56 protein-coding genes and 1 riboswitch (1 of these 57 only partly in view) are annotated in these 56,512 nt (G+C 60.9%); of the genes, 16 read left to right on the forward strand and 40 right to left on the reverse strand.

The genetic code is table 11. The features are described from left to right. The first annotated feature begins 116 nt into the window (after positions 1-116). Both QQK16_RS09850 and QQK16_RS09855 read left to right on the forward strand, forming a co-directional pair. The gene (locus QQK16_RS09850) at positions 117-1,103 is read left to right on the forward strand and encodes a malate dehydrogenase (RefSeq protein ID WP_284196286.1); all 987 of its coding nucleotides are present in this window, start codon (positions 117-119) and stop codon (positions 1,101-1,103) included. Between the two features lie 197 nt (positions 1,104-1,300). Further along, positions 1,301-3,727 carry a penicillin-binding protein 1A gene (locus QQK16_RS09855; RefSeq protein ID WP_284196287.1) on the forward strand — a complete coding sequence of 809 codons (2,427 nt, stop codon included), beginning with the start codon at positions 1,301-1,303 and terminating at the stop codon, positions 3,725-3,727. 64 nt (positions 3,728-3,791) lie between these two features. Here the strand turns inward: QQK16_RS09855 and tyrS are convergent, their stop codons facing one another. Beyond that, the gene (gene tyrS, locus QQK16_RS09860; RefSeq protein ID WP_284196288.1) at positions 3,792-5,066 is read right to left on the reverse strand and encodes a tyrosine--tRNA ligase; all 1,275 of its coding nucleotides are present in this window, start codon (positions 5,064-5,066) and stop codon (positions 3,792-3,794) included. Between the two features lie 297 nt (positions 5,067-5,363). Between tyrS and QQK16_RS09865 the strand changes: the two genes are divergently transcribed. After that, the gene (locus QQK16_RS09865) at positions 5,364-6,464 is read left to right on the forward strand and encodes an anhydro-N-acetylmuramic acid kinase (protein WP_284196289.1); all 1,101 of its coding nucleotides are present in this window, start codon (positions 5,364-5,366) and stop codon (positions 6,462-6,464) included. On the opposite strand, the gene QQK16_RS09870 is transcribed toward QQK16_RS09865, so the two are convergent. The 5 genes from QQK16_RS09870 to QQK16_RS09890 form a co-directional block, all read right to left on the reverse strand. Further along, on the reverse strand, positions 6,452-6,673 hold the full coding sequence (locus QQK16_RS09870) for a DUF2061 domain-containing protein (protein ID WP_284196290.1): 222 nt from the start codon (positions 6,671-6,673) through the stop codon (positions 6,452-6,454). The two genes, QQK16_RS09865 and QQK16_RS09870, sit on opposite strands and share 13 nt — an antisense overlap. Positions 6,674-6,815: 142 nt before the next feature. Continuing rightward, complete coding sequence (locus tag QQK16_RS09875; RefSeq protein WP_284196291.1) at positions 6,816-8,513, reverse strand: SulP family inorganic anion transporter; 1,698 nt, start codon at positions 8,511-8,513, stop codon at positions 6,816-6,818. An 8-nt stretch (positions 8,514-8,521) separates the two neighbouring features. Continuing rightward, entirely contained in the window at positions 8,522-8,941 is a 420-nt protein-coding gene (locus QQK16_RS09880) for a DUF6691 family protein (protein ID WP_284196292.1), read from the reverse strand. A 1-nt stretch (position 8,942) separates the two neighbouring features. Further along, the gene (locus tag QQK16_RS09885) at positions 8,943-9,380 is read right to left on the reverse strand and encodes a YeeE/YedE family protein (protein ID WP_284196293.1); all 438 of its coding nucleotides are present in this window, start codon (positions 9,378-9,380) and stop codon (positions 8,943-8,945) included. Beyond that, positions 9,370-9,702, reverse strand: a complete 333-nt coding sequence (locus tag QQK16_RS09890; protein ID WP_284196294.1) for an ArsR/SmtB family transcription factor — start codon at positions 9,700-9,702, stop codon at positions 9,370-9,372. Before QQK16_RS09890 ends, QQK16_RS09885 begins: the two co-directional genes overlap by 11 nt. An 88-nt stretch (positions 9,703-9,790) precedes the next feature. On the opposite strand from QQK16_RS09890, the gene QQK16_RS09895 reads away from it, so the two are divergent. Continuing rightward, positions 9,791-10,660, forward strand: a complete 870-nt coding sequence (locus QQK16_RS09895; protein WP_284196295.1) for an MBL fold metallo-hydrolase — start codon at positions 9,791-9,793, stop codon at positions 10,658-10,660. 159 nt (positions 10,661-10,819) lie between these two features. After that, the gene (locus QQK16_RS09900; protein WP_284196296.1) at positions 10,820-12,865 is read left to right on the forward strand and encodes a methyl-accepting chemotaxis protein; all 2,046 of its coding nucleotides are present in this window, start codon (positions 10,820-10,822) and stop codon (positions 12,863-12,865) included. 106 nt (positions 12,866-12,971) lie between these two features. Here QQK16_RS09900 and QQK16_RS09905 read toward each other — a convergent pair whose 3' ends face one another. The 19 genes from QQK16_RS09905 to nrdR form a co-directional block, all read right to left on the reverse strand. Then, complete coding sequence (locus QQK16_RS09905; protein WP_284196297.1) at positions 12,972-13,301, reverse strand: hypothetical protein; 330 nt, start codon at positions 13,299-13,301, stop codon at positions 12,972-12,974. Positions 13,302-13,406: 105 nt separating this feature from the next. Continuing rightward, positions 13,407-13,970, reverse strand: coding sequence for an NADPH-dependent FMN reductase (locus QQK16_RS09910; RefSeq protein WP_284196298.1), 564 nt, complete (start codon positions 13,968-13,970; stop codon positions 13,407-13,409). Positions 13,971-13,990: 20 nt separating this feature from the next. Then, positions 13,991-14,374 carry an OsmC family protein gene (locus tag QQK16_RS09915; protein WP_284196299.1) on the reverse strand — a complete coding sequence of 128 codons (384 nt, stop codon included), beginning with the start codon at positions 14,372-14,374 and terminating at the stop codon, positions 13,991-13,993. A 110-nt stretch (positions 14,375-14,484) separates the two neighbouring features. Then, positions 14,485-15,186 carry a pirin family protein gene (locus tag QQK16_RS09920; protein WP_284196300.1) on the reverse strand — a complete coding sequence of 234 codons (702 nt, stop codon included), beginning with the start codon at positions 15,184-15,186 and terminating at the stop codon, positions 14,485-14,487. Positions 15,187-15,380: 194 nt separating this feature from the next. After that, positions 15,381-15,872 carry a phosphatidylglycerophosphatase A family protein gene (locus QQK16_RS09925; protein ID WP_284196301.1) on the reverse strand — a complete coding sequence of 164 codons (492 nt, stop codon included), beginning with the start codon at positions 15,870-15,872 and terminating at the stop codon, positions 15,381-15,383. Between the two features lie 3 nt (positions 15,873-15,875). After that, on the reverse strand, positions 15,876-16,835 hold the full coding sequence (gene thiL, locus QQK16_RS09930) for a thiamine-phosphate kinase (RefSeq protein WP_284196302.1): 960 nt from the start codon (positions 16,833-16,835) through the stop codon (positions 15,876-15,878). 9 nt (positions 16,836-16,844) lie between these two features. Then, a complete protein-coding gene (locus QQK16_RS09935) occupies positions 16,845-17,054 on the reverse strand; it encodes a DUF7661 family protein (RefSeq protein WP_284196303.1) in 210 nt (69 codons plus the stop codon). Between the two features lie 18 nt (positions 17,055-17,072). Beyond that, on the reverse strand, positions 17,073-17,558 hold the full coding sequence (gene nusB / locus QQK16_RS09940; RefSeq protein ID WP_284196304.1) for a transcription antitermination factor NusB: 486 nt from the start codon (positions 17,556-17,558) through the stop codon (positions 17,073-17,075). Between the two features lie 141 nt (positions 17,559-17,699). After that, on the reverse strand, positions 17,700-18,185 hold the full coding sequence (gene ribH, locus QQK16_RS09945; protein WP_284196305.1) for a 6,7-dimethyl-8-ribityllumazine synthase: 486 nt from the start codon (positions 18,183-18,185) through the stop codon (positions 17,700-17,702). 1 nt (position 18,186) lies between these two features. Next, positions 18,187-18,570, reverse strand: a complete 384-nt coding sequence (locus QQK16_RS09950; RefSeq protein ID WP_284196306.1) for a type II toxin-antitoxin system death-on-curing family toxin — start codon at positions 18,568-18,570, stop codon at positions 18,187-18,189. Continuing rightward, entirely contained in the window at positions 18,570-18,797 is a 228-nt protein-coding gene (locus QQK16_RS09955; RefSeq protein WP_284196307.1) for an AbrB/MazE/SpoVT family DNA-binding domain-containing protein, read from the reverse strand. The genes QQK16_RS09950 and QQK16_RS09955 overlap by 1 nt, the downstream gene beginning before the upstream one ends. A gap of 76 nt (positions 18,798-18,873) precedes the next feature. Continuing rightward, positions 18,874-19,968, reverse strand: coding sequence for a bifunctional 3,4-dihydroxy-2-butanone-4-phosphate synthase/GTP cyclohydrolase II (gene ribBA / locus QQK16_RS09960; RefSeq protein WP_308447006.1), 1,095 nt, complete (start codon positions 19,966-19,968; stop codon positions 18,874-18,876). Positions 19,969-20,014: 46 nt separating this feature from the next. Beyond that, complete coding sequence (locus tag QQK16_RS09965; protein ID WP_284196308.1) at positions 20,015-20,653, reverse strand: riboflavin synthase; 639 nt, start codon at positions 20,651-20,653, stop codon at positions 20,015-20,017. A gap of 38 nt (positions 20,654-20,691) precedes the next feature. Next, the gene (locus tag QQK16_RS09970) at positions 20,692-21,435 is read right to left on the reverse strand and encodes a class I SAM-dependent methyltransferase (RefSeq protein WP_284196309.1); all 744 of its coding nucleotides are present in this window, start codon (positions 21,433-21,435) and stop codon (positions 20,692-20,694) included. Beyond that, positions 21,432-22,427, reverse strand: coding sequence for a S66 family peptidase (locus QQK16_RS09975; protein WP_284196310.1), 996 nt, complete (start codon positions 22,425-22,427; stop codon positions 21,432-21,434). Before QQK16_RS09975 ends, QQK16_RS09970 begins: the two co-directional genes overlap by 4 nt. 56 nt (positions 22,428-22,483) lie before the next feature. Further along, a complete protein-coding gene (locus QQK16_RS09980) occupies positions 22,484-23,104 on the reverse strand; it encodes a DJ-1/PfpI family protein (RefSeq protein ID WP_284196311.1) in 621 nt (206 codons plus the stop codon). A 12-nt stretch (positions 23,105-23,116) separates the two neighbouring features. Beyond that, positions 23,117-24,226, reverse strand: a complete 1,110-nt coding sequence (gene ribD / locus QQK16_RS09985; protein WP_284196312.1) for a bifunctional diaminohydroxyphosphoribosylaminopyrimidine deaminase/5-amino-6-(5-phosphoribosylamino)uracil reductase RibD — start codon at positions 24,224-24,226, stop codon at positions 23,117-23,119. Beyond that, positions 24,223-25,296, reverse strand: a complete 1,074-nt coding sequence (locus QQK16_RS09990) for a DUF2157 domain-containing protein (RefSeq protein ID WP_284196313.1) — start codon at positions 25,294-25,296, stop codon at positions 24,223-24,225. The genes ribD and QQK16_RS09990 overlap by 4 nt, the downstream gene beginning before the upstream one ends. Beyond that, entirely contained in the window at positions 25,293-25,745 is a 453-nt protein-coding gene (nrdR, locus tag QQK16_RS09995) for a transcriptional regulator NrdR (protein ID WP_284196314.1), read from the reverse strand. Before nrdR ends, QQK16_RS09990 begins: the two co-directional genes overlap by 4 nt. A gap of 182 nt (positions 25,746-25,927) precedes the next feature. Between nrdR and QQK16_RS10000 the strand changes: the two genes are divergently transcribed. Both QQK16_RS10000 and QQK16_RS10005 read left to right on the forward strand, forming a co-directional pair. Further along, the gene (locus QQK16_RS10000; RefSeq protein WP_284196315.1) at positions 25,928-26,101 is read left to right on the forward strand and encodes a hypothetical protein; all 174 of its coding nucleotides are present in this window, start codon (positions 25,928-25,930) and stop codon (positions 26,099-26,101) included. Continuing rightward, the gene (locus QQK16_RS10005) at positions 26,091-26,222 is read left to right on the forward strand and encodes a hypothetical protein (protein ID WP_284196316.1); all 132 of its coding nucleotides are present in this window, start codon (positions 26,091-26,093) and stop codon (positions 26,220-26,222) included. The genes QQK16_RS10000 and QQK16_RS10005 overlap by 11 nt, the downstream gene beginning before the upstream one ends. 227 nt (positions 26,223-26,449) lie before the next feature. Here the strand turns inward: QQK16_RS10005 and QQK16_RS10010 are convergent, their stop codons facing one another. The 6 genes from QQK16_RS10010 to glyA form a co-directional block, all read right to left on the reverse strand. Then, positions 26,450-27,556 carry an aminopeptidase gene (locus QQK16_RS10010; RefSeq protein ID WP_284196317.1) on the reverse strand — a complete coding sequence of 369 codons (1,107 nt, stop codon included), beginning with the start codon at positions 27,554-27,556 and terminating at the stop codon, positions 26,450-26,452. Next, a complete protein-coding gene (locus tag QQK16_RS10015) occupies positions 27,556-28,731 on the reverse strand; it encodes a benzoate/H(+) symporter BenE family transporter (protein ID WP_284196318.1) in 1,176 nt (391 codons plus the stop codon). The genes QQK16_RS10010 and QQK16_RS10015 overlap by 1 nt, the downstream gene beginning before the upstream one ends. A gap of 179 nt (positions 28,732-28,910) precedes the next feature. Continuing rightward, positions 28,911-30,308, reverse strand: coding sequence for a M16 family metallopeptidase (locus tag QQK16_RS10020; protein WP_284196319.1), 1,398 nt, complete (start codon positions 30,306-30,308; stop codon positions 28,911-28,913). Continuing rightward, a complete protein-coding gene (locus tag QQK16_RS10025) occupies positions 30,308-31,630 on the reverse strand; it encodes a M16 family metallopeptidase (RefSeq protein WP_284196320.1) in 1,323 nt (440 codons plus the stop codon). The genes QQK16_RS10020 and QQK16_RS10025 overlap by 1 nt, the downstream gene beginning before the upstream one ends. A 161-nt stretch (positions 31,631-31,791) precedes the next feature. Further along, positions 31,792-33,903 (reverse strand): acetyl-CoA hydrolase/transferase C-terminal domain-containing protein, encoded by a 2,112-nt coding sequence (locus QQK16_RS10030; protein WP_284196321.1) that lies wholly within the window; start codon positions 33,901-33,903, stop codon positions 31,792-31,794. A 106-nt stretch (positions 33,904-34,009) separates the two neighbouring features. Then, complete coding sequence (glyA, locus tag QQK16_RS10035) at positions 34,010-35,254, reverse strand: serine hydroxymethyltransferase (RefSeq protein ID WP_284196322.1); 1,245 nt, start codon at positions 35,252-35,254, stop codon at positions 34,010-34,012. 122 nt (positions 35,255-35,376) lie between these two features. Between glyA and QQK16_RS10040 the strand changes: the two genes are divergently transcribed. After that, positions 35,377-36,165, forward strand: a complete 789-nt coding sequence (locus tag QQK16_RS10040; protein WP_284196323.1) for a TFIIB-type zinc ribbon-containing protein — start codon at positions 35,377-35,379, stop codon at positions 36,163-36,165. Between the two features lie 104 nt (positions 36,166-36,269). On the opposite strand, the gene QQK16_RS10045 is transcribed toward QQK16_RS10040, so the two are convergent. Further along, positions 36,270-36,824 carry a hypoxanthine-guanine phosphoribosyltransferase gene (locus QQK16_RS10045; protein WP_284196324.1) on the reverse strand — a complete coding sequence of 185 codons (555 nt, stop codon included), beginning with the start codon at positions 36,822-36,824 and terminating at the stop codon, positions 36,270-36,272. 167 nt (positions 36,825-36,991) lie between these two features. Here QQK16_RS10045 and upp point away from each other — a divergent pair, with 167 nt between their 5' ends. The 3 genes from upp (at position 36,992) to QQK16_RS10060 (ending at position 39,670) form a co-directional block, all read left to right on the forward strand. Further along, on the forward strand, positions 36,992-37,624 hold the full coding sequence (upp, locus tag QQK16_RS10050; RefSeq protein WP_284196325.1) for a uracil phosphoribosyltransferase: 633 nt from the start codon (positions 36,992-36,994) through the stop codon (positions 37,622-37,624). A 14-nt stretch (positions 37,625-37,638) separates the two neighbouring features. Continuing rightward, positions 37,639-38,874 carry a uracil-xanthine permease family protein gene (locus tag QQK16_RS10055; protein ID WP_284196326.1) on the forward strand — a complete coding sequence of 412 codons (1,236 nt, stop codon included), beginning with the start codon at positions 37,639-37,641 and terminating at the stop codon, positions 38,872-38,874. Between the two features lie 34 nt (positions 38,875-38,908). Then, positions 38,909-39,080, forward strand: a riboswitch (yybP-ykoY riboswitch). Between the two features lie 23 nt (positions 39,081-39,103). Next, a complete protein-coding gene (locus tag QQK16_RS10060; protein ID WP_284196327.1) occupies positions 39,104-39,670 on the forward strand; it encodes a TMEM165/GDT1 family protein in 567 nt (188 codons plus the stop codon). A gap of 334 nt (positions 39,671-40,004) precedes the next feature. On the opposite strand, the gene cysM is transcribed toward QQK16_RS10060, so the two are convergent. Then, the gene (gene cysM / locus QQK16_RS10065) at positions 40,005-40,892 is read right to left on the reverse strand and encodes a cysteine synthase CysM (protein WP_284196328.1); all 888 of its coding nucleotides are present in this window, start codon (positions 40,890-40,892) and stop codon (positions 40,005-40,007) included. Between the two features lie 145 nt (positions 40,893-41,037). After that, positions 41,038-42,507, reverse strand: a complete 1,470-nt coding sequence (locus tag QQK16_RS10070) for an esterase-like activity of phytase family protein (RefSeq protein WP_284196329.1) — start codon at positions 42,505-42,507, stop codon at positions 41,038-41,040. 178 nt (positions 42,508-42,685) lie between these two features. Between QQK16_RS10070 and QQK16_RS10075 the strand changes: the two genes are divergently transcribed. From QQK16_RS10075 to QQK16_RS10085, 3 genes are all read left to right on the forward strand, one after another. Continuing rightward, the gene (locus QQK16_RS10075; RefSeq protein ID WP_284196330.1) at positions 42,686-43,291 is read left to right on the forward strand and encodes a hypothetical protein; all 606 of its coding nucleotides are present in this window, start codon (positions 42,686-42,688) and stop codon (positions 43,289-43,291) included. Between the two features lie 105 nt (positions 43,292-43,396). Then, on the forward strand, positions 43,397-43,915 hold the full coding sequence (locus tag QQK16_RS10080; protein ID WP_284196331.1) for a hypothetical protein: 519 nt from the start codon (positions 43,397-43,399) through the stop codon (positions 43,913-43,915). Next, positions 43,908-47,060, forward strand: coding sequence for a glycosyltransferase (locus QQK16_RS10085; RefSeq protein WP_284196332.1), 3,153 nt, complete (start codon positions 43,908-43,910; stop codon positions 47,058-47,060). The genes QQK16_RS10080 and QQK16_RS10085 overlap by 8 nt, the downstream gene beginning before the upstream one ends. A 27-nt stretch (positions 47,061-47,087) precedes the next feature. On the opposite strand, the gene QQK16_RS10090 is transcribed toward QQK16_RS10085, so the two are convergent. Together QQK16_RS10090 and QQK16_RS10095 are read right to left on the reverse strand one after the other, a co-directional pair. Next, positions 47,088-48,191, reverse strand: coding sequence for a PLP-dependent cysteine synthase family protein (locus QQK16_RS10090; protein WP_284196333.1), 1,104 nt, complete (start codon positions 48,189-48,191; stop codon positions 47,088-47,090). A gap of 58 nt (positions 48,192-48,249) precedes the next feature. Beyond that, a complete protein-coding gene (locus tag QQK16_RS10095) occupies positions 48,250-48,942 on the reverse strand; it encodes a substrate-binding periplasmic protein (protein WP_284196334.1) in 693 nt (230 codons plus the stop codon). A gap of 295 nt (positions 48,943-49,237) precedes the next feature. Between QQK16_RS10095 and QQK16_RS10100 the strand changes: the two genes are divergently transcribed. Then, positions 49,238-51,049, forward strand: a complete 1,812-nt coding sequence (locus QQK16_RS10100) for a DUF885 domain-containing protein (RefSeq protein WP_284196335.1) — start codon at positions 49,238-49,240, stop codon at positions 51,047-51,049. A 69-nt stretch (positions 51,050-51,118) separates the two neighbouring features. After that, on the forward strand, positions 51,119-51,718 hold the full coding sequence (locus QQK16_RS10105) for a 3'-5' exonuclease (protein WP_284196336.1): 600 nt from the start codon (positions 51,119-51,121) through the stop codon (positions 51,716-51,718). Positions 51,719-51,795: 77 nt separating this feature from the next. On the opposite strand, the gene QQK16_RS10110 is transcribed toward QQK16_RS10105, so the two are convergent. From QQK16_RS10110 to QQK16_RS10125, 4 genes are all read right to left on the reverse strand, one after another. Further along, entirely contained in the window at positions 51,796-52,392 is a 597-nt protein-coding gene (locus QQK16_RS10110; protein WP_284196337.1) for a nucleotidyltransferase family protein, read from the reverse strand. Beyond that, a complete protein-coding gene (locus QQK16_RS10115) occupies positions 52,382-53,383 on the reverse strand; it encodes an XdhC family protein (RefSeq protein ID WP_284196338.1) in 1,002 nt (333 codons plus the stop codon). The genes QQK16_RS10110 and QQK16_RS10115 overlap by 11 nt, the downstream gene beginning before the upstream one ends. A 53-nt stretch (positions 53,384-53,436) precedes the next feature. Next, positions 53,437-54,174, reverse strand: coding sequence for a substrate-binding periplasmic protein (locus QQK16_RS10120; RefSeq protein ID WP_284196339.1), 738 nt, complete (start codon positions 54,172-54,174; stop codon positions 53,437-53,439). A gap of 178 nt (positions 54,175-54,352) precedes the next feature. Continuing rightward, positions 54,353-56,512: the 3' portion of a xanthine dehydrogenase family protein molybdopterin-binding subunit gene (locus tag QQK16_RS10125; RefSeq protein ID WP_284196340.1), read on the reverse strand. The gene runs 6 nt beyond the window's last position; only the last 2,160 of its 2,166 coding nucleotides appear in the window; its start codon lies off the right edge, out of view; its stop codon occupies positions 54,353-54,355.

The raw sequence follows: 56,512 nt of genomic DNA on the forward strand, positions 1-56,512 counted from the left end.
GCTGCCACATGAAAACCCTTGCCTCTCTCGCTTACTGACGAACTGAAGTGAACGATTGCTGCAACTGGTGGCCACACTCGCCTCTCCCTACTTAAAGCTCTCCAGGAGTTCCAACGATGAAGAAACCCGTTCGCGTTGCCGTTACCGGCGCTGCCGGCCAGATCGGTTACAGCCTCTTGTTCCGCATTGCCTCTGGCGAGATGCTGGGCAAGGATCAGCCCGTCATTCTGCAACTGCTGGAACTGCCGCTGGAGAAGGCCCAGGCCGCACTCAAAGGCGTGATCATGGAGCTGGAAGACTGCGCCTTCCCCCTGCTGGCAGGCGTGGTCGGCACAGATGACGCCGAAGTCGCCTTCAAGGACGTCGACGTGGCACTGCTGGTCGGCGCTCGTCCTCGCGGCCCCGGCATGGAGCGCAAGGACCTGCTGCTCGAAAACGCCAAGATATTCACCGCCCAAGGCGCCGCCCTGAACAAGGTTGCCAGCCGTGACGTCAAGGTGCTGGTTGTCGGCAACCCTGCCAATACCAATGCCTATATCGCCATGAAGTCGGCTCCCGATCTGCCGGCCAAGAACTTCACCGCCATGCTGCGCCTGGATCACAACCGCGCCCTGAGCCAACTGGCCGACAAGGCTGGCGTAGCCGTTGCCGATATCGAAAACCTGATCGTCTGGGGCAACCACAGCCCGACCATGTACCCCGACTATCGCTTCGCTACCGCCGCTGGCGCTTCGCTCAAGACCAAGATCAACGACGAAGCCTGGAACAAAGACACCTTCATCCCCAAGGTGGGCAAGCGCGGTGCCGCCATCATTGAAGCCCGTGGCCTGTCGTCGGCCGCCTCGGCTGCCAATGCCGCCATTGACCATATCCGTGACTGGGTACTGGGCACCAACGGCAAGTGGGTGACCATGGGCATTCCGTCGGATGGTTCCTACGGCATCCCCGAAGGCGTGATGTACGGCGTTCCCGTTACCTGCGCCAACGGTGAATACACCCGCGTGACCGGCCTTGAAGTCGATGCCTTCTCGCGTGAACGCATGGATTTCACTCTGGCCGAGCTCGAGGAAGAGCGCGCAGGCGTGGCACATCTGCTGGGCTGATTTTCACCTCTGCAGCGAAAGGCGAGCCCTGGCTCGCCTTTTTTGTTGCCCGTCATCGGCGTATAAGCAAGCCATGATGCCCTGAAACGGGCACAATACGCGCCGCGCGATGGACGGTAGCTGCAAACGCCGCTTCTCCTCGCTGCAAGAGCTAGGCTGATTTCACACCTCAACGCTTCCATCCGTTTGCCACCAACGTGACCGACACCCAGACGCCTGCCCCTCCCAAAAAACGCCTGCAGAAGTTGCGTGCCTTGCTACGACGCTATCGCAAACTGCTTTGGGCCACAGCAGGGCTGATACTCGCCGCCTTTATCGGTGCCGGCTGGTGGCTGCTGCGCGACCTCCCCTCCTTGGCCGAGCTGGACAACCTGCAAGCCAAGGTGCCGCTACGGGTGTTCTCCGACGACGGCATATTGATAGGTGAATTCGGCAAGGAGCGGCGCAGCCTGGTCAAGCTGGCCGAGATGCCAGCGCAGCTCAAGCATGCCGTACTGGCAATTGAAGACGCCCGTTTCTATGAGCACGGCGCTGTTGACCTGCAAGGCGTACTGCGAGCCGGGCTCGCCAACCTGGGTAGCGGCGGCCGCGGCCAGGGCGCCAGCACTATCACCATGCAGCTTGCCCGCAATATGTTCCTGACCAAGGACAAGACCTACACCCGCAAACTGCGCGAGATACTCCTGGCCTACAAGATCGAATCCGTCCGCAGCAAGGATGAAGTACTCGAGCTGTACATGAACCAGATCTACCTGGGCCAGCGCGCATACGGCTATGCCAGTGCCGCCCGCATCTACTATGGCAAGGAACTCAAGGACATCACCCTGGCTGAAGCCGCCATGCTGGCAGGCCTGCCCAAGGCACCTGCGGCCTATAACCCGGTGGTCAATCCCAAGCGGGCACGGATACGCCAGGCGTATATCCTCAAGCGCATGCTGGAACTGAAGCTGATCGACAAGGCCAGCTACGAGCAGGCATTGGCCGAGCCGCTCAAGCTGGCCGAAGGTGAGATGCAAACCTACCAGCCCCGGCCCAAGGCGGAATACGCCGCCGAGATGGCGCGCCAGCAGATGGTCGCCCAGTATGGCGAGAAAGCCTATGGCATGGGGCTGGTGGTACACACCACCATCAACTACACCGCCCAGCTGGCCGCCTGGGACGCCGTGCGCACCAGCCTGCTGGACTACGACCGACGTCGCAACTATCGCGGCCCCGAAGGGCAGATGCTATTGCCCCCGGCGGAAGAGGATCGCAATGACGCGATAGAAGAGGCACTGGAGACCCACCCTGATGCCGAGGAAATGATCGCTGCAGTAGTACTGAAAGCCAGCCCCCGTGAAGTGACCGTGCAGACCCGCGAGGGCGAAGCACTGGTCATCAACAGCAACGGCCTGCGCTTTGCAGCTGCGGGGTTACGCAGCAGCGCCAACGATGTTTTGCGCATCAGGCCGGGTAGCATCGTACGCGTCATACAGAATGCTCAGGGCAAGCCCGAGATCGCTCAGCTACCTGAGGTGCAAGGCGCGCTGGTGGCATTGGCCCCCCAGGATGGCGCCATTCGGGCACTGGTTGGCGGCTTCGACTTCAAGGTGCAGAACTTTAACCGCGCCGCCCAGGCCTGGCGCCAACCGGGCTCCACCTTCAAGCCGTTTGTCTATTCGGCCGCGCTGGAGCGCGGTGTCGGCCCTGCCACCATCGTCAACGACGCCCCCTTATCGATCAAGCTGGACCCCAAAGACGAAAAAGCCTGGGAGCCCAAGAACGACGACTACAGCCAGTCCGGCCCCATTACCTTACGGCGCGGCCTGCAAAAATCCAAGAATCTAGTGGCCGTGCGGGTGCTGGACTATATTGGCGTGCCCTATGCGCGTGATTACGTCACCCGCTTCGGCTTTGAAAAACGCCAGGTGCCACCCTACTTGCCCATGGCCCTGGGCGCAGGCCAGGTCACCCCTCTGCAACTGGCTCGGGGCTACACCGTGTTCGCCAACGGCGGCTTTCGTGTCGACCCCTACCTGATACGGGAAGTGCGTGACGGCAAAGGCAAGCTGTTGCTGCAGGCGCAGCCCAGGATTGCCGATCAGAACGCCATCCGCGCTATCTCGCCGCGCAATGCCTTCCTGATGAACAACCTGCTGCAAGGTGTGGCTCAGCACGGCACAGCCTACCGCAGCAACGATATGGGCCGTACCGACCTTGCCGGCAAGACCGGCACTACCAACGAGGCGCGTGATGCCTGGTTTGCCGGTTATCACAACAGCCTGGTCGCCGTCAGCTGGATGGGCTTCGACCAACCACGCTCATTGGGCACCAGCTCGGCTGGCAGCCAGTTGGCTCTGCCGCAGTGGATGCGCTTCATGACGCCCATGCTCAAAGGTCTACCCACTTACACCATGCCGCAGCCAACCGGCGTTAGCCAGCACGGTGGCGAGTGGTACTTCGACGAGTTCACTCGGGGCAATGGCTTCGTCGCCGGCATAGGCATGCGCGGCGTCGCCATGCCCGAGCTCGAAGAAGAAATCGAGCTGCTGGAGGGCGAGGAAATCCCAACCGAGGAAGGCGAGCCGGAAGAAACCAGCGAGCCCGTGCCGGATGGGACTCAATCGGGGAAACGGGATCGTTGACCGAAAGGCCGGCGGGACGCAAAAAAACGGCGCATCGTGCGCCGTTTTTTGCTTTAGGACCGCATCACTGCCAGCTGATCAAGGCATAGTTCTTCCTGCCACGCTTGAGCAGTGTAAAACGGCCAAACAGACGTTCTGCATCGCCAAATGCATGCTCCAGCGTATCGGACCGATTGCCATTGATGCTGACTGCACCGCTCTGGATAAAGGTACGCGCTTCGCTCTTGGACTTGGCCAGATTGGCGGCCACCAGCGCCTCGATCAGGCCGGTCACCGACCGCTCCAATACGACACCGGGCATGCCATCCTGGGCCAGCTGCTCGAAGTCCGATTCGGTCAGGGCCGCAAGGCTGTCGCTGAACAGGCTTTGGCTGATGCGCTGCGCCGCCTCGACCGCACCTGTGCCGTGGACGATGGCCGTCACCTGCTCCGCCAGGATGCGCTGAGCCTCAGGCTTACCTTCGCGGGCCTTGTCGGCCGCCTCGATGGCATTGATCTCGGCAGGGGACAGGAAAGTGAAATAGCGCAGGAAGGTGTACACATCGGCATCGGCCGTGCCCAGCCAGAACTGGTAGAAGGCGTAGGGTGAGGTCTTCTTTGCATCGAGCCAGATGGTGCCGGTCTCGGTCTTGCCAAACTTGGTGCCATCGGACTTGGTCACCAGCGGCAGTGTCAGGCCAAACACCTGCTGCTGGTTCAGACGCCGGGTCAGGTCGGTACCGGCCGTGATATTTCCCCACTGGTCAGACCCACCTATCTGCAGGCGGCAACCGTAGCGGCGGTTCAGCTCGGTGAAGTCGTAACCTTGCAGCAGGCTATAGGCAAACTCGGTGAAGGAGATGCCCTGATCGTCGCGGTTGATGCGCTGCTGCACCGACTCCTTCTTGATCATGGCATTGACCGAGAAGTGCTTGCCGATATCGCGCAGGAAATCGAGCACGCTCATGGGGCCGAACCAATCGTGGTTATTGGCCATGATGGCGGCGTTGGCACCATCGAACTGGAGGAAAGGCGCCACTTGGGCACGTATCTTGGCTACCCAGCCCTCAATCACATCGGGCGTATTGAGCTTGCGCTCTGCCGACTTGAAGCTGGGGTCACCTATCATGCCGGTGGCGCCACCCACCAGGGCAATCGGCTTGTGACCAGCCTGCTGGAAGCGTTTGAGCACCAGTATGGGTACCAGGCTGCCAATGTGCAGGCTGTCCGCCGTCGGGTCGAAGCCGCAATAGAGGGTCACCGATTCCTTGGCCAGCAGTTCGTCGAGCGCCGCAGCATCTGTCGCTTGAGCGATCAGGCCACGATCTTGCAGATCCTGGATAAGGCTGGATTGGGACATGTAGGAACTCTCCACAGGGCAAACAAGGCACCGACACGGCGCCGTAAAAATCGGAACCGGTGATTCTAGCGCAAACCGGGGTGCTACCCACATCCTATACAGTCATTGCATCAGCGCTGGTCATGAATTCAAGCCATGGATGGGCACTGGCTGGCCACGCGGGCGCGGGAGCAAACCTGGCGCAGGACCTCAGGGCCTGTTCAAAGTTAATTCGCCTCGTCACCTATCGGGAAAAGATCCTGAACCGGCTCACAGACTGGTAGGCTATTGCCTCCCGACTTCGCCTCCCCAAGCGCCATGCACACTCCCCAGCTTTATATCGGCCTGATGTCCGGCACCAGCCTGGATGGTATTGACTGTGCCCTGGTGGACTACGCGGGCACCGCCCCCCGGTTGCTGCATGCCACGCTACAGCCGTTTGCGCCGGCCCTGCGAACCGCGTTGCTGGCCTTGCAAAGCCCACAGACGGATGAGCTGCACCAGGCTGCGCTGGCAGCCAACGCACTGGCGGACGCCTATGCGGCCGCGATCACCGATACCCTGGCCCAGGCCGATGTCGCGCCCGCGCAGGTGCGTGCCATCGGCATGCATGGCCAGACCATACGGCATAGGCCCGAGCTGGCCTACACGCTGCAGATAGGTAATGCTGCCCGATTGGCGGAGCAGACCGGCATTACGGTGGTCAGTGATTTCCGCAGCCGCGACGTCGCCGCCGGTGGCCAGGGTGCACCGCTGGTGCCCGCCTTCCATCGTGGCTTGTTCGGCGCAGCTGCGCATCGTGCCATCGTCAACATAGGCGGTATCAGCAATGTCACCGATCTGCCCAGCCACGGCGAAGTGCGCGGTTGGGATACTGGTCCCGGCAATGTGCTGATGGATGGCTGGACGACCCGCCACCAGGGCTGGGCCTATGATGCCGATGGCGGCTGGGCCGCCACGGGCGCAGTCAATGACGTCTTGCTGGCGACCCTGCTGGCCCAGCCTTATCTGGCCCAGCATCCACCCAAGAGTACCGGGCGAGACCTGTTCCATCTACGTTGGCTGGATGCCGTCCTGGCCCAGCTACCGGCCATACCGCCACAGGATGTACAGGCCAGCCTGTTGGAATTTACAGCGCGCAGCATCGCTGATGAAATCAACCGACACGCGGCGCAAGCCAGTGAAGTCTATGTATGCGGCGGCGGCGCACGCAACAGCCTGCTGATGCGCAGGCTGGCCGCCTTGCTGGCCCCGCGCCGGTTGGACAGCACGGAGGTGTTGGGCCTGCATCCTGACTGGGTTGAAGCAGTGGCCTTTGCCTGGCTGGCTAAGCAATGCCTGGCTGGGCAGCCGGGCAACCTGCCCGCCGTGACGGGTGCAGCAGGCCCCAGGGTACTGGGCGCCATCTACCCTGCATGAGCATGGCCGAAGTGCTGCACTGGCTTGGCGGCATCGGGCCCTCGGCCAAATCTCAGCCAGGCCTTCTCGTGAAAATAGTAGGCCACGGTATTGACGGCGGGTTCCACCAAGGCAAGCGTGCTGCTGATACCTATGCTGCCCGTCAGCATATAGGCCACGCTGAAGGCCACCCCAAAGTGGGTAGCGGCAAATGTCGCGGTCTTGGCCATGATGGACTCCTTGGAGCTACTGTGCTTAAGTTGATGGCCCTATCATAGCGCCCTGCCACCACAAGAAAAAATCAAACGTTTCTCATGTAACGATAGCAATAACACTATCACCATCAAGCACAAACAGGCATTCTCATCAGGGCTAGATGACATAGTCCTGGCCATGGCTGGCCTTGAGTGCCTGCATGGCCGCATGGGTGGACAGATGCACCTGTCCGGACAGTTCGTCGAGAAAACCGCTCTGCTTGAGCTGATCCATCACCGGCCCCTTCACCACCGCAAAATGCAGCCTCACCCCCTGCTCCAGCAATACCCGGTTCAGCTCACGCAAACCTTGCAGCGCCGAGACATCGATGGCATTGACGGCCGACAGCACCAGCAGTAGCTCTCGTGTCCTGGGTCGCTGTCCCAGCATGGTCACCAGGCCGGCCCGCACGAAGCGGATATTGGCAAAGTACAGGCTTTCATCTATCCGCACCGCCAGTATCTCGGGCTCGGTTTCGACTTCGTAGCGCAGCACATTGCGGTAATGCTCGGTGCCGGCCACCCGCCCCAACACAGCCAGATGGGGTTGGCTGGTGCGCCAGATAAACAGCGCCAGCGACAAGCCGACGCCCAGCAGGATGGCATCGACCACCCCCAGCACCAGCACACCCAGCAAGGTCGCCAGATAGACCAAGGCATCGCGCCTGTCGTAACGCCATGCCAGCCTGAAGATGGACAGATCGATCATCTGCGAGACTGCGACCACGATAGTGGCCGACAACACGGCCAGCGGCATGCTGGCGAACAGATCGGTAAACACCAGCAGGATCAGGGCTATCCAGGCTGCTGTCAGCACCCCCGCCAACTGGGTACGGGCGCCTGCCAGCTCATTGGCGGCAGAGCGGCCAAAGCTGGCAGACACAGGAAAGCCCCCGGTCAGGCCAGCCGCCGTATTGGCAGCACCCAGCGCAAGCAGCTCCCTGTCCGGGTCCACGCTTTCGCGGCGCTTGAGTGCAAGGGACTGGGCAATCGAATAGCTATCGACAAAACCGACCAGAGCAATGGCCAGTATGGCCGGCACGATGGCGCCTGCGCTGGCGATATCCATGGCGGGCCACGCCAATGGCGGTAAACCGGCCGGCAACACACCCACAGAGCGCACAGGCAAAGCCAGCAGGCTACTGACGACGGCACCGGCCACAACCACCACGATGGGGAAAGCCTTGCCCCATAGATCGGCTGCCTGTGCACTCAGACCCAGTTTCTGCAGGCAAGGCTTGATCCAGCGCCGGCCGGCCAGCAGCAAGACCAGCGCCGCCGCGGACAGCATCAGTGCTGGCAGATTGGTCTGCGGCAATGCCCGTACCAGTTCGGTGGCAATCTGCCAGGCGGTAGCGCCATGGGCGCTGATGCCCAGCAGTTGCGGCAGCTGGCTCAGTACGATCAACAGCGCCGAGCCACTGACAAACCCCCCCACTACCGAGTGCGACAGAAAATTGGCGATAAAGCCGAAACGCAGCCAGGCCAGGCCCATGCGCAAGACACCGGACAGCAGTGCAACCATGCCCGCCAGCGCCATCCAGGTGGCACTGCCCGGTGCAGCCATACCTGCCAACGCCGTAGCGGTCATCAGCGAGGGCAAGGCAGCAGGCCCGACCGATAGAGTGGCGCTGGAACCCAGCAAGGCATACACCACCACCGGGACGATACTGGCGTACAAGCCCGCCTGGGGTGGCAAGCCGGCCAACAGGGCGTAGGCCAGCCCCTGCGGAATCAACAGCACCAACAATGTCAGGCTGGCCAGCAGATCGTGAGGGAGATCGCCACGCCGATAATGTCTAAGCCAATCAGGCATGGCTGCACTCAGGAGCGAGGTGGTGGCAGCAAGCTGTATAAGCCCATACCGGCCAGCATGGCGAGTACAAATGGCACGAAGGCTATCTCACCGGTCGCCAGGCCCAGTAGTGCCGGGCCAGGGCAAATACCTGCCAGCCCCCAGCCCAGACCAAACAAGGCAGCCCCCAGCAGCAGGCGGACATCCGGCTTGCCTGGCTTGGGTAGTTGCATGGGCAGGCCCAGCAGGCTGCGTTGGCGATGCCCTGCCCACGCCAGCAATCCCGTCGCGGCACAAATCCCGCCAACCATCACCAGGGCCAGGCTGGGGTCCCAAAGCCCGGCGATATCCAGAAAGCCAGATACCTTGGCTGGATTCGCCATCCCGGCCAGCAATAAGCCCAAGCCAAACAACAGCCCCAAGAAGCCCGCGGTCAGTGACGATTTCATCTTAAGCTCCCAATACATGACGCATGATGTACACAGTCACCACAGCAACCAGCATGAAGGTCATGGTGGCTATCAGCGAGCGCAGGGTTCCTCGCGCCAGGCCGCAGACACCGTGGCCGCTGGTGCATCCCGACCCCAGGCGTGTACCGAACCCCACCAGCAGGCCGGCAAGCACCAAGGTGACAGGGCCTGCTGCCACCTGGATATCAGGCAGGCGCCAGCCCAATTGCCATACCAGCGGGGCCACCAGCAGACCCACTATAAAGCTCAGGCGCCAGGCCCGGTCGCCCTGACCACCTCGGTTCAACAGCCCACCCACGATACCGGAGACGCCCATGATACGTCCCAGCAGCAGCGCAAAACCGCCCGCAGCCAGGCCTATCAGCACGCCCCCAGACAATGACGCCAGCGGTGTGAAGTGCAAGGTATCAAGCTGCATGCGTAGTCTCCTTCTGATTTGGCGGACAGTACAGTTCGTACATCAATCCCAGCACCCGGCTGACTTCGTCACTGGCCAGGCTGTAGTAGATAAATTTTCCTTCACGGCGGGTGCTGACCAGCTGCTCGTTACGGAGCACACCCAGTTGCTGGCTCAAGGTAGGCTGGCGTATACCGGTCATGGATTCGAGTTCAGACACGGTTTTCTCCCCATCCACCAATTGGCAGAGCAGCAGCAAGCGATCTTCATTGGCCAGCGCCTTGAGCAGCGCGGCGGCCTGGCCTGCCGCGCCACGCAAGCCTTCCAGCTGTTCTGGTGTCATTGTTTCAACCTCTCATGACAGACTTGATAGTTGACACATTATACGTTTTTACATTATGTTTTCAAGCATATTGATTAGGAGCATACCCATGCATCCCGCCAACGCCCAGATTCAAGCCTTCCATGAGCCTGTCACCGGCACCATCAGCTACGTGGTGTATGACCATCACGGCGGCCATGCGGCCATCATCGACCCCGTACTGGACTACGACCCCAAGGCTGGCCGTACCAGCACCCGCAATGCCGATCAACTGATTGCATTTCTGCACGCGCAGCAACTGACGCTGGAGTGGATACTGGAAACCCATGCCCACGCCGACCATCTGTCAGCGGCGGCCTATCTGAAACAGCGTTGTGGCGGCACCGTGGCCATCGGTGAGCATATACGGCAGGTGCAGGCCATTTTTTCCGGCATCTTCCATTTCGAGTCCAGCTTCAAGGCCGATGGCAGTCAATTCGACCGCCTGTTCCGTGACGGCGAAACCTTCCAGATTGGAACACTGTCCGCCCAGGCCCTGTTTGTACCGGGCCATACGCCGGCAGATATGGCTTATCTGGTCGGTGATGCCGTTTTCGTGGGCGACACCCTGTTCATGCCGGACTTGGGTACCGCAAGGTGTGACTTTCCGGGCGGCAATGCCGCCACGCTGTATCAATCCGCACAGCGATTGCTATCCCTGCCCAACAGCACCCGCCTGTTCATGTGCCACGACTATCCGCCTGCATCGCGCAAAGTGCAGTGGGAAACCACCGTGGCCGAGCAGCGCGCCGCCAATATCCATATCCGGCAAGGCATCAGCCAGGATGAATTCGTCGCCTTGCGCGAAGCCCGTGACCGCACGCTGGACATGCCCAATCTGCTGCTGCCATCGGTACAGATCAATATCCGGGCGGGCGAGATGCCCCCCTTAGAAGATGACGGCCACCGTTATTTGCGCATTCCCTTGAACCGGCTCTGACCAAGTTCAAAACAGGCGACAATATATCTTAGCCCCAAGCCCTTTCTGTGGCATGACGGACCAGTACAAGTGCTATACCGACTCAGAGCCTGTTCACGACCATTTCAATACTGGTGAATAATCGTGGCTATGCCCTTAGCCCTTGCCTAAAGGATCGTTATGCCAGCAGCACTCAGCTTCCGCACCAAGATACTGATCGTGGCCCTGCTCTGCGCCACACTTGCACTGGCTGCCGTTGTAACGGCGGTATCAATGCAAACCCGCTCGCTGTCGCGCCAGCAAGCTTACGACAGTGCCCGCTCCCTGGCGGAATACTATGCTGGCTATGCCAGTGCCGTCTTTGGTGCGCCAGCCAATACAGCGCGCGATATGGCCGGGGTATTCGCCGGTTTCAAGAAGCATGGCCCGCCTGACCGCAAAGTGATGGACGGCATGCTGGAGGCCACTTTTCAGCGGCAGGAGAAGCTCTACGACCTCTGGGTAATATTCGAGCCCAATGCCCTCGATGGGCGCGATGCTGAGTTCACGAAAAACAAGCTCTACTACGCCAGCGGTGCCTATACTCCCTGGCTGCTGCGTCCAGACGCCAAGCAACCTAGCACCACCAAATTCTTCGAGTACGACCATGCCGAGAAGGAGATGACGCCGGAGGAACAGAAAAAGTGGGACATGGACTACTTCGGCCAGCCCTATTACATCGAACCCAAGAACACCAAGCGTGATACCGCCGTAGAGCCCTACCTGGATACTGACACCAATGTACTGATGATGTCTTACGTGGCACCTGTGCTTGCTGATGGCCAATTTATTGGTGTCATTGGCTCTGACGTACCCATGCGTGACCTGCAAGCCACCTTGAATGCCCAGAAGCCGTATGAAACCGGCTTTCTTAGTCTGATCAGCCATGCCGGCGTGTATGCCAGCCACCCCGATGCCAGCCGCATCAACAAGCCCTTCGACCCACAGGAAATTCCCAAGGATGCCTTTGAGGCCGCACGCGCCGGCAAAGCCATCGTGGTAGAACAGGACGAATATGCTCGTTTCCTGGTACCTGTCGCCATCGGCAGCAGCGCCACGCAGTGGGTGCTGGCAGTCAATATCCCGATTGCCCGTATCATGGCCCCAACCAACCAAATGCTGATGGTCAATATCGTCATCGGTGCCGTGGCATTGGTGTTGCTGGCCATCGTGCTGGGTATCGCCATCGGCAAAGTAGCCCAACCGCTGGCACGCCTGCGCGATGCCATGCGTGAACTGGCGGGCGGCGAAGCCGATCTGACCCGGCGCTTGCAGGTAGCCAGCCAAGACGAGATCGGCCAGACCTCGCAAGCCTTCAACCGCTTTATAGACAGCCTTGCAGACATCGTAAGGGCAGTAAAAGACAACGCCGTCGATCTCAATGGCCGTATCAATGAGCTGGCAGGGCATACCCGACATATATCAGACAGCTCGGCGCAGCAATCGTCGGCTGCGGCTTCGTCGGCCGCATCGCTGGAAGAGATGTCCACCAGCATCAGCCTGATCGCCCAGAATGCCAGCGATGCTGGCAAGACCAGCGAACAGGCTGAACGCGATGCATTGAATGCGGTGGAAGAGGTAAAACAGACCGCCGCCGAGATTAGCAAGGTGGACCAGGCGGTCAGACAGCAGGCCTCGACCATGGCGCAACTGGCGCAACGCGCCCAGGCCGTGAGCAGTGTGGTCGCCACCATACGCGAGGTAGCCGATCAGACTAATCTGCTGGCACTCAATGCCGCCATTGAGGCCGCCCGCGCAGGCGAACAGGGGCGCGGGTTTGCCGTGGTAGCTGACGAGGTACGCAAACTGGCAGAGCGCACCGCCGCCGCTACGCTGGAGATCAGCCAGACCATCAGCAGCATCCAGCAGGAGACTGACATGGCCGTCAGCGGCATAGGCACGACACTCGGCCAGGTCGAAGCAGGAGTGACACGCTCGCGCAGCGCAGCCGAGCAAATAGCCGGTATCGCAGATACGACACGCATCACCGCCATGGGTATGCGCGACATCGCCGTTGCCACCCGCGAGCAATCCGAAGCCTCTAACCTGATGGCCAACAATGTGGAGCAGATCACCTCGGCCATTGCCCAGAATGATGTCGCCCTCCAGCAAGCCTCCAATACCAGCCAGCAGATTGCCAGCCTGGCAGCAGAGCTGGAATCACTGGTACAGCGTTTCCGTACCTGAAAACAGCAAGGCCGCCCTTTTGGGCGGCCTGTCTGTGCTTTTACCTGTGCCTGCGGCAAGTGACTGTAACTATGGTCAGCGCATAGGGGTCTATTCGCTACCTACCCTAGCGCCAGCGTATCCACGCATGCCAGAAGACCGGTGGGCGGCTGGCCCAGTCGTTCATGCGCTCCTGCTTGCGCACCTCATCCAGTTGGGTCTGCTGCATATAGTCCAGCACCGGATCAGGCAATCCCTGCTTGCTCAGGCGGACGATATCGCTGGCTGTCAACTGATAGCTGGAGCGGCTCTCCCGCATCATGGCGATGATGGCATCGGCGCTAACGCCCTCACGGCTCAGCTTGAGTGCCTCATCCACCGAAACCTGCGGCGGTAGCGTGGCGCAGGCCGAGAGCAACAAGGCACCCGCCAGCCAAACATAAGTCAGACGACGCATGATGTATCTCCCAGTACAGAACACTATCCAGACGAACAGGCCGCCCACGGCCTATCCTCGTCCTAACGTCTGCGTTATAGACCATGCACAAGCCGGAAAGTGCCATCAGCCCTTGAGGGCCAACGCCAGGTGGATCAAACGGGTAGCCAGTTGATCCACCTGCCCGCGTTGCCGCTCGTTGACCAGGCTGCCATCCTCTGCAAACGCCTCATGCGCGCGGCTGACAGCCAGCGTTTGCGGCAGCGTGGTTACACCCAGGGTGTGCAGGATGTCGCGCAGGTGGTTCAGCCCACGCAGGCCACCCAGCGCCCCTGGCGAAGCCGCCGTCAGCAAGGCGGCCTTGCCTTGCAGCGTGGCACCGCCATCGATGCGCGATAGCCAGTCCAGTGTGTTCTTCATCAGGGCCGAAATCGACGCATTGTTCTCCGGCGAAGCCAGTGCCAAGCCATCGTGTTGCGCCAGCAGCGCGTTCAATCGCCTGGCGGCTTCGGGGGGACCGTTATCCGCCTCCCAGTCGCCGTGATACAGCGGCATTTCATAGTCGGCCAGATCAATCAAGGTAGCCTCGCCACCTGCCGCAAGAATCGATGCCGACAGAACAGCAGCCAGTCGCTTGTTTAGTGAGGCCCGCCGGGCGCTGCCGGCAAAAACCAGTATGCGTGCACTCATCACCTTCTCCTTTGCCGCCGTCATTGCGCCTGGGTCATGATCTCGAAGCGGCCAGACAGCGTCTTGTGTACCGGACACTTGCCGGCTATCTCGGTCAGCCGGGCACGCTCCTGCTCGGTCAGGTCGCCTATGAACTGCAACTGTCGCTCCATCTGGTAAACACCGCCCTCTTCCTTGTGGCGGATAGTCACCACCACGTCCTTCAGTGCCATACCCTTGCGCTCAGCGTACATACGCACGGTAATGGCAGTACATGCGGCCAGAGCCGCATCCAGCAGTTGATGTGGGTCGGGTGCTGTCACCTCACCCTGTGCGCCGTCCGCATCGGCCAGCCAGTGGGCCTGGTCTGCTACCAACTGTGTCAGATAATGGCCTTGCTCGGCCTTGCTTGCTACGACGGTCATCTTTTTCTCTCCTGAACTTTGTTTCTACTATCCAGCCTACACCCGGGCCGGCAATACCCGCAGCTTCCATGCCATCCCAGGCGCGAGCATGGCGTTTCCTTAGCGTCAGCTCAAGCCGCCATGTCAAACACCAGCACTTCAGCACCCCGCCCCTGCGCCAAGGTAACAAAGGGTTCGCCTTGCAGCAGCAAAGCATCGCCAGCCTCAAGCGCTTGCCCGTTAACCTGCAGGCTACCCCGCGCCAGGTGCACATAGGCCAGGCGGCCAGGGGCGATGGTCAACGCCCCCTGCTCCTCGGCATCGAACAAGCCCGCATAAAGCCGCGCATCCTGATGCACGGACACCGAACCTTCAGCCGCATCCGGGCTGGCGATCAGGCACAGCCGACCTCGCTTCTGGGCCGCATCAAAATGCTTCTCCTCGTAGCCTGGTGCAATACCGGTCGCACTGGGCATGATCCATATCTGCAGAAAATGCACACTGTAATCCACCGAGCCGTTGTACTCGGAGTGCATGACCCCCTTGCCGGCACTCATGCGCTGTACATCACCCGGCCGAATGACCGAGCCGTTGCCCATGCTGTCCCGGTGCTCCAGGCCCCCCTCCAGCACATAGCTGATGATTTCCATATCACGATGGCCATGGGTACCGAATCCCGCTCCAGGCGCCACCCTGTCCTCGTTGATGACGCGCAAGGGGCCAAAACCCATGTGTTTGGGATCGTAGTACTCGGCGAAGGAAAAGCTATGGAAGGACTTCAGCCAGCCGTGGTCGGCATAACCCCGGTCTGCACTGCGACGTAGCGTAAGCATGACAACTCCTTGCAAAAGTCTGAATGAACGATTGCCATGCTATGCCTTGAACTAGCTTGCTGATAGCGGAATGATCTGAGTAGTTTAATCAAAAAAACAGAATGAGCTTGCGTGGCATGCGAAAGAACCCGCGGGTTCAGGCCACGCTGCCATGACGCAAATCCGCCAGGCTCACAGCAAAATCGATGCGCAGGCTAGGATAGCCAAGGATACAGCAGATAGAGTAGGCCGGCTGCCGGCAGCGCCGCCAGTGCGTCGTCGAGCATGACGCCGAAGCCGCCTTTGATGCGTGCATCAAACCAGCTGATAGGCCAGGGCTTGCTGATATCAAACAGGCGGAACAACAGGAACGCGGCGCTCCAGCCCAGGACAGTCTGCGGCACCATGGCCAGCAAGGGTAGCATCGCCACGATTTCATCCCAGACGATGCCGCCGTGATCCGACACGCCTAGCGCCTGCCCAGTCTTGCCGCAAGCCCAGATACCCAGCACAAACAAGGGGATAGCCAGCAGGGCGATATGCCATGGTGACAGCAGCTGGGCCAGCAGCAGATACAGCGGGATCGCAGCCAGCGACCCAAATGTCCCCGGCGCTTTGGGAGCAAGACCGCTGCCAAAGCCCAAGGCGAGAAAGTGCGCCGGGTGGGACAGCAGCAGCTTGATATCGGGTTGGCGCAGTGCAGGCATAAGTCAGGCGAAATGGTTGAAGCCGGTATAAGGCAGCCTAACAGGCTGATCGTTGGCGTCCAGCACCGTCACGCCCTGCCCTGCCTTCAGTTGGCCGATATGGCTCAAGCGCAGCGCCAGCCCCGTTGCCAGTTGCTCAATCTGTGCCCGCACCGTGGGTGCGGCCGTAAAGCACAGCTCGTAATCGTCGCCACCAGCCAGCAGGCAGCGATCCAACGTAGGCAGGGCCATGGCCTCGTCGCTCAGCGGTGGCAGCGGCAAAGACATCAGCCGCAGTTCCGCCGCCAACTGCGAGCGGGCTGCAATATGCCCGAGATCGGCCAATAGGCCATCGGACACATCAATGGCAGCACGGGCGAGCCCCGCCAGGGCCAAGCCCAGCGCCACCCTAGGCTGCGGCTTGTCCAACCGCTCTGCACAGTAGGCAAGGTCGCTCGCCTCCAGCTGGAGCCGGCCATAGCGCTGCGCCACCGCCATGGCGGCCGCGCCGGTACAACCTGATAGCCAGATATCGTCACCTGCCTGGCCCGCATCGCGCCGCAGCGCCAAGCCGGGCGCGACTTCGCCCATGATCTGGATAGAGATGGTCAAGGGGCCGGCCGTGGTATCACCACCGATCAAGGCCACATCGTGCTCGTCGGCCAGGGCAAACATGCCGCGTGAAAACGCCGCCAGCCAGTCCGGGTTGGCTTGTGGCAGGCTCAGGCACAGCGTAAACCAACGCGGCCTGGCGCCCATGGCCGCCATATCCGACAGATTGACGGCCAGACACTTCCAGCCCAGCGCCTCAGCATCGCAGCCAGCAAAGAAATGGCGTCCCTCCACCAGCGTATCGGCGGAGACTGCCAGCTGCATGCCCGGTGTCGGCGCGATCAGTGCGGCATCGTCCCCCACGCCCAGTACGGTATTGCCGACAGGCCGGGTAAAGTAACGCTGTATCAGATCAAATTCATCGAGCGGCATGGCGGGGCGTCAGTCCACCCGGCGCAGGCTGCGGCCGGGCTCGCTCAACTCGTGCAACAGGTCGTAGAGATAACCCGCAAGCTGCGCTTCCGTCAGCTCAGGCGGAATCACCAAATCAGGCAGTGCCAGCAAGGTGCCGACACCTGGGCGATAGGCCACCCACTCCGTACCGACACGGCGTATTTCCAGCTTGTATCTGCCAAAGATATCGAAGCGCATGGCCAAGCACTACCCGTATCAGCGACGGCGGTTACGGCCAGCCTCAACCTCAGCAGTGCGCACTTCAGCGGCCAACTTGTCCAGGACGCCGTTGACAAAGCGATGACCGTCGGTACCGCCAAAGGTCTTGGCTATCTCGATCGCCTCATTGATCACCACCGCGTAGGGGGTTTCCGGCTTGTGGATCAACTCGAATGCGGCCACCAGCAGCACGGCACGCTCCACCGGGCTGACATCGATTTCATCACGGTCCAGATGTGGTGCCAGGGCCGTCTTCAGTGCCTCGGCATCGCGCAGGGCGTTGTAAAACAGCTCGCGGAACAAGGTCTCGTCAGCCCGGACAAAACTGGTGCTGCTATCGCGCAGGAAACGCTCGATATTGGCCACACCGTCGCCAGTAAGCTGCCACTGGTACAGCCCCTGTACGGCAAACTCACGCGAGCGGCGGCGGGAGGATTTCTGCGGGGTCTTCTTGGCTTCTTGGGGTTGTTCAGCTTGGCTCATGGTGTGTCCTGTTCTAAAGAGCAGGCGCGGCTTGCAAGCCGCGCTCTTGGGGGGTTCTTGACGGCTGGGGGCTTGCCCGCAACCGGCTTGGTACTTACTGCCTACCCACTACATATCAGGCAGCGGGTGGCAGCAAAGCCTTTACATCTTGAAACGCTCGCGCAACGCTGCCTGCAGGCGGGCCATCTCCACGGCTACCTTGGCCGCATCGCTACCCTTTTCCTGCATGCGCACCAGTGCCTGGTCGTCGTTCTCGGTGGTCAGGATGGCATTGGCGATGGGGATGCCAAAGTCCAGGCCTACCTGGGTCACACCCGAGCCCGATTCGTTGGAGACCAGCTCAAAATGATAGGTCTCGCCACGAATGATGGCACCCAGGGCGATCAGGGCATCGAAACGGCCAGACTTGGCCATGGTCTGCAGTACCAGTGGCACTTCCAGCGCACCCGGCACAGTGGTCAGCAGCACGTCGGCATCCTGCACGCCCAGGCGCTTGAGCTCGTCGCGACAGGCCAACAACAGGCCGCCACACACATCGTTATTGAAACGGGCGGTGACGATGCCGATGCGCAAGCCCTTGCCGTCAAAGTTGGATTCGATTTCCGGTATGGATTCAAAACGGGCCATATCATGCTTTCAATTCAGTATGTTGTCGCAACAAGGCTGCCAGTGCCGGTCTATCCAGCTCGCTGACAGCAATACGTACTATCCAGTCCACCAGATCCACCTGGCTGAAGCAGAGCCGCCAACCGTTCTGCACCAGAAAGGTGGTCATGGTGGCGGCAGCGGTGCGCTTGTTGCCATCCAGAAAGGGATGGTTCTTCGCCAGCGAATGCGCGTAGGCTGCCGCGGCCTCAAACAGGTCGCTGGTGTACTCATGGGTCTGCTGTGCCTGGCCCAGCGCCGAGCGCATCAGTTCAATATCCCTGATGCCCTGCATGCCGCCAAAGGCGCGTATCTGATCCTCGTGCATCAATAGCACCAGCGACTCAGGCAGAAAACGCACCGCCATCAAAGGTCGGCCAGTTTCTGGAAGGCCGGGCGATACTGCTCCAGTACCTCCTGATAGGCACGCCAGCCTTCGGAAAAGGCCTCATCTACCGGCGTCAGCAGCAAGCGTCCATTCTCGCTGGTGATCTCGAACTTTTGCCCCTCCGCCAGATGCAGGCTGCTGACCAGCTCGGCCGGTATGGTAGTGACAAAGCTGGAACCAACCTTGCGCAGCGAGACCTGGCTCATGGCGTACTCCGTATTTCGTATATACAGCCGTATATCTTAGCACCAAGCCGCCATGGCGGTCAAAAAGCCTTAGAAATCAAGGCTCGACAAAGCCCGTCACTTCCAAACCAAAGCCAGCCATGCTGGGCATCTTGCGGGCGGGCGACAGCAGGCGCATCTTGCCCACCCCCAGGGACTTGAGCATCTGGGCGCCTACGCCATACGTGCGCAGATCCCATTTGGTGGGGTTGTTGAGCTTCAATTCCGGCAAGGCACGGGCCAGCAGATCCTCACCGCTTTCCTCGCGATGCAGTAGTACCGCCACCCCACGGCCCGCCTCGCTGATCGCGGCCAGGCTTTGATAGATGCCCCAGCTGTGGCGGGTCTGGCCAGCGTCCATCCAGTCCATCACGCTCAGTGGCTCGTGCACCCGTACCAGCACTTCATCGCTGGCCGTAAAAACGCCCTTGACCAATGCCAGGTGGGTGCTGGTGCAACCCTGCTCCCGGAATGCCACCAGCTTGAACTCACCTGCCGGTGTCTGCACCATGCGCTCACCAGCGCGCTCCACCAGCGATTCGGTACGGCTACGATACTGGATCAGATCAGCAATGGTGCCGATCTTGAGCCCATGCTGGGCAGCAAAGGGCAGCAGCTCGGGCAGGCGTGCCATGGTGCCGTCGTCATTCATGACTTCGCAGATCACCGATGCCGGCAGGCAGCCTGCCATGCGCGCCAGATCGCAACCTGCCTCGGTATGGCCCGCACGCGCCAGCACCCCGCCCTCGCGCGCCATCAGCGGAAAAATATGGCCAGGCTGGACGATATCGGACGGCCTGGCATCGCGTGCCACGGCAGCCCGCACCGTCCGTGCACGGTCGGCGGCAGAGATGCCGGTACTCACCCCTTCGGCGGCCTCAATGCTGAGCGTGAAATTGGTGCCATGCGAGGCGCCATTCTTGGTCACCATCAAGGGCAGCTCCAGCTGCCGACAGCGCTGCTCGGTCAGAGTCAGACAGATCAAGCCACGCGCGTGCTTGGCCATGAAATTGATGGCCTCCGGTGTGACATGCTCGGCTGCCATGACGAGATCGCCCTCATTCTCGCGGTCCTCGTCATCCATCAGGATGATCATGCGGCCGGCAGCCAGCTCGGCAATCAGGTCGGGTATGGGAGAAATAGCAATGGACATGTAACGGGTACTTTCAGAATTCAAAGGGAGCGGGTGAGCAGGCGGCTCAGCCCTTGCGCTTCTTCAGCGCTTCAAACGGATCGGCTTCTGGCAGCATGCGCTCAAGGTAGCGTGCGATCAGGTCTATCTCCAGATTGACCTTGTCACCGGCCTTCAGGTGCTTGAGCGAGGTGACTGCCACTGTATGGGGTATCAGGTTGACCGAGAAGATGCAGCGGTCATTGACGTCCTTGACCTGATTGGTGGTCAACGACACGCCATTGATGACCACCGAGCCCTTGATGGCAATGAATTTGGCCAGGGACTTGTCCGCCTGCACCACCAGTTGCCAGCTCTCGCCCACCTCGACGAACTTGAGTACCTCCCCCAGGCCATCCACATGGCCGGACACCAGGTGCCCGCCCAGGCGATCGCCCAGCCGCAGCGCCTTCTCCAGATTTACCTCGCGGCCCGGGTCTTCCAACCCTACCGTGCAGCGTAGCGATTCGGCCGAGATATCGTACTTGAAGCTGTGCTCCGTCTTGGCAATCACCGTCATGCAGCCGCCGTTGACCGCGATGCTGTCGCCTATGGCCACGTCACGCAGGTCCAGGTGTTCGCTGACCACCATCACACGCAGGCCTTCGCCTTCCAGTGGTTGTACGGTGGCGATCTTGCCGGTGGCTTCAATGATGCCAGTGAACATGGCTATCCTTTCTCGATTGGGGGGCGCCGACGCATGCGTCATGCCGGTTTTTGGCAGGCATGCAGCCGCAGTGGCCAGCTCACACGCCTGGGCGCATCCCCCCAGAGCGGCGCAAGCTGCTTGCGCAACGCCGGCAGGGGGTCATGCTGTTTATCTTCTTTATAGCGCTGGGTAGCCGACCAGGTGCCCAGATATCCGATCAGTGCATCCAAGGTCCACATCAATGCCATATCCAGTTTAGGTACAGGCAGCCGGGGGTAAGGCATGGCCAAGCTGGCATAGCCCTGCTCAAGCCAACGCCGTTCGGGTGGCCAATATGCCCCGACCACATGGTGATAGTAGTCGGCCACGAAGGCATCGATGGCAGGCTCGGTGGCGAACACCTCGTAACACCATATAGCCAGCACACCACCGGGCTTGAGCACGCGATCAGCCTCGGCCATGAAAGCGTCCAGATCAAACCAGTGCAGCGCCTGCGCCACCGTGATCAAGTCCGCAGTGCCGGCAGTCAGCGAACTGCGCTCGGCTGCCTCCTGCCGGTAGATGATATGGGGGTGGGATGGTGCATTTGCAAGCTGCCCGGCCGAGGGTTCGGTCGCAACAACCTGCTGGAAGTGTTCCGCCAGGGCCAGCGCCGCCTGTCCATTGCCGGTGGCGACATCCCAGGCCAGCCCGGCAGTGGGTGCCACCTGGGCCAGCCAGGCAAACAGGCTGGCCGGATAACAGGGCCGGAACTGCGCGTAGGCGGCAGACTGGGTCGAGAAGTGATCCTGGAAGCTCATGGCAGGGTTGCCGACTCCAGCAGGCTGATGCGACGGGCATCACAGTCTATCTCGACCATCGCGCCATAGGGCAGCACGCACATGGGGTCGGTATGGCCAAAGTCCATATGGGTCACCACAGCCAGCTCGGTCAATCCTTCTTCATCCAGCACCTGCAACAGGGCATCGTCGTATTCGACAAAGCGGCTGGGCGCCAGCTTGCCACCCGGTCGCCCCAGCAGTATGCCCTGCAGCCCCTGCAACGCGCCCTGCTCAGCCAGATTGCGCAGGAAGTAACGCAGCATGCTGGGGGCTGGCGCATCTTCAGAAGTTTCCAGGAACAGGATGGCCCCCTGCCACTGTGCCAGTGAGGGCCAGCAGCGACTGCCGCGCAGCATGTCCAGCACATCCAGGCAACCGCCCAGCAGATGTCCCCGCACCACCCCTTGCCCACGCAGGTAGCGCCACGGCAAGGGGGCGTTGAGCGGGCGCTGCCGGGTCAGGCTGGCCACATCAGACCAGTCATACTGTTCTACCACCCAGCCGTCCGGGTTGGGGCGTATCTCCCCCGCCGGGCCGTCTTCAAACAACAGGCGTTGCACCGACAGACGCAGGTATTCATGCAACCCCCCGTTCTCCGCAAAACCGGACATGATGCTGGGCCCGTAAAAGCTGCCCAGACCCGCCTTGTAGCAGGCCAGATGGCTGACCGTACTGTCGGAGTAGCCCATATACACCTTGGGGTGCTTGCGTATCACCTCGAAATCCAGATGCCGCAACAGCCGTATCGAATCTTCACCACCGATGGCAGAGATGATGCCGGCGACAGAAGGATCGGCAAAAGCCTGCATCAGATCCTCGGCCCGTGCCTGGGGGTTGCGCGCCAGCCAGTCGGCCGGCTTCAGCGTATGCGGCATCTCCACCACTTCCAGGCCAAATGCCGCAGCCAGTTGCTGCTTACCCTGCCGGTAACGCTCAGGGCAGGCTGCCGGCCCGCCCCAGGACGATGTCACGACCGCAATGCGATCGCCACGACGTAATTTGCGTGGGCGTATTATCGGGCTATTGCTCAAACCGTTGTTCCTTGCGGCTGCGTCACAAAGGGCAGCACCACGCTCAGCAGTCGGGCCACATAGCTATCCTTCTCGCCTACCGGCGCCACATAGTGCAGCGCCTCCTTTGCTGCAGCCTCGCCAGCCAGCCGCAGCATCACCCAACTGGCCAGGTACTGCGAGGCCAGGCAGCCCCCGGCAGTCGCCAGATTGCCTTCGGCATGGAAAGGCGCGTCCACCACGTGGGCACCCGCCTCCTGCACCCAGGGCTTGGTAATCAAATCCGTACAGGCCGGCAAGCTGCCCAAGAGGCCCAGGCGAGCCATCAACAAGGTGCCGGAGCACTGGGCACCGATCAGTTGCCGAGCGGGGTCCAGCTTCAATCGTGCCAAGGTGGCCGCATCGGCAACGACCTCACGGGTCTTGATGCCACTACCGAACAGAACCACCTCGGCGTCGTTGGCAAACTCCAGCGGCTGCTGGCTGCTGATGCCAACGCCATTCATGGAGGTCAGTTGCGGCGCCGATCCGGCGATCTCCGCCTGCCAACCCAGCCCGCGCAGGCGATTCAGCATGCCCAGCGCAATAAATGAATCCAGCTCGTTGAAACCGTCAAACGTAACAATGGCTATCCGCATGCAGCACTCTCCTCAATCAAAGCGCAGGGTGTAGCGCATATCTGCCCCCACCTGACGGCTATCCACCAGCCTTGGCGCCAGTTTGTCGGCCAGCCGTGCCAGACTGAAATCCGCCATATGGGCAGCGGCACTCCCTAGCAGGACAGGCGCCTGGTACAGCACCAGCTCATCCACCAGGCCGCTTTGCAGCCAGGCGCCATTCAAGCGCCCACCCGATTCCACCGTCACCTCATTCATACCGCGCTGCCCCAGCAAGGCCAGCGTAGCGGCCAGATCAACCCGCCCTGCACCATCCGGCAGGGCCACCACCTCGGCCCCGGCCTCCCGCAAGGCATCAGCATGCTTGGACGGCGCATCTGCAGTAATCACCAGCGTCTTGCCCGGCGCCGTCAGCATGCGTGCACTGACCGGCAGCTGGGCACGGCTGTCGAGCACGACGCGTAGCGGCTGCCGGCCGCCCCAGACAAGCCCATCCAGCTCACGCACCGTCAGCAGGGGGTCGTCCTTCAGCACCGTACCGCTACCCGTCAACATGGCGCAGGAGCGGGCACGCAGTCTCTGCACATCGGCCCTGGCCGCCGGCCCGGTAATCCATTGCGATTCGCCGTTGGCCAGCGCTGTCTTGCCATCCAGGCTGGCTGCCAGTTTTAGCCGCAACCAAGGCCGATGCCGCTCGATACGGGACAGAAAACCCTTCAGCGACTCACGTGCTTCCGTCGCCATCAGGCCGACCTCGGCCGCAACGCCCGCTTCTCGCAACATGGCCAAGCCCTTGCCCGCTACCAAGGTATGCGGATCGACCAGGGCAGCCACCACCCTGACAACGCCCGCCTCGATCAAACCCTTGGCGCAGGGTGGCGTACGGCCGTAATGGGCACAGGGCTCCAGGGTGACATAGGCCGTGGCGCCCGCCGGGGTCTCGCCCCTGGCGACCGCATCACGCAAGGCCATGACCTCGGCGTGCGGGCCACCAGCAATCTGGGTATGGCCCTGGCCGATAAGCCTGCCATCACGCACCAGCACGCAACCCACGCTGGGGTTGGGCGTGGTGATGCACCGCCCACCCTCCGCCATCCGCAAGGCCTGCGCCATAAAACCATGGTCAGCTGCACTGAAACTCATGCCTGCCTGGCCTCGATCAACTCCGCCAGCTGGGGAGAGATGCGGCGCCGCCAGCGGCTACCCAGCGCAGCGCCATGCTTGTTCCACCATACCCCAGCAAACACGATAGCCAGGCCGATCAGGCTCAAGGTAAAGGCAAACAGCAGGCTATCCTCGAAGACATCGTACGCCAGATAGCCCAGATAACCCGCCACCCCCAGCCCGCCGAAAACGGCAAAGGCACGGCGTGACAGGACTGCACCGACAAAGATCAAGCCCAGATTTATGCCGCAATAGATGAGCTTGCCGAACTGGCTGCCCGAATCCATGGCTGACAGCGCCCCCCAGAAGGCCAGCAACCCGAACAGATAGAGCCAGAACGCATAGTCCTGCTTCAACATCCGGGTACGCAGGTCTATCACCAGTGCCAAGACCAGCATCAGCAAGCCAAATCCCAGTGAGACAAACTTGCGCAGATCCCACACCGAAGCGAAATAGCTACTGTAGTCGTCTGAATTGGCCAAGCCCATAGCGATCCAGGCCGCCACGTCCATGCTCATATACCAGAGTGTGACGGCCACGGGCATGGTCATGAACGGCAGCCTGTAGCGCCACAGCATGACGGCAGCGGCCACCAGCGTGGCCAGCTCCATGATCAGCCAGCGCCAATCTATCCAGACATGGAAATCGCTGTATTGGCCCCCATCGTCCCAGTGGCCCATGGCAGCCTCCACGCCGTAAACCGCCAGGGGCACCAGCACAATGGTCAGCGTCAGCAGAATGCCAGCGGGGATGCGCAGCTGCTTGGACTCCAGAAACCAGACACCCAGGCGCCAGGCCAGAAAACCATAGGCAACTGCGAAAACCGTCAGAGAAACCGGTCCCCAGGTGGCGTAGCCCACAGTCATGAACAGGCTCATGGCCGCTATGGCGATTGCCCCGCCCAGGTAATACAGCACATGGGCAAACCGGAACTGCGCGTGATCATCCGGATTGGCTTGAGTGAGGAACTGCCACAAGGCATCTGCCTGGCCCGCCTGTAGTACTCCCTGTGTCTCGGCATGCGTCAGATCTTGGCGGCTTAACTTCATTTCTTGCTCACCTCTCGTATCAAGTCGCGGAAGTCATCCACATCCTGAAAGCTGCGGTACACCGAGGCGAAGCGGATATATGCCACCTTGTCCAGCTTGGCCAGTTCTGCCATCACCATCTCGCCTATACGCCGCGACTCAACTTCGCGCTCGCCCAGCGACAGCACTTTCTGGTCTATCCGGGCAATGGCTTCATCCACCAGTTGGGTAGGCACCGGCCGCTTATGCAAGGCACGGTGAAAGCTCACCCTTACCTTGTCGCTGTCGTAGTCGGCACGGCTGCCATTGGCCTTCACCACTTGCGGCGGCCTGACCTCGGCCGTCTCGAAAGTGGTAAAGCGCTTGTCGCACCCGGCACATTTGCGCCGTCGCCTGATGCTATCGCCTTCTTCCGAAAGGCGGGTATCGACCACCTGAGTATCGGCCGAACCACAGAACGGGCATTTCATCTCGCTGCTCCGCTACTTGGATAGCACGCATTCTAACCGTGGCGCGGCCTGCAGCGGGCTAAAACCGGTCAACAGGCAGCTGGGCGCGGTCAGCGCGGAAATACGTCTGTCATGTCGATTTCGATCAGATGTAACAAACGCCATCTATGCTGCAACGCACAAATCACCTCGCAAAGCTAACCATGCCGTACTCACCGCGCCATCAGAAACCGTCTACCTTATTTGCCGAACCGCTGCTGACCATCGCTGTCACCGTGCTGTTTACCTACGCACTGGTATCCGACCCTCTGCCCGCAGCCCCTACCCAGCCAGATTCGCCGGTGCTGGCCCAAGCAGGCACTCGCCATGCTGGCTGAGCCGCTGATTGCAGCGCCACCGCGGCAGCCAGGCCTGCGCATTCGACTGATAGACGTGCTAGGCCTGCTATTGCTTGCCCTGCTGGCCATGGCCTGGCGTTGCGCCATCGTGGACGATTGAAAGTCATTGATGGGTATAAAGGGCTGCGCGGGCGCCAGGTAAAGCCCCGCACTGCGGCTTTCCCGAATGCCGAAACCGCCAATGGCTAGGCTTGTCGCAGCGCAGCATGATGAATGGGTTCGCAACAGGATGGCTGTTCCGGGACAGAAAGCCTTCTTGTGCCCTCCCCCTTCCTCCTCTCCCCGAGGGCATGGGGGGTGGGCAGCGTCCTGATGTTGACCATACGCTCAGGGCGCTGCTGTGGACGGTGTTGTTGCTCCGTGCTGCGTCTCCCCTATGACAGCAGCGCTTCTCAGGGCCGCCAGCGCTTCATCGCGGGCGGCCCGATTTTTTTCTGCCAACTGGCGCACCGCCAGATAAAACGCCGAAAAATCGCCCCCCAACTGCCTGAACAAGGCACGAAATGCCGGCACCTTCTCGTGGTAGGTCGCCAGAGAAGCCATATGGGCATTGTTGGGATGGGGCTGGAACCAAGCGTCATAGCCCAGATAGCCTCCCCACTCCGCCTTCAGCGCTTGGTAACCACGCTCCAACTCAGCCTGTATCTCGACTTTGGCAGCATGCTTTGCGTCATCGGCCTGCTCGCTGGCATAAACAGCCTCCAGCAACGCCCTGCCCTGCTCCATCAGCCGCCTGAAGGCCTGCCGCCGCTGCTCCGCCCTGGGATAAGCCTCGCGCGCCGCCGCATCGCCCTCCTGTGCCAGCCAGCGCTCGTAGCCCTCCAACTCCACGGCCGTGGCAAAAGCCTCGTTGAAACCACTGTCGTCCTTGATATAGAGCTGCTGATGGGCCAGTTCGTGAAAGATCAGCCTGGCAAGCACAGCCTTGTCGTAGCGCAGAGTTGTATTGAGCAAGGGATCCGAAAACCAGCCCAAGGTGGAATAAGCGGGAACACCGTAGAGGAATACATCCTCGCCCAGTGCCTTGCGTGATTCGGCATATTGCTGGGCTTCGGCTTCGCTGTAATAGCCCCTGTAGCTCAAGCAACCGGCGATAGGGAAGCAGCTTTCCTGCGGTTTAAGCGACAGCGGCGGTGTGCTGACGATGTTCCACAGCGCATAGGGGCGGCCCAGATCCGCATAGCGGGTATAGCTGGCATTATCGGGTAGCTTCAGCTCGCGTATGGCGAACTCTCGCAGCCGCTGTGCCAGCCTCAGCTTGTTCGCCGTCTCAGGCGTGGTCGCCGGGTCGGCCAGTACCTCGTCTATGGCTCTGGCTTTATTCATGACCTCTGCCTGCCCGGTTGCCGCCTGGCCGACGAACGCCACGCTGGCGCAGCCCGTCACCCCCAGGCAGAACAGCAACCCCAGCAGCCGCCCCAGCCACGCAGCCATCAGGCCGCCTTGGGCTTGGCAGCCCGCAGATTCAGTACCACCAATGCCAGCACGCCAGCCACCAAGCCCCAGAAGGCAGAGCCTATACCACCCAGGCTGACGCCCGATGCCGTCACCAAAAAGGTGATCAAGGCCGGCTCACGCTGGCTGTCCTCGCGCATGGCCAAGGCAAGGCCGCTGGATAACGCACCGAACAAAGCTATGCCGGCAATGGCCAAGACCAACTCCGTGGGGAAGGCCGCAAACAAGGCCCCGACCGAACCGCCCAGCAAGCCCAACAACAGGTAGAAGCCACCAGCAGCCACGCTGGCGCGATACCGCTGCGCAGGGTCTTCGTGCGCCTCCTTGCCGGCGCAGATGGCGGCCGTAATGGCCGCCAGATTAAGCGCAAAACAGCCGAACGGCGCCAGCAGCAGATTGGTGAAACCCGTCCAGCCCACCAGGGCCGAAACCGGCGGCTCATAGCCAGAGGAGCGCAGCACCGCAACACCGGGGATATTCTGCGAGGCCATGGTGACGATAAACAACGGCAAGCCTATGCCCATCATGGCAGTCCAGCTGAACTGCGGTGTGGTCCAGACTGGCGCGGCAATGGCAAAGCTCACCCCGTCCAGCTTGATCAGGCCGAACCAGGCAGCCAGCAGGCTACCCACTAGCAGCACGGCCACCACGGCATAGCGGGGCAGAAAACGCTTGAAAAACAAATAAGCCAGGAACATGGGCAGCACTATCCAGAACTGCCCCTGCATGGCGGTAAAGGCATTGATGCCGAATTTCAGCAACACCCCTGCCAACATGGCCGCCGCAATGGACAGCGGAATGTATTTCATCGCCCGTTCAAACCAGCCCGTTATGCCGCACAGCGTAATCAAGGCCGCCGAGAAGACAAATGCACCGATGGCCTCACCCATGCTGTAGCCCGCCAGGCTGGTGGTCAGCAAGGCTGCGCCTGGAGTGGACCAGGCGGTAGAGACAGGAATACGGTAGCGTAAAGACAGACCTATGCAGGTCAGCCCCATGGCAAAACCCAGCACCATCAGCCAGGAAGCCAGTTCAGCCGGCGTGGCGCCAGCCGCCCGGGCCGCCTGGAAGATAATGGCCGCCGAGCTGGTATAGCCCACCAATACAGTGATGAAACCGGCAGCAAGTGACGGCAGGGGGATCAGCTTGAACATGTCAGGGGGCGCCAGCAATAAGGGACAGCCAGACAATAGACTAGCCCATGTACCGCAAGCCCGGTACACCTGATGGCCAGTGGCCGACACAGTGGCCCCGTCCGCCCAGCAAAACGCCACGGCTGACCGTGGCGTTCTGGCTACTTGCTCTTGCGTGACCGCAAGCTTGCAGCAACGGCTTATCTGGCTGCCTTGGCGGCAAAACCATCCGCCTTGATGTCCACCTCCAGCACCTCGCCATACTTGGCAGCGATGGGCCGTATGGCCTCGGCCTTGCCGACCAGCACCATTTGCAGCTTGTCCTTGGGGAAATGCTTGTCTATCAAGACACGGGCCTGCTCCGGCGTCAGGCTATCCACCTTCTGGCTGAACTGATTGACCTGCTCATCGCCAAAACCGTAGATGAACATCTCGCCCAGCAAGCCGGCAAGCTGCGCACCCGTCTCATACCGGGGTGGGAACTGTCCCTTCACATAGGCCTTGGCCGATTCCAGCGTCTCGGCATCAATGCCGCGCGTCCACAGCCGCTGATAGGTTTCGGTGGCCAGTGCCAGCGCCGCTTCGGTCTTGGGCAGTGCGGTAAAGCTGGACACCGCAAATGTGCCGTTCTGGCCATAGGTGGTAAAGCCGCTGCCAGCCCCATAGGTCAGGCCGGAGTTCACCCGCAGCTCATCATTGAGCCAGGAAGTGAAGCGTCCTCCCAGCACCGTATTGATCACCTGCAACGGCACATAGTCCGGGTCGCCGCGCGAGATACCCGCACCGCCAAACAGGAAGGTGGTCTCACGCGCATCCTCCTTGTTCACCAGCAATACCCTCGCCTTGCCGGCCTGGATGGGGCTCGCCGGCAATACCGCCGGTGCCGCACCCTCGGCGCGCCAACCGCCGAACAGCTGCTCGATCTGGCCACGCATTTCAGCGGTCTTGAAATCGCCTACCACCACCACAGCCGAGGTATCAGGACGATAGTAGCGACGATGGAAAGCCGCCAGATCGCTACGCTTGAGCTTGGCCAGGCTGCTGCCTGTCCCCTCTATCGGATTACCGTAGACACCTTCGCCATATAGCAGCTTGGCGTAATAGCTGCGTATGACGTTGCGCGGACTTTCCTTGGCCTGCTTCAGCTCATCCATGGTGCGTGCCCGCAGCTTGCCGAACTCATGCTCTGGAAAACTCGGTTTCTGGACGATATCTGCCAGCATGGGCAGCAGGGTCGCCACATCATCGCGGGCAAAACTGGCGGCTACCATGCTGAACTCGACACCGCTGCCACCGCCAATATCGGCGCCGCGGAAATCAAAGGCGTCATCCAGCGCCTGCTTGCTATATTTCTTGCTGCCTAGCAGCACGCCATCTGCCGTCAGATTGGCCAGGCCAGCCTGCGTGCCATCCAGCGCGCCGCCAGCACGGCTGATCACACGCACCGCCACCAGCGGGACGTCATGGCGCTCCATCAGGTAAACATTGAGACCGTTGGGCAGCTTTGCCGTGGCATAGGCCGGCAAGCGGAATTCGCTGGCCAGGGCAGAACCGGCCAGCGCAATCAAGCCAGCCAGGAAGGTTTTCTTCAGCATCATCAATCCTCCTTGGCCGCGAGCACGCCAACCGTGCGTTGCGACTTCTTCAGATATTTGGCAGCAACCGTCTTGATATCGGCAACCGTGAGCCGCTTGTAGGCAGCAGGCACGTCAAACAGCTTACGGTAGTCGCCACCGAACACCTCATAGTGCCCAATGCTGGCCGCCTGACCGTTGATGGTTTCCAGGCTGCGATAGAACTCCACCACCTTCTGGTTCTTGACCTTCTGCAACTCCTGCTCGGTCACGCCCTGCTTTACCACGCGATCAAGCTCGGCAGTAAAGGCCTGTTCCAGCTTGTCCGCCGCAACGCCATCGGCAGCCACTGCGTAGAATTGCATCAGACCGGGGTCAAACGTATCGCCTTGCCCGGCATCCACATCGCTGGCCAGGCGCTTGTCCACCAACGCCTTATAGAGGCGCGAGGTCTTGCCGCTGACCAGCAGGCTTTGCAATACATCCAGCGCGTAGTGATCGGGATGGTTGGTTTGCGGCACCTTGTACGCCACCATCAGGTTGGGCGTGGTCACCGACTCCTTGCGCACGAACACACGGCGCTCACCCACCTGCTCAGGCTCCACGGTGCGGACCGCAGGGGGCGCTGCGCGAGCGGGTATCGGGCCGATGTACTGCTCAGCCAGACGCTTCACCTCGTCGAACTTCACATCGCCCACGATCACGGCCACCGCATTGTTGGGAGCGTAGTAGGTATCAAAGTAGCGGCGCAGGTCTTCCTGGGTCCAGGCCTTGATATCGGACTCATGCCCGATAACCGGCCAGGAATAAGGATGGGCGCGGAATGCGGCGGCTTCTACCACCTCGCTCAGCATGCGCCAATTGGAATTCTCCAGCCCCGTGATGCGCTCTGACGCCACCACACCGCGCTCGCTCTCGACCATCTTGGGGTCGATGGCCAGATTGCCGATACGGTCACCTTCCAGTGCAAATATGGTTTCCAACGACGAAGCGGGGAACCAATCCTGGTAAACCGTCAGGTCATTGGAGGTATAAGCGTTGTTGGAACCGCCCTTGGATTCCATCACGCGGTCGAACTGCTTGGGGCCATAGACCTTGGCACCATTGAACATCATGTGTTCGAAGAAGTGCGACAGACCAGTAATGCCGGGTGCCTCGTTGCGCGATCCCACCTTCCAGAAGGTGTAGAAGTTCGCATTGGGTATGGCACGGTTCTCCAGCACCAGGAACTTCATGCCATTGCCCAGCGTGAAGGTCTTCACCTCATCGGCCGTCAGGGCGTGGGCCGGCGCAACCGCCAGGCCAAACACCAAGCCTCCGGCCGCGAGCAGGGTTTTCCACTTCATTGTTATTGCTCCTTTGTATGGCTATCTTGCCAAGCGGGTGGCATAGCTCTCCCCGACCCGACTGGCGCAGCATCATGCCATAGCCGCCAAACCGACAGAATATGCTGCGACGAAGTGACCTTAGGGTGGATGAGTGGCGGTACGCACCGACACGCTCAGTCCTACAGATTGCCGACAAACAATTTGCGCAGCAGCAGGTTCTTCAGGTCGCTGGCCTCATCCAGGCCCAGGCGAGCCAGCCAAGCCGGCGGTGCCTCTTTGTCGGTGAACAGGCCTTTGAGCGCCGCGGCCACCAATTCGAGCGGATTTTCACTGGCTTGCCGCATTCTCTGCAGCGCCTCGATGATCGCCAGCTCCTCGGCAGTGAAATCTGTGCCGAAAGGAAAGTCCGGCAGGTAGGCCTGCTGCCAGGGCACCATCCCCGCCGCCAGTACCTCAGGCAGGTTTCGACGTACCGCATCTGGCAGTTGATAGGATTGCTCCAGCTTGCCATTGGCCTTGGCGGTTTCCATCAGCTCATCCTGGAAGCGGCTGTCTGCTACTGCCAGCAAACGCTTGATCACTTCAGCGTCGGATTGGCCGCGCAGATCGGCCACGCCGTATTCAGTCACCACCATGTCACGTAAATGCCGAGGGATGGTAGTGTGACCGTAGTTCCAGACAATATTGGAACTCACCTTGCCCCGGCTTTCGCGCGTCGTCCGCAACATCAGGATGGACCGAGCACAAGGCAAGGCATGTGCCATGGCGACAAAGTTGTACTGCCCACCGACACCGGAAACCAGCTGACCGTTCTCCAATCCGTCCGATACCGCCGCTCCCAGCAGGGTGACCATCATGGTAGTGTTCATGAAGCAGGCACGCTGCCGCTGCACACTGGCGAGCGCATGCTGTACATCCAGCTGATTGATGAAGTCGATGCGGTGCATCTCGATACGGTCCAGCTCCTGTTCCGACATCTGCCGTAGCCGCTGATAGAAGTCGTTGGGGCCCAGGAAGAAACCACCGTGCAGGCAGACACCACCGCGCAAGCGCTCGCCCAGCAGCGCTCGCTCTATATGCAGGAAGGCGTCGGCATCATCGAGCCTTGCCGAGAATACCCGGCCCTCGTGGTGCAGTTGCTCATCACGCCATTGCACACCGGGTTTAAAGATGCCGAAGTGGACGAGAAACGCCACGTCACCGGCCGACAGGCTATTGCCAATACGACCTGCCTCATGCAGGCGGCGTAGTGTGTGGCCGCTGACTACCTGGCTGATATGGCCGTGATTGAGCAAACGCTGCAGTACCGCGTCGTCATAGACTTCACGCTTGACCACGCCTGCCTCAATCAAGCGCAACAATCCATTGACGAACATCTCCGAACAACCATAGAGACCCTGCTCGAACTCACCCAGATGGCGCTCGCCCAACTGGCCACGGCTCAGTGTCGCCAGCAAACGTCGGTAGGCGTCGTTATGCTGCTCGCGCAGTATCAAAGCCTGGGCAATGGCATCCCCCAGGGCGCCTATGCCTATCTGCAAGGTGCCGCCATCGCTGATCAGGCTGCTTGCATGCAGGCCGATGGCGTAGTCCTGCACGCTGACCTTCATATTGGGTGGCGCAAAGAGCGCGTGGGTGCCCACCGCATCAGTCACCACCAAGTCAAAAAAGTCCGGCGCCACTTCGGCCTGACGCGGCATGAAAGGTAGATGCTGATTCAAGACCGCCACGGTCAGAACCTTGTTTTCGCCTGCCGCCCGCAGGCGCTCCAATACCTCGAAAGTGAGATCCGGGTTGCTCGACAGTGATAGGCGCATGCTCTCGCCGTCGCCGTGCACCGAAACCGCCTGGGCCAGCAGATTGACCCCATGCAGCGCCATGTCTCTCGCCACAAAGGTGTAGTTGGTGCAGATATAGCTCTGCTGAGCCTCGGCATTACCCAGGTAGTCGCCCGTCTTGAGGAAGAACTCCAGCACCTCGACATTGGCCGGCAGCTTGCCCGCCCGCAAATCCAGCACATAGTCCAGATCGGGATAGTCTCCGAAAACCCGCTCAACAAACGGTGCCAGAAAATGCCGCTCTATCTCGCTGCCACCCACCGGTTTTTGCAGCGACAAGGCCGTGATGATCTTGAGCCGTCGTGCAGGTGTAGCCTTGATACGCTGATAAAGTCGATTGATGAAGGGATTGGGTTTGCCTATGCCCAGGGGTGTCCCCAAGACGATATCCCCTGGCAAGCGCGCCAATACTTCATCTACCGCCGCGTCCATCCTGTCCAGAAACAAGGGCATGGTGCATCCTGATTGTGTGCCTGCCTGCGCGTGGCGCGCGATGGGCAGGTGTTCCAAACGAGAAAGGAGCGCCGAAGCGCTCCTATCTTTGTACCACCAGCGAGGTTTACTTGCCGTAAACCGGGAAGCGGCTGGTCAATGCATGCACCTTGGCCTTGACCGCAGCGATATTGGCTTCGTCATTGGGCTTGTCGAGCACATCAGCCACCAGGTTGGCCACCATGATGGCCTCCTCTTCCTTAAAGCCACGGGTAGTGATGGCGGGCGAACCGATACGGATGCCCGAAGTGACAAAGGGGCTTTCCGGGTCGTTGGGGATGGCGTTCTTGTTGACGGTAATGTGCGCCTGGCCCAGCAAGGCATCGGCCGCCTTGCCAGTCAGACCCTTGGGTCGCAGATCCACCAGGAACACATGGCTCTCAGTACGGCCGGAGATGATACGCAGGCCACGCTCGGCCAAGGTCTTGGCCATGATGGCAGCGTTCTTCAGCACCTGTTCCTGATAGCTCTTGAACTCAGGCTGCAGGGCTTCCTTGAAAGCCACGGCCTTGCCCGCAATCACATGCATTAGCGGGCCGCCCTGCAGGCTGGGGAACACATTGCTGTTCAGCATCTTCTCGTGTTCTGCCTTGGCCAGGATGATGCCGCCACGGGGACCACGCAGGGTCTTGTGGGTGGTCGAGGTGACAAAGTCGGCATGCGGCACCGGGTTGGGGTACACGCCAGCGGCAATCAGGCCTGCATAGTGGGCCATGTCCACCATGAAGTAGGCGCCTACCTTCTTGGCGATGGCCGCCATGCGCTCAAAATCGAAGCGCAGGGCATAGGCCGAGGCGCCGCCGATGATCAGCTTGGGCTGGGTTTCAACCGCAATCCGCTCCATCTCGTCGTAGTCGATCTCTTCCTTGTCATTGAGGCCGTAAGGCACGATCTTGAACAGCTTGCCCGACAGGTTGGCTGGCGAACCATGCGTCAGGTGACCGCCGTGGCCCAGGTTCATGCCCATGATGGTGTCGCCCGGCTTGAGGATGCTGAAGTACACCGCCTGGTTGGCCTGCGAGCCCGAATGGGGCTGCACGTTGGCGTACTCGGCGCCAAACAGCTTCTTGACACGGTCTATGGCCAATTGCTCCACCACGTCCACATACTCGCAACCACCATAGAAGCGCTTGCCTGGGTAACCCTCGGCATACTTGTTGGTCAGTTGCGATCCCTGCGCTTCCATCACGGCCGGGCTGGTGTAGTTTTCCGAGGCGATCAGCTCGATGTGCTCGTGCTGGCGAACGACTTCGCTTTCAATGGCGGCAGACAGTTCGGAATCGTATTGGGCGATGGACAGCGGCTTGAACATGGCGGGGCTTCCGTAGGAAGGTGGGGGAGTAAAGACCGGTATTTTACCATGTCGCGCGACATGAACCAGTTGAATGGATTGCATATTCATCGTGCGCCCCATTCATCTTATAAACTAGGCCCATGGAACGCCCCGTCTGCCCCAAGTGCGGCTATGCCCGCCAAGCCACCGATGCGACTACTGGCAACGCCTGTCCGCGCTGCGGTGTGGTCTTCGCCAAGTATGCCCAGTACTTAATCGAACGGCAGTCAGGCCAGTTGCCCACTCAGCAACAAGCCAGTAGCACCGAGGCAGAAACCGAAGGCTGGCGCCACCTGTTGCTGGCGCGCTTGTTTCACCGGCCGGCACAGGCGCAGCCTTCCGTACTTATGGGTGAAGCCTTGCTTACCTTGGTCCTGGTGGTATGGGGCATGTGGTTTATTGCTGGCGACTGGCGTAACGGCGATGCGGGCAACTCCTTGCTGCATGGCGCCAACCTGGCTTTTCACGAATTCGGGCATCTGCTGTTCCGGCCGCTGGGAGAGTGGATGATGTTCCTGGGCGGTAGTCTGTTCCAATGCCTGGTGCCCGTGATACTGGGCGGGGCATTCCTGCTGCGCGAAGGCAAGCCCTATGCTGCCGCAGCCTGCCTGTGGTGGCTGGGCCAGAACTTTATCGACCTCGCACCCTATGTCGGCGACGCCCGCGCCATGGACCTGCCCCTGATAGGCGAATGGAACGAGGAAATGGTCGAGTTCCGCAGCGAACGCCACGACTGGCACAACCTGCTGGAACCCTTGGGCCTGCTGGAATGGGACCATGGCCTGGCAGCGTTGGCGCACTGGAGCGGAGCCCTGCTGATGCTCGTTGCCTGGGCCTGGATGGGCTGGTGGTTGTGGCAATGCCTGCAGTTGCTGCGGGAGTCGCGCTGAGCGCCTGTTATAAACGCAGCGGTGAGCGGGTGGCAGGCGCCATGGAAACCCTGGCGCACTGCACCACCCTGTCTTGACATCACCAGCCAGGCCGGGTGAGGTCTCTACAGCCCTTTCACCGCATAGATGCCAAGGGTGTTGCGCCAGAAACCCTTGTAATCCATGCCGCAGCCAAACAAGAAGCGATCCTCCACCTCCAGGCCCACGAAATCGGCATGCATGCCAGGGAAGGCCTTGCGGTCATGCGACTTGTTGACGACAACGGCCGTCAGCACCTCGGTCGCCCCCTGCTCGCGGCAGTACTCGATGATGGCTGCCAGGGTATTGCCTTCGTCCAGGATGTCGTCGACGATCAACACGGTACGGCCATGCATGTCCTCGGTCGGCTTGACCTTCCAGTTCAGCCGTCCGCCCTGGGTCTTGTCGCCGTAGCGGGTAGCGTGCAGATAGCTTACCTCCAGCGGAAAACGCAGGCGCGGCAGCAACTGGCCAGCGGCAATGATGCCGCCGTTGAGCACTACGTAGACCAACGGGTTGGCGTGCTTGAGCACCTCGGTCACGTCTGCAGCCATGCGATCCAGCGCCGCGCTTACCTCGGCATCGCTGTGCAGGCAATCGGCCTCGGCCATCACCTTGACGATTTCGTCCTTCATGTTCATGTCCATCTCCTGCACCCTACCCAAAGCTTGAAAAGGCGCGAAGGGTAGCGATGAAACTGCTTTACTTCAAGGGCTTGCAGACAGCATAGACGAAACCACCGTGCAATCACCCTGCCTATCGTCTAAGCTCCGCGCCGTTATTTGCCTTGCACAAGGGGGGTTACACCATGGCCGTACATGAGATTCGCCATCCGCTGGTTCGCCACAAGATAGGCTTGGCGCGCGAAGCCGATATGAGCACCAAGAAGTTCCGCGAGCTGACAGCCGAGATAGGCCGCCTGCTGGCTTACGAGGCCTGCCAGGATTTTCCTCTGGAAAAAGTCATGCTGGACGGCTGGTGCGGCCCGGTTGAAGTGGAGCGCATCAAGGGCAAGAAAGTAACGGTGGTGCCGATACTGCGGGCCGGCATAGGCATGCTGGATGGCGTACTGGACATGGTGCCCAACGCCAAGATCAGCGTTGTCGGCTTGGCGCGCAATGAGGAAACCCTACAGCCCGTGCCCTATTTCGAGAAGTTCGTAGGCGATCTGGCCGAGCGTACCGCACTGATCATCGACCCCATGCTGGCGACCGGCGGCTCCATGGTTGCCACGGTAGAGATGCTCAAGCGCAACGGCTGCAGCCACATCAAGGCCTTGGTCCTGGTAGCCGCGCCGGAAGGCATCAAGCTGATGACGGAAAAACACCCGGATGTGGACATCTACACCGCCGCCATAGACAGCCACCTGAATGAACACGGCTACATCATTCCTGGTCTGGGCGACGCTGGCGACAAGATATTCGGCACCAAACACGGCTAACACAAGGGGAGACGATGAACGATACGCTCAAGACCGCCATAGGCGGCGCACAGATACTCTTTGTGGCATTTGGCGCCACCGTGCTGGTGCCGCTGCTGACCGGGCTCAACCCCAGCCTGGCCCTGTTGGGTGCTGGCATCGGTACATTGATATTCCAGTTTGTTACCCGCCGCGAAGTACCCATCTATCTGGGCTCCAGCTTTGCCTTCATCGCCCCCATCATCTATTCAGTACAAACCTGGGGCATGCCCGCCACGTTGGGTGCGCTGGCGGCCGCCAGCTTCTTCTACTACGTCGCCGCCGGGCTGGTGAAATGGCGGGGGGTGGAATTCATCCACCGCATCCTGCCGCCCGTGGTGATCGGCCCGGTCGTCATGGTCATCGGCCTGGGTCTCGCCCCGGTCGCCGTAGGCATGGCCAGCGGCAAGGCCGGCGCCAACCAGGTGGTGCCCTACGCCACCGCCATCAGCCTGGCAGCCATTGCCCTGTTCACCACCATGCTGGTAGCCATCAAGGCGCGTGGCATCATGAAGCTGGTCCCCATTCTGGCTGGCGTAGCAGCAGGCTACATCGCAGCGCTATTCATGGGCGCGGTCAATTTCCAGCCCGTCATCGACGCCCCTTGGTTCGCCCTGCCCCAGTTTGGCAAGCCGGAGTTCAACCTGGCCGCCATCCTGTTCATGATACCGGTGGCCATCGCCCCCATCGTCGAACATGTGGGCGGCATCCTGGCCATCGGTTCGGTTACCGGCAAGGACTTCACCGAGCGCCCAGGCCTGCATCGCACCTTGCTGGGCGACGGCCTGGCCGTCAATGTGGTGGGCCTGTTCGGCGGCCCGCCGGTAACCACCTACGGCGAAGTCACCGGCGCCGTCATGCTCACCCGCAACTTCAACCCGGTCGTCATGACCTGGGCAGCCTGCTTTGCCATCCTGCTGGCTTTCGTGGCCAAGTTCGGCGCCTTCCTCAACACCATACCCCTGCCTGTCATGGGTGGCATCATGCTGCTGCTGTTTGGCTCCATTGCCAGCATCGGCCTCAAGACCGTGATGGAAGGCAAGGTCGACCTGGGCGACCCGCGCAATCTCTGCATCATCTCTGTCGTGCTGGTCACCGGCATAGGCGGGCTGGCAGTCAATTTCAGCGACAGCTTTGGCCTCTCGGGCGTCAGCCTGTGTGGCATCTTGGCGATATTGCTGAACCTGTTGCTGCCCAGGGCTGCAGCCCACCATCCAGAGCAGGCGCAATGAAGCAATGACGTGAGCCGGGGCTGCAGTTATAATCCGCCCCGTCTTTGGGGAGTAGCCGTTCCGCCGCCCCGGCGGAAGCCCACGTCAACATACTTGGCCCGCATGGCCATGGCGTAGGCAACAGGATCGCCTGATCCTGCCTGGCAAGACCACAGACGCATCCGAACGGCAAGGGGCCGCGGCGGCATGCGTCTATGGTTCTTGTTGCCGGCCCCGGAGAAAATCAATCATGGAAGCTTTCCTGGTATCGACCGGCATTGTTGCGCTGGCCGAAATTGGCGACAAAACCCAGCTGCTGGCCTTGTTGCTGGCGGCCAGATTTCGCAAACCCATTCCCATTGTGCTTGGCATACTGGCCGCCACTCTGGTGAACCACGCGCTGGCCGGTGCTGTGGGCAGCTGGTTGATGGCGCTGATCGGCCCCACTACCATGCGCTGGATACTGGGCATCTCGTTCATCGCCATGGCCGGCTGGATGCTGATACCTGACAAGCTCGAAGACGACACCCGCCTCAACGAACGCCTTGGGGTGTTCGGCACCACCCTGGTAGCGTTCTTTCTGGCCGAGATGGGCGACAAGACCCAGGTGGCCACGGTGGCGCTGGCTGCACGCTTTAGCGACTATTGGTGGGTGATTGCCGGCACCACCGTAGGCATGATGCTGGCCAATGCGCCCGTGGTCTGGCTGGGTGACAAAGCGGCAAAAGCATTGCCGGTTGCCCTGGTGCACAAGGTTGCCGCAGGGATATTCGCCGTATTGGGCCTGCTGGCCCTGGCTGGCGTCGGCTTGTCCTGACGGCGGGTGGGGTAGTCGCCCCTACTGCCTTAGAGCCTGTTCAAAGTCTTTTCGCCGCGCGCCGGCCCGCTGGGCTGTTCTGGAAAATGGCCAGGCACAAGGCGTGGCGCGCCGGCAATAACAAATTATTGCCAAGCGCCACTACGCAGTGAATGGTCGTTTTCCAGTTCAGCCCTTCGGGTTCGCAGCCTTGCCGGCGAACGGCGGCGTTGCAAGCCGCTTACGGTACCCGTACCGCTGCGCGGCTTGCGCCTTGCCCTTCATCCGGCAAGGTTGCGAGCCCAGCGGGCCGCGACGCGGTGAAAAGACTTTGAACAGGCTCTTATCCAGGAACTCAGGCTGGAAACACCCCGGTGGACAGGTAACGATCACCCCGGTCACAGACTATGCTGACGATGGTGGCATGCTCCAGCTCTGCCGACAGCTTGAGCGCCGCCGCCATGGCACCGCCAGAACTGATACCGGCGAAGATGCCCTCCTCTGCCGCCAGTCTTAGGGTCATGGCCTCGGCTTCCTGCTGTGTGACCTCCATGATGCGATCTATCTTGGAAAAATCGCAGATACCCGGCACATACTCGGCAGGCCATTTACGTATGCCAGGTATCTGGGCGCCATCCACCGGCTGCACACCGATGATCTGCACAGCGGAATTCTGCTCTCGCAAGTAACGCCCGGTGCCCATGATGGTGCCCGTTGTCCCCATGCTGGAGACAAAATGGGTAATGCGGCCCTCTGTGTCGCGCCATATCTCGGGACCGGTGCCCTCATAGTGGGCCAGCGGGTTGTCGGGGTTGCCAAACTGGTCGAGTATGATGCCCTCGCCCGCGTCCCGCATCTGCTCAGCCAGATCGCGCGCCCCCTCCATGCCTTGCTTCTGGGTCACCAGCACGATCTCTGCACCAAAGGCTTTCATGGTCTGGCGCCGCTCTATGCTGAGGTGTTCCGGCATGATCAGCCGCATCCGGTAGCCCATCATGGCCGCCGCCATGGCCAGGGCAATGCCGGTGTTACCGCTGGTGGCCTCGATCAGGGTGTCGCCAGGCGCGATCTCACCGCGCGCTTGTGCCCGCCGAATCATCGACAGCGCCGGCCTGTCCTTGACCGAGCCGGCAGGGTTATTGCCTTCCAGCTTGGCCAGCACCACATTGCTGCTCTTGCCCGGCAAGCGCTTGAGCCTGACCAGGGGGGTATTGCCGACAAAGTCTTCCAGTGTTGGGTACATGCTTACACTCCAGGGGAGCGCACATTGTACCCAGGCAGCCACCCCAGCCATAAAGCCGCATTGGCTATTTCTATATGCGACGCCACGGATACCACATAAAAAAGCCCCGTTTGCACGGGGCTAATCTACGGCGGAGAGGCAATGATTATTTGGGAAAGTAGTCCTTCAAGGGCTTCTTCAGATGCAGGACCCAAAACTGGGTATCGCGCTCATCACTCTGTGCAACGCGGTAGCTGGCCTCTACCGCATTGCCCTTGGCATCTGCCAGCTTGCCATCGGTGTCCACCAGGTAGGCCTCCGGGTCACGCTCGGCGGCAGCAACATCGCCCTTCAGGCCAAAATCGTTGTCATTGATCACCGCCAGCTCACTGGCATCGGCAAACTTGCCCAGCTCTCCCACCACCGCCAGGCCTTCGGCCTTCTCGGCGTTCCAGCCCAATTCGCGCAGGTCGAACAGGCGGGTCTTGCTGATCATCTTCAAGCTGCTGCTGGCGCTGGCCGACACGATATTGCCGCTGCCTGTCACCTCGCCGCCAGCCTGGAACTGGCTGAGTGCCTTGGCGTCGGCATATTCAAGCGCCTTGCCGTCAGGCAAGCTCAGGCCTGTCAGATCCTGCGCACCCTTGGTGTCTATCAGGTAGACCACATTGCGCATGGTCTTGTTCTTGTCCTTACCCTGCTCAATCAAGAGGAAGCGGGTATCGTCTATGGCCACCAGGTCGCCTATCTTGGCATCGCCACTCTTCTTGTACTCGCTTACATCGTGGGGGTAGGCAAACATCTGCGTGCTGTTGGTCTTGGGGTCCAGCACGACCAGGCGCAGGAACTGCGCACTGCCCCGTGTCTCTTTCTTGATATCCAGCGTGCTTTGCACAATGGCAGCCACCTTGCCGGACGGGGTCACGGCCACACCTTCAAAGCCACGGTTAGGTTGGCGCTCGCCCAATATCTCGGGCAGGCCTGCACCGGGCATGTACTGCTGCATGAATTCGCCGGTCTTGGCGTCAACCTGTGCCAGGAAAGGGCCATATTCATCGACTATCCACAGATTGCCCTGCTTGTCGAAGTCGATGCCTTCAGGGTCCATGCCAAAATCGTCGTACTTGAGCGGCTTCAGCTCATCGGATAGCGGCACCTCTTTGGACGAGCCACTGTTCTCCGGCGCAATGGGGCGACCACTGATGGCCTTGCCATCCTGCTTCAGCGGCATGGTGCTGACGACCCGGGCACCCTCAGCCAGCTGCACATTGATGGTGGCGATGCGCGGTGAGAAATCGGGCGCCAGGAATACCTTGGACGGTGCAGCCTTCTCGCCTGCCTTGACCTTGGGCGAATCACCATTGGGGCCACGGTCTGTCAGCGCCCAGAAGCTCAGGGAGGCATCCTTCTCGTAACCCTTGAACCGCAGACCCGAGCCCACAGCCAGGTGCAGCCCCTGCGGAAACTCAGCCTTGAACTTGCCACCATAGGGGATGTAGTCGGCTGCCGGCACCTGTAGGGCATAGCGCTCCACCGTGCTCACCACCTCGTGTTCAACCGGATTGATCTCGACAGTTTGAGCCTGGGCGGCAACGGTAAAGAGCGATGCCACGGCGGCGGCTAGACGGGCTTGCATGGTGAATTCCCTGTTTGCATGGTGAATAGTGTCAGGCGCTACGCTACCTCCGCAAGATGACAGCAGTACGACAAGGCATTATGGCGACGGAAGGCTTTGACCGGCTGGCCCGCATCATCTATCCCAAATAACACGCCCGCGAATGCGCTGGCGGCCACTCAGCCAACCGGAGTACATCATGAAGAAGCGCTTTGCGACGTTCCTGATCTCGGGCAAGGCCGCCACCTTGCCCATGCTGCTGCAAGAAGCCATGGCCAACAACGGCCCTGTCACCCCCAGCTATACCGATATCACGACCGGTGTACTCACCCTGGTGGAACTACCCCAGGCAGGCAAGTTCCAGCTGGAATCGACCGCTTATGGTGTCGTACCCACTATTTGCGTGAATGCGGGCGCCACCGCCATGTCCACGGTGGTGACAGGTGTGCAGCGCGGCGACCAGGTATTTATTGCGGCCTCCAGCGACAAGGACGACCCGGCCTTCCTGGCACTGAACAGCCAGCTCCGCGTGGGCCAGCAGAACTTCACCCTGTTGGCACAATTCCGCCACGATGGTACCGATCTGGCAGCACCGGTAGGTGCCACCACCTCCACTTCCACAGCTAGCATCACCTTCTCCATCAACCTGACGGAATTGGCCAGTCGAGGCTTGGTAGGGATCAAGGGCACGAAGTTCTATCTACAGGCCATGGTCTGGCCCAAATCGGCAGACGGCTCGGACTGGAGCCAGTTCCGCTATTCAGAGCTGGATGAAATCACGGTGGACAGCTGCACAGCCCCCTAATTGCCTACCTCCGCACTGTTACCAGACGGCCTGCCCCTTTACCAGGGCAGGCATGCGCGTTTGCGACGTGTCGGTGCGGCTGACCTCGCGCTGCTGCAGCAAGCCATGTCCCTGCCTGGCTTCTGCCACTATCAACCGCAGTGCCGGACGCTCTACCCCGACTTTGCAAGCCGCCTGGCCCGCTTCGAGTGGCTGAGCCGGATCGACCCGCCGATAGAGATGGACATCCTTATAGAGTCGGCCCTTACCGCCGAACCGGTAGGCCTGATGAGTCTGTCGGCCATCGACCTGCTCAATGGCAAGGCGGAGTTCGCCATCTATATGCATCGCGCCGGCCGGGCCTTCTGGGAGGCCTGGCATTACGCCATGCACACCGCTTTCCATCACCTGAGCCTGTACAAGCTGATCTTCCTGGTTTCAGCCGAAAACACCCGGGTATTGGCCCTGCTAGATAGACTGGCGCTACGGCAAGAGGGCGTGCTGCAGGCAGAAATCACGACGCCGGAAGGCAAGCGGCTGGATCTGCATCGCTATGCCATCGATGCCAGCGAATGGCCGGCCAGCAGGCTGCATATGCATCTGCTGCGGCTGGCACCACTGAATGAGATACACAGCCATGGCTGATCGCATCCTAGTCTTTGCACCCCACCCCGACGACGAAGTACTGGGCTGCGGTGGCTTGCTAGCCGAAGCCGTACGCAAGGGCAGCAAGATACGGGTCGTCGTAATGAGCGATGGCGAAGCGGGTTTGCCCCCCACAGGAAAGCACCATGACAGGCTGGCCGAATGCCGTGCCGGTCTTGCCTTGCTGGGGGTGGACGACATTGTTTTCTGGCACTACCCGGATGGCGCCATACCGATGTCCGGCCCCATACAAGCAGCCTATCGCGATGCAGTACAGGTTTTCCGGCCCCACCGGCTACTGTTGCCAGCACCATCGGAGCAGCACGAGGATCACCGCCGCTGCAGCCGTGGCCTGTTGGCCGCGCTGACAGGCCACTGGCAAGGTGAGCTGTGGTTTTACGAAACCATACAGGCCAACCCCAGCATCAACCGCCTGCTGGTGCTTGAAGACATGGACAGCAAGCTGGCCGCGCTGCGCTGCCATGCATCACAGTTGTGCCAGTACGACTACCTGCGGCATGTGGAGAGCCTAGCCAGCCTGCGTGGCCTGGCAGCAGGCGCAGCCCATGCCGAGGCTTTCCTCCAATTCGACTGGGATGGCACGCCCCAACGCTTCTTCGAACACCCCCCCCTGCTGTCGGTCATTATCCGCGCCAGCCGCAACGCGCTATTGCAACATGCGCTCAGCAGTCTGCAGCGACAACGCTATCCCATGCTGGAGGTCGTACTGGTCTGGTTTGGCGACGACGAACCGGCACTGGCCGCCTTCCAGACGCTGGAGCTACACATCGTTCCCGGTGTAAGCAATCGCAGTGACAACCTCAACCTGGGCATCGCTGCGGCCAGAGGGGATTATCTGGCCATACTCGACGAAGATGACGTGGTCTATCAAGACCATTACACCCAGTTGATCGCCGAGTTGCAGCAGGATAGCAATGTCGATGCCGCCTATGCCGGCTGCCAGTTGCGCCCCTGCGTGCTGCAAGGCGACACGCTACAGACTGGCCATGTGGTGGCCACCCTGAACCGCCCCTTCAATGCCGCGCGGCTTCTCGTCGGCAACTACATCCCCATCCACGCCCTGGTCTGGCGCGCTTCCCTGCTCAAGTCTCAGCGCTTCGACAGCGAACTGGGGGCCTACGAGGATTGGGATCTGCTCAGCCGGTTGGTACTGGCAGGGAGGCGCTTTACCCACCTGGATAGCATCAGCTGCGAATACCGCCTGCTGGGCGATAGCCTGGAGAGCGACCAGCGCAGCAACCACCAGGCCAAGGGCTACCAACCCTGGCAAGCCGTGGTGCAGGCCCGGATAGCTGGCCAGTTGAGCGGGCCGCAACTGGCAGCCATCGCCAGCCTGGTCGATGGCCTGGAACAGCAGCACGATGCCAAGGATGCTGCCCTGGCCGAGGCCAGGCATGAGCAGCAGCAGCTCGCCACCGCACTGGAGAGAAACCGCGAGGCACAGTCCTGGCAGACCCGCAGCCAGACTGCACTGGGCCTGCCGACCGGCACGACGGAGAGCGCTGCCCGCCTAGCCGGCCTGGCAATAGCCCAAGGCCGGCCACGCTTCTCCATTATCCTGCCGGTCTATAACACGGCAGCAGCCATCCTGACCCAAACGCTGGCCAGTGTGGTGAACCAGCATCTGGCCGATTGGGAGCTGTGCCTGATCGACGACGGCTCCAGCCGGGCCGAGACGCTAGCCGTGCTGGACGATTTTGCACGCGATCAGGCAGGCAACCCCAGGGTACGCTGCCGCAGGCGGAGTGAGCAGGGCGGCATTGTGGCTGCCAGCAACGAAGGCATACAGATGGCGCAGGGCGAGTGGCTGGTGCCGCTTGATCATGATGACCTGCTCTACCCGGAAGCCCTGCTGGAGGTCGCACTGCTGCTGCAGGCACAGCCCGAGCTGCAACTGATCTATAGCGACAGCCAGACCATAGACGAGTCTGGCCGCGCCTTGCAGGTCTTCCGCAAGCCGGACTGGTCACCGGAGCTACTGCATTCGATCAATTATCCCAATCACCTGACGCTATACCGCCGTGAGCGGGTGCTGGCGCTGGGTGGCTACAGGCCGGCCAGCCACGGGGCGCAGGATTACGACCTGTTGCTGCGCGCCAGTTCGGCACTGGCGGCCGACCAGATAGCCCACCTGCCCAAGGTCTTGTACGACTGGCGCGCGGTAGCAGGCTCGCTTGCCCATAGCCGCGCGGCCAAGCCCTGGGCACACGATGCCGCGCTGGCCGCGGTGCAGGAAAACCTGGCACGCCTAGGCATAGGCGATGCCCAGGTCGGTTGGGACGAAAGCTATCCTGGCATACTGGCCGATTGGCCAGCCAGCGGCGAGCTGGTGCATGTGATCATCCCCACACATAGCAATATGGAGGGCTTGCAGGCGTGCGTGGCCGGCTTGCTCCAGGCGACAGACTACCCGCAGCTGCACATCACCATCGTTGCCAACCTCTGTACCGAGACCATGCTGGCCGCCGTCGAGGCGCTGGCAGCCAGCGATGCCCGTATCAGCTGGGAGCGTGACGACAGCCCGTTCAACTGGGCCGCCATCAATCAGCGGGTTGCCGAGCGCAGCCAGGCGCCCCTGCTGTTGTTCCTGAACGACGATGTCACCGTTCAGCACCCCGAATGGCTGCAACGCATGGCGCGCTTCATGCGCCTGCCAGGTGTAGGCGTGGTGGGGGCGACACTGTTCTTCCCCGATGGCAGCTTGCAGCACAACGGGATAGAAACCGACCCACAATGGATTGCCGCCGAGCTACGCAGCTGGGGCGAGCGCTACGAGTGCCTGCTCAACCGCAATGTATCGGCCGCCACCGGCGCCTGCCTGCTGGTCAGACGCGACGCCCTGCTCGCTGCCGGCGGCTTCGATTGCCGCTTTGCCGTCAATTACAACGATGTGGATTTCTGCCTGGCCGTACGGCAGGCCGGCTGGCGCATCGTCCAGGCCGTGGACGCCCGCCTCACCCACGACGCCTCAACCACCCGTGGCAGCACGGCAAACGACGACCCGGTGTGGCAAGCAGAAGCGGCCCTGATGCGCGAAAAATGGGGAACCCAATTGCGTGAACGCTATCGTTCCCGCTACCAGGTGTATCTGCAAGGCAGCAGGGTATTGCATGTCAGCGTTTAGCGCCTGTTACCCACTGCAGGCATTCGCTCAACGCATACCCGCTGCGGCCAAAACAGGTAAGGCCGCACCATGCACGGCGGCGGCCACCAATGTGTCAGCTGCATCAATATCCATGCCCCGCTCCGTGTACCAAGCCGGGTTGTAATAGCTGTGGGCATAGCGCTCGCCGCTATCGCACAGTATGGTCACGATGGAGCCGCTGTGGCCCTCAGCCTGCATCTGCTGCGCCAGCGACAGCACACCGACGAAGTTGGTGCCGGTCGAGCCCCCTACCCTGCGCCCCAGCCGTTCGCTGACATAGCGCATGGCCGCCAGGCTGAGTACATCCGGCACCTTGAGCATGGCCTCGACACAATGCGGGATAAAGCTGGGCTCGACCCTGGGCCGGCCTATGCCTTCAATGCGGGAGCCACACGGCAAGGTCAGCTGGTTATCGGGTTTGCCCGCCAGGGCGCTTTGGTAGTAGTCGAAGAACACCGAAGTCTCAGGATCGACACAAAGTATCCGGGTCACATAGCGCCGGTAGCGGACATACCTGCCCAGCGTGGCACTGGTCCCTCCCGTACCCGGGCTGCACACTATCCAGTCCGGAATGGGATGCGGCTCTTCGGCCATCTGCTTGAAGATGGATTCGGCGATATTGTTATTGGCTCGCCAGTCGGTTGCCCGTTCTGCGTAGGTGAATTGATCCATGAAGTGGCCCCCGGTCTCGCGCGCCAACCGTTCCGACTCGGCGTTGATGGCACCCGGATCGTCCACCAGATGACAGCGGCCGCCGTAGAATTCGATGGCGGCAATCTTCTCCGGCGAGGTACTGGCCGGCATGACGGCCACAAAAGGCAAGCCCAGCAGCCGCGCAAAATAGGCTTCCGATACCGCCGTGGAGCCACTGGACGCCTCGATCACCGTACTACCGGCGTGCAACCAGCCATTGGTCAAGGCGTAGAGGAACAGCGAGCGTGCCAACCTGTGCTTGAGGCTGCCGGTAGGGTGGCTGGATTCGTCCTTGAAGTACACCTGTATGCCAGGGTAGCCCGGCAAATCCAGCGGGATCAGATGGGTATCAGCCGAACGATTGAAATCGGCCTCGATCTTGTGGATGGCACTGGCCACCCAAACGCGATTACTCATGGCGGAAAAGGCTTGGTTGCAAGGATGGCCTTATCTTACACGCCGTTCCGCCTTACCATCAGGGTGCTGGGGAAATCGCCAACTCGCCCTTGCGCTGCATGTCCTCCAGCACTCCCGTCAACCGGGCTGCCAGGCCACGATGCCGTTTATGCAGGTAATGATACAGCGGTACTTCCTCAACCGGGGTGGACACCCGGCAGAGCAGGTAACGCGGATGCCGCTCCCTGGCCGCATCCAGTTCCACACCCACGCCTACCGCATAGTCGGCCAAGCCTTCGCTGACCATGCGCAAAGCATCGTCATTGCCTGAGGAGTTCAGCACGGCAACCTGCCGGGTCCTGCGCTCCAGCACCAGCACACCGCGCTCATGAACTAACCGCTTTGCCAACAGTTGCGCCCAACTGATCTGGTTGGGGCAGCTATCATGGCCGTAGGCCACCACGCTGAGGCTAACCACTGGTACGGCGACTCTTACCAGGCTGGGTATCTCATGAGCCAGCTCGGCCACGCGCATGGTATCGCCATCCAGCTCGCCCTTGGCGGCCAGTGCCAATGAGCGCCGCAAGGGATAGGGTTCAAACCGAGGCGTGACACCCAGGCGCTGGTAAGCCACTCGCAGCACGGCCTCAGCACGGTCAGTCAATTCCGAAGGCTGGTCACTACGGCCCAGGCGCAGCTCGTTAGCTGCCAACGAGGACATAGCAAACAGCACCAGCAGGCACGTTGCCAGGATGCGATGCACGGCGAACACCCATCGTGCCTCCCCCTGGTTGACCAAGGCCCTACGGGGTGGCTATCAATGCGCCGAATAGGCTTGTGCCTGGCCTGCGTCGTGCCACCCTCACCCATGTATAGAGGCACCACTCGCGGCGCCCCCTTGTACGTATTAGCCGATCGATACCCCTGCAAACAGGACTGGTGGATGACCGGTAGCCGATGCCATAGCCCCGACGCAACACCGCAAGCTCCGTAATAGCCTGACACAATAATAGGCTGGCACAATGGCGCTCGCCGCACCTGCCCCATGCCCATTCGGAGATCGTGTCGTGAAACGCAAAATCTGGCTTAGCCTGATACTGGCCGCACTGCTCGTCAGCGCAGTGGTCATCAATGCCATCTGGTTCAGGCCGTGGTCAATACGGGTATTCTTTGAGCGGGTATCGCTGCAGCAGGCACTGGATTCGCCGCAGGCGCTATCCGACCTGCGCCTGCTGGAACCCTGGGGCCTGCGTGGACACAACGCCAGGCTGGACGATAACTCCGATGCCCAGGAAGCGCGCCAACTGGCCCGCAGCAAGCAGAACCTTGCCACCTTGCAGGCGTATGATCGCAACAGCCTGAGCCCCGCCGACCAACTCTCCTTCGACACCATGCAGACTGTGCTGGAGTACGAGCTGGCAGGAGAACGCTTTCGCTATCACGACTTCCCGGTCAACCAGCTGTGGGGCGAGCAGCAAAGCCTACCCAACTTTTTGCTGAGCACGCACCAGATCAACGACCGCGTTGACGCCGAGCATTACATTGCCCGGCTGAAGGCTATGCCGACCACGCTGGGGCAATTGGGTATCAAACAGACAGAGCGCGCACGCCGTGGCATTGTGGCGCCGCACTTCGCCCTGGTGAAATCCGTCGCCAATATGCAACGCTTTATTGCCACACCTGAGGAGCGCAACCCGCTTTACGAAAACCTGGCACGCAAAACCAGCGGCATAGAATCCATTTCCGCAGAAGAACGCCAACTACTGCTGGCCCAGGCAAAAACAGCGCTGCAGAAACAAGTCTATCCCGCGTATCGACAACTGATTACCGCCACCCAGGCCTTGGCCCGGCAGCACACCCAGAACCTGGGTGCCTGGTCCCTGCCGGACGGCGCAGCGTTCTATGCCTGGAAGCTGCGCGGCCACACCACGACCGAGCTGAGCCCCGAGCAGGTACACAGCATAGGGCTGAGCGAGGTCGCCCGCATCCAGGGAGAGATGCAACGCATACTGCAGGCCCAGGGCGAAAAAGCCGACGATGTCGGCGCTGCCATGAAAAAGCTTGGCGACGATCCACGCTTCCTCTACCCAGACACCGACGCGGGCCGCGCCCAGATACTGGCCGACTACAAAACCATCCTTGCCGAAGCACAGGCCGCACTACCCCAGGCGTTTGGCCACCTGCCAGTCGCCAAGCTCGATGTGCAGCGTATACCAGCCTTCAGCGAGCAAACTGCACCCGGTGCCTACTACGAGCCCCCCGCCACCGATGGCAGTCGGCCCGGCGTATTCTTTGCCAATCTGCATGACATCAAGGCCACCACACGCTGGAGCATGCGGACGCTGGCCTACCATGAGGGCGTACCTGGCCATCACTTCCAGAGTGCCCTGGCACGCGAGCAATCCGACCTGCCGAGCTTTCGCCGCTACAACTGGTACACAGCCTACGGCGAAGGCTGGGCGCTCTATGCCGAGCAACTGGCCTGGGAGATGGGCCTGCAAACCGACCCATACGATCAACTGGGTCGCCTGCGCGACGAGCTGTTCCGGGCCGTGCGGCTGGTGGTGGATACCGGCCTCCACGCCAAACGCTGGAGCCGGGAGCAGGCAATTGATTACATGAGCCAACACACCGGCATGCCCGAAAGCGACACCGTGGTGGAAATAGAGCGCTATATGGTGGACCCAGGCCAGGCCTGCGCCTACAAGGTAGGCATGCTTAAGATACTGCAACTGCGCGAAACCGCCAAAACCCGACTGGGTGCCAAGTTCGACCTGCGAGCCTTCCACGACCTGATACTGGCTGCCGGCCCCTTGCCGCTGGATCTGCTGGAGCGTCGGGTCAATGACTGGATCAAGGAAAGCGCAGCGACACGATAAGTGATTAATATCCCACCAACCTAGGCGGGATATTAATCACAACAGCCACTTAACAATAAAAACAAGAATATGAAACCAGACAATTATCTCATCATCGACTTTGAAGCAACATGCTGCGACCAGGGATCAGTTCCCCGAGAACACATGGAAATCATCGAGATTGGTGCCGTTATGGCAAGCGCCCATGATCTTGAAATCATCAGCGAATTTCAAAGCTTCATCCGGCCTGTCAGGCATCCAAACCTTACTCCCTTTTGCAAGTCACTTACCTCAATACAGCAAGCCGAGGTAGACAGTGCTCCACTGTTTCACGACGCCATCCTCGCGTTCAAAAAGTGGCTGTACCAGTATCCCAATTTCATCTTTTGCTCCTGGGGTGATTATGACTACAAGCAGCTTGAGCAAGATTGTCGATTCAATAAAGTCCCCAACCCTGTTTCGGCGCAGCATGTCAACCTGAAAAAATTGATCGCTGAGAAGCAAAACCTAATGAGAAAGCCGGGACTTGGAGAAGCCATCAGACTATCCGGCCTTACGTTTGAGGGTAAACATCACCGTGGCATCGACGATGCGCGCAATATTGCACGCTTGCTACCCTATATATACGGTACTGAAACTTTCAAAAGCAAAGATAATTGCCGTCCACGCACAAACAACCGAAGTCAATAAGCCGCCCCAAGGTAATGATGGACATCATGAAAAGAAATATTTCTTAACGCCTATCAATCCGTGCATGGCGAGTGCGCCTACGCAACATCACTCGGGCGATCAATATCAATAAGCACCCCAGGATCATCTACTGGTATTTGATTGGCGGGAAATCGTTCAATAACTATTTTTGCGCCTTGATCGCCACTCAGTAATAGCAAATCATCCCGGCACACAGCAGCAAAACCCACAGGGTGCCCCCGACTGCCTGCATAAACAGGCACTGCCACTGCAGCACCCTGCTGTAACGCGCCTGCTACCGCCTGCGCCGTACTGGCCGTCACTGCCGGCATATCCGCTAACATCACCAGCCAGCCGGCGGCGTTCTGGGTGGCAGCCACCCCGGCCGCTAGCGTGTGGCCCATACCGGACTGCGCCGTTGGGCAGGGCACGATGTGACATCCCGCTTGTTGCAAGACCTGTATCAGTTGCACGGTCGTCGGGAGCGCATTGTCCGGCACCAAGGCGACGACACGCGGCACCGCTGCCAGCAAGGTCTGTGCAGCAGCTACCGCCACCAGCCTGCCATCAGGCAAGCGCTGCAACAGCTTGCTCTGCCTGCCCGTCGGGTCGAAACGGCTACCGCGCCCGGCAGCCAGTAGCAAACCGGCAAGCTGGCCCCTTTCAGGGAGCATGCCTGGCTGCCTCCGGCGTTTCCTCCGAACATGCGGGTGGTACCTGCACTACCGGTACGCCATTCTTGACTGCCACGATCTCCGCCAGGATGGAAATGGCGATTTCCGCCGGGGTGCGGCTACCCAGGTAGATCCCCACCGGGCCGTGCAGCCGCTGTATCTCCTCATCCGCCAGGTCGAACAGCGCCAAGCGTTCGCGCCGCTTGTGCGTGTTGCGGCGTGAGCCCAGCGCCCCCACATAGAAGGCTGGAGACTTGAGCGCCTCCAGCAAGGCCATATCATCTAGCTTGGGATCGTGCGTCAGTGCCACGATGGCAGTGTGGGCATCGGGCTCCATTGTCAGCACCACCTCATCGGGCATACCCACTTCAAAATGGACATGGGCCACATCCCAGTCCACGTGGTACTCACTGCGCGGATCGCAGACGTGTACGCTAAAACCCAATGGCTGGGCCATCTGGGCCACGATGCGCGACAACTGACCAGCACCAATCAGCAGCAGACGCCATTGCGGTCCAAAAATACTGGTAAAGCGCTCACCGTCAAATGTCGGCCTTGCACCACGCTGGGTCGCGGCCAGGGTAACGGTACCGGTTCCCAGCTCTACCGTGCGTGCCACCAACTCGTGCCGGCTGGCTCGCTGCAGCAGATCTTCCAACCAGGTGCTTACCAACAGGGGCTCCACCAGCAGGCGCAAGGTGCCGCCACAGGGCAGGCCAAAGCGGCTGGCCTCCTCCTTGCTCACGCCATAGCAGACCAAGCCAGCGGCCGACGGCCGCTCGCCCTGGCTGACGCGCCTGACCAGATCATCCTCGACACAGCCACCTGATACCGAGCCCGCCACGGCACCGTCATCGCGCACTGCCAGCAATGAACCTACCGGTCGGGGAGCCGACCCCCAGGTTTCCACAACGCTGACCAGCCATACGGCATGACCATCCTCATGCCAACAACGGGCACGCTGCAATACCGCCAGATCCAATGCGTCCAAGCCTGACTCCTGCTATCCGTTCTCATTCGCCACCAGAGTGGCCAGTCACCGCCCTAACGATACTGGGCATAAATCGCCTGCAATTCCCCTTCTCTCGCCATCTCGGCAAAGGCCTGCTCTATCGCGGGTCGCCACTTGATCCGGGGCGATGCGATCGAGAAAGCGATATGCGAAGCGCGTCCTTCTATCGCCCAAGGTGCCTTGACCAACTCCATGGCATCCTCCCGCAGCAGCCAGTCGCCCAGTTCTTCCGGTATCAAGGCCGCGTCACTCCGCCCCATGGCAACCTTGCGCAGCGCAATACGCGGATCGCTCACCAGATCCTTCACCAGCGCGGTATCACTGTCGAAAGGTTCGAAAAACCGCTTGCCGCGCTCGACCGAGACAACCTTGCCAGCCAGGTCGGCATAGGAGCGTAGCAGCGGCTTGTCCAACCGTTGATAGAACACCTTGCGTGCCGGCGGGAACGCCGCCTCCAGAAACACCATATAGCGCTCACGCTCAGGTGTTCGATTGGGGCCGAGCATCAAATCCGCCTGGCCGTGCTCCATCATCATCAAGGCCCGTGCCATGGGTACCTGCACATAACGCAATTCGAATCCGGCACGCCTGGCTATCGCCTGCATGGTGTCGCAATACAGGCCACGGCACGCCTTATCCTGCATGATGCGATACGGTGGCGCATGTTCACCCACCACCGTCAGCACCTCGGCCTGGGCAAGTACTGGCGGCAAACTGCATAGCAACAGGCCCAGCAACCACCCTAAGAAGGCAGGCTGGCGCGCCCTCATGGCGCAACAACCGCAACACCGCTCGCCAGCCACAGCAAGCCGCACGCGCCGCCAAGCGCATCCAGACAGGCAACCATCGCTACACCTCCAACTCCAGATGGCTGCCAAACACAGTACCCAGGGGTAATGCATCTGGCAGCGTGTTCCCGCTCCTCGACCGGGAGCTTGCCCTTCACATTCAGCTCAGCTTGAATGGCAGGTCGTACAGGCGCTTGCCGGTGGCGGCGGCAATGGCATTGGCCACGGCGGGTGCAATCGGCGGCACGCCGGGTTCACCCACCCCACGCGGAGCCGCATCGCTGGGCAGGATATGCACCTCTATCCTGGGCATGTCGCCTATGCGCAGCACGGGGTAATCATGGAAGTTCGATTGCTCTACTGCACCGGACTTGAGCGTAATCGCGCTGTGCATGGCGGCAGACAGGCCAAAGCCTATGCCACCCTCCATCTGCGCCCGTATCACATCCGGGTTGATGGCAATACCACAATCGACGGCGCAAACTACCCGGTCTACCTTGTAGCTACCATCCGGCCGTACAGTGACTTCTGCCACTTCAGCCACGAAGGTGCCGAAAGACTCCACCACTGCCACCCCCCTGCCCCGTTTTTCGCCCTTCTTGCCCGCTTTGAGCGGCTGATTCCAGCCAGCCTTCTCGGCCACCAGCTTCAATACACCAGCGTGGCGGGGATGCTTATCCAGCAAGGCCAAACGATACGCCACCGGGTCACGTCCAGCGGCCTTGGCCGCTTCATCTATCATCGTTTCGACGGCATAGCCCGTGTGGGTGTGCCCTACCGAACGCCACCACAGCACCGGCACGCCCAGTCGCGGTGAATGCAGGTCTACCTGCAGATTGGCGACAGCATAAGGCAGGTCCGATGCCCCCTCGACCGAGGTCGCATCCACTCCATCCTTCACACCAAATGCCTCGAACGGCGTGCCCGTCATGATGCTCTGGCCTACCACCCGCTGGCGCCAGCCCAGCAATTGGCCGCCAGCATCCAGTGCCACTTCCACCCGGTGCAGATAAAGCGGCCGGTAGTAACCGCCTCGCATGTCGTCCTCGCGCGTCCATACCAGCTTGACCGGGTGGCGGCCAGCGGTGGCCTTGACGATATGGGCGCATTCCATAGGGTAGTCGGAAGCCGGATTGGCCCGGCGACCAAAACTGCCCCCCGCGTACAGCATGTTGATGCTGACCTGCTCTGGCTTGATGCCAAACACACTGGCGATCATGGCCTGGTCTACCGTCTGCATCTGCTCGCCGTTCCAGACTTCCACCCCATCTTTGTCCTGCCGCATCACGCAATTGAGCGGTTCCATGGCGGCATGGGCGAGATAAGGAAAGTAGTAGTCGGCCTTGAGCACTTTGGCGGCCCCCTTGAAGGCCTCCACCACATCGCCCGTCTTGCTGGCCACAGCACCTGGCTGATCCAGCAGTGCCCGGTACTGGGCCACCAGTTCTGGCGTGCCTTGGGGCACAGCCGCTGTCTCATCCCACTCCAGCTTGAGCGCATCGCGCCCCTTCTTGGCCGCCCAAAAACCGTGTGCCAACACGGCCACACCGCTGGGTATGGCGACCACCTCCACCACGCCCTTGACCTGCTTGGCCGTCGTGGCATCAAAGGACTTCAGCTTGGCGCCGAAGCGCGGCGGGTGCGCCACCACAGCTGTCAGCATGCCTGGCAGTTTTACATCCTGGGTAAACTGGGCGCGTCCAGTAATCTTGTCCTTGCTGTCCTTGCGCGGCAACTTCTGCTTGCCGATCAGCTTGAAATCCTTGGGGTCTTTCAGCTTGGGTTCCTTGGGCACCTCCATGGTGGCGGCCAGCGCCGCCAGATCGCCAAAACTGGCTTGCTTGCCGCTGGCATGGCTTAGCTTGCCTTGTGCCACGGCAATCTCCGCCGCAGGCACCTGCCACTGTTGGGCCGCTGCGGCTACCAGCATGGCGCGGGCCGTTGCCCCTGCCTGGCGCAATTGCTTCCAGGAATTGGCCATGGCACTGCTGCCACCGGTGCCTTGGGTTGGCCCCCACATCAGATTGTTGTAACGCTTGGCATCGGCCGGCGCTGCCTCCACCATAACCTGGCGCCAGTCAGCATCCAGTTCTTCAGCCAGTATGGTCGCCAAGCCGGTATAGCTGCCCTGCCCCATCTCCAGATGCTTGGCGATGATGGTGACACTGTTGTCGCTGGCGATACGGACAAAGGCATTCGGCGCCAAGCTGGCCGGCATGGCAGCGGCACGGGACTTTCCCGACCACTGAAAACCGACCACCAGCATGCCACCCAGTGCACCCGCCTTGAGCAAGCCACGGCGCGATATCTCCACAGTCTT

The sequence above is a fragment of the Chitinimonas prasina genome (genome assembly GCF_030160395.1).
GTDB lineage: Bacteria > Pseudomonadota > Gammaproteobacteria > Burkholderiales > Chitinimonadaceae > Chitinimonas > Chitinimonas prasina.

Bases quoted from the DNA above. Each gene is read 5' to 3' on its own strand.
- QQK16_RS10040 (WP_284196323.1), top strand. From the start codon at position 35,377: ATGGAACGCCCCGTCTGCCCCAAGTGCGGCTATGCCCGCCAAGCCACC.
- QQK16_RS10010 (WP_284196317.1), bottom strand. From the start codon at position 27,556: ATGGCTGCGTGGCTGGGGCGGCTGCTGGGGTTGCTGTTCTGCCTGGGG.
- QQK16_RS09910 (WP_284196298.1), bottom strand. From the start codon at position 13,970: ATGAGTGCACGCATACTGGTTTTTGCCGGCAGCGCCCGGCGGGCCTCA.
- QQK16_RS09965 (WP_284196308.1), bottom strand. From the start codon at position 20,653: ATGTTCACTGGCATCATTGAAGCCACCGGCAAGATCGCCACCGTACAA.
- QQK16_RS09895 (WP_284196295.1), top strand. From the start codon at position 9,791: ATGCATCCCGCCAACGCCCAGATTCAAGCCTTCCATGAGCCTGTCACC.
- QQK16_RS09990 (WP_284196313.1), bottom strand. From the start codon at position 25,296: ATGAAGTTAAGCCGCCAAGATCTGACGCATGCCGAGACACAGGGAGTA.
- ribD (WP_284196312.1), bottom strand. From the start codon at position 24,226: ATGAGTTTCAGTGCAGCTGACCATGGTTTTATGGCGCAGGCCTTGCGG.
- QQK16_RS10020 (WP_284196319.1), bottom strand. From the start codon at position 30,308: ATGATGCTGAAGAAAACCTTCCTGGCTGGCTTGATTGCGCTGGCCGGT.
- QQK16_RS09880 (WP_284196292.1), bottom strand. From the start codon at position 8,941: ATGAAATCGTCACTGACCGCGGGCTTCTTGGGGCTGTTGTTTGGCTTG.
- thiL (WP_284196302.1), bottom strand. From the start codon at position 16,835: ATGCCGCTCGATGAATTTGATCTGATACAGCGTTACTTTACCCGGCCT.
- QQK16_RS09950 (WP_284196306.1), bottom strand. From the start codon at position 18,570: ATGGCGGTGCGTTTTCTGCCTGAGTCGCTGGTGCTATTGATGCACGAG.
- QQK16_RS09905 (WP_284196297.1), bottom strand. From the start codon at position 13,301: ATGCGTCGTCTGACTTATGTTTGGCTGGCGGGTGCCTTGTTGCTCTCG.
- cysM (WP_284196328.1), bottom strand. From the start codon at position 40,892: ATGTACCCAACACTGGAAGACTTTGTCGGCAATACCCCCCTGGTCAGG.
- QQK16_RS09980 (WP_284196311.1), bottom strand. From the start codon at position 23,104: ATGCGGATAGCCATTGTTACGTTTGACGGTTTCAACGAGCTGGATTCA.
- tyrS (WP_284196288.1), bottom strand. From the start codon at position 5,066: ATGTCCCAATCCAGCCTTATCCAGGATCTGCAAGATCGTGGCCTGATC.
- QQK16_RS09890 (WP_284196294.1), bottom strand. From the start codon at position 9,702: ATGACACCAGAACAGCTGGAAGGCTTGCGTGGCGCGGCAGGCCAGGCC.
- QQK16_RS10005 (WP_284196316.1), top strand. From the start codon at position 26,091: ATGCTGGCTGAGCCGCTGATTGCAGCGCCACCGCGGCAGCCAGGCCTG.
- QQK16_RS09865 (WP_284196289.1), top strand. From the start codon at position 5,364: ATGCACACTCCCCAGCTTTATATCGGCCTGATGTCCGGCACCAGCCTG.
- glyA (WP_284196322.1), bottom strand. From the start codon at position 35,254: ATGTTCAAGCCGCTGTCCATCGCCCAATACGATTCCGAACTGTCTGCC.
- QQK16_RS10090 (WP_284196333.1), bottom strand. From the start codon at position 48,191: ATGAGTAATCGCGTTTGGGTGGCCAGTGCCATCCACAAGATCGAGGCC.
- ribH (WP_284196305.1), bottom strand. From the start codon at position 18,185: ATGGCCCGTTTTGAATCCATACCGGAAATCGAATCCAACTTTGACGGC.
- nrdR (WP_284196314.1), bottom strand. From the start codon at position 25,745: ATGAAATGCCCGTTCTGTGGTTCGGCCGATACTCAGGTGGTCGATACC.
- QQK16_RS10025 (WP_284196320.1), bottom strand. From the start codon at position 31,630: ATGAAGTGGAAAACCCTGCTCGCGGCCGGAGGCTTGGTGTTTGGCCTG.
- QQK16_RS09875 (WP_284196291.1), bottom strand. From the start codon at position 8,513: ATGCCTGATTGGCTTAGACATTATCGGCGTGGCGATCTCCCTCACGAT.
- QQK16_RS10080 (WP_284196331.1), top strand. From the start codon at position 43,397: ATGTCCCTGCCTGGCTTCTGCCACTATCAACCGCAGTGCCGGACGCTC.
- QQK16_RS10015 (WP_284196318.1), bottom strand. From the start codon at position 28,731: ATGTTCAAGCTGATCCCCCTGCCGTCACTTGCTGCCGGTTTCATCACT.
- QQK16_RS09850 (WP_284196286.1), top strand. From the start codon at position 117: ATGAAGAAACCCGTTCGCGTTGCCGTTACCGGCGCTGCCGGCCAGATC.
- QQK16_RS09935 (WP_284196303.1), bottom strand. From the start codon at position 17,054: ATGCGCTTCGATATCTTTGGCAGATACAAGCTGGAAATACGCCGTGTC.
- QQK16_RS09970 (WP_284196309.1), bottom strand. From the start codon at position 21,435: ATGAGCTTCCAGGATCACTTCTCGACCCAGTCTGCCGCCTACGCGCAG.
- QQK16_RS09920 (WP_284196300.1), bottom strand. From the start codon at position 15,186: ATGCTTACGCTACGTCGCAGTGCAGACCGGGGTTATGCCGACCACGGC.
- QQK16_RS10085 (WP_284196332.1), top strand. From the start codon at position 43,908: ATGGCTGATCGCATCCTAGTCTTTGCACCCCACCCCGACGACGAAGTA.
- QQK16_RS10000 (WP_284196315.1), top strand. From the start codon at position 25,928: ATGCCGTACTCACCGCGCCATCAGAAACCGTCTACCTTATTTGCCGAA.
- QQK16_RS10045 (WP_284196324.1), bottom strand. From the start codon at position 36,824: ATGAACATGAAGGACGAAATCGTCAAGGTGATGGCCGAGGCCGATTGC.
- QQK16_RS09925 (WP_284196301.1), bottom strand. From the start codon at position 15,872: ATGCCTGCACTGCGCCAACCCGATATCAAGCTGCTGCTGTCCCACCCG.
- ribBA (WP_308447006.1), bottom strand. From the start codon at position 19,968: ATGTCCATTGCTATTTCTCCCATACCCGACCTGATTGCCGAGCTGGCT.
- QQK16_RS10055 (WP_284196326.1), top strand. From the start codon at position 37,639: ATGAACGATACGCTCAAGACCGCCATAGGCGGCGCACAGATACTCTTT.
- QQK16_RS10120 (WP_284196339.1), bottom strand. From the start codon at position 54,174: ATGAGGGCGCGCCAGCCTGCCTTCTTAGGGTGGTTGCTGGGCCTGTTG.
- QQK16_RS09900 (WP_284196296.1), top strand. From the start codon at position 10,820: ATGCCAGCAGCACTCAGCTTCCGCACCAAGATACTGATCGTGGCCCTG.
- QQK16_RS09885 (WP_284196293.1), bottom strand. From the start codon at position 9,380: ATGCAGCTTGATACCTTGCACTTCACACCGCTGGCGTCATTGTCTGGG.
- QQK16_RS09915 (WP_284196299.1), bottom strand. From the start codon at position 14,374: ATGACCGTCGTAGCAAGCAAGGCCGAGCAAGGCCATTATCTGACACAG.
- upp (WP_284196325.1), top strand. From the start codon at position 36,992: ATGGCCGTACATGAGATTCGCCATCCGCTGGTTCGCCACAAGATAGGC.
- nusB (WP_284196304.1), bottom strand. From the start codon at position 17,558: ATGAGCCAAGCTGAACAACCCCAAGAAGCCAAGAAGACCCCGCAGAAA.
- QQK16_RS10105 (WP_284196336.1), top strand. From the start codon at position 51,119: ATGAAACCAGACAATTATCTCATCATCGACTTTGAAGCAACATGCTGC.
- QQK16_RS09955 (WP_284196307.1), bottom strand. From the start codon at position 18,797: ATGAGCCAGGTCTCGCTGCGCAAGGTTGGTTCCAGCTTTGTCACTACC.
- QQK16_RS09870 (WP_284196290.1), bottom strand. From the start codon at position 6,673: ATGGCCAAGACCGCGACATTTGCCGCTACCCACTTTGGGGTGGCCTTC.
- QQK16_RS10060 (WP_284196327.1), top strand. From the start codon at position 39,104: ATGGAAGCTTTCCTGGTATCGACCGGCATTGTTGCGCTGGCCGAAATT.
- QQK16_RS10110 (WP_284196337.1), bottom strand. From the start codon at position 52,392: ATGCTCCCTGAAAGGGGCCAGCTTGCCGGTTTGCTACTGGCTGCCGGG.
- QQK16_RS10070 (WP_284196329.1), bottom strand. From the start codon at position 42,507: ATGCAAGCCCGTCTAGCCGCCGCCGTGGCATCGCTCTTTACCGTTGCC.
- QQK16_RS10030 (WP_284196321.1), bottom strand. From the start codon at position 33,903: ATGCCCTTGTTTCTGGACAGGATGGACGCGGCGGTAGATGAAGTATTG.
- QQK16_RS10075 (WP_284196330.1), top strand. From the start codon at position 42,686: ATGAAGAAGCGCTTTGCGACGTTCCTGATCTCGGGCAAGGCCGCCACC.